Below are 48415 nucleotides of genomic sequence, written 5' to 3'. Positions count from 1 at the left end.
ACTTTGAATCCAGAAATATTTCAAAGGAATCCGCCACAGACAACAAACAACCACCCACCAAAAACAACCCACAAGGAGTCATCCCTAGCAGCAGACCATCCGAAGCCCATGAACGGGGTTAATGCATCTTTCGGCATTGACTTTCGGCACGCTGTTGAGTTCTCAAAAATCGGGCGCACACCGCGCTTCAGACTTTCGTTTGAAGCTCCGGGGCAACTCGCCAAACTTTACTGTTTCGTCCGCGGCCGGTCAAATCGGCCTCTTTCGTCCCAGTCTCCCTGCGTGACTCAGTGTCCGAAACCCGCCGAGGCGTGTTTCGGCTTCCGAGACCTTCAGGGAGTTTGTCGGAGGACCGGCCGCTTTCGCGTCCTGCGCCTCGCTCCAACAAGAAGAACATTACTGACATTCGCGGTGCGGATGCAAATCGGGGTCCTGGACCCCTCCGATGCCCGCCGGCCACGGCCAGCTGGTCCCTCTGTTCCCAGCCGTCACTCACGTCTCCGCGAGTGGTGGACTCCCATCATCCACCCCCGGTCAAGGGGCGGCAGGTGGGTCGGATGGGAGACGATCGCTCGTCCCCCATCCGAGGTACTGCGACCGTCCGGCAGACGCCTCTCGGCGAGTGGCCGCTCGAAGCGGCGAAGGTTGAGGCCCGGGGTCATACATCGGACAGTCGAAGGTTGTAACCCCAGTGCTCCCGCACCTATTCCCGGGTGCACGACACACTCTCTTCGAGCACTACGAGCACAGGCAGCTACTCAGGTCGTGCGGGTGCAGGGGATCTCCTCGTCGTTCTGGATGAAGACCAGGTCGCCGTCGCGTAGCTCGAGCTCGGTGTCCGCAGTGGAGGCTGCGAACCTGGTCTCGGAGCGCGCGCTGAACTGCAACGGGTTCTGCTTCTCGAACGTCACCTCGAGTCCACTCCCCCGCAGTGCGACATCGAACGCTGGGCCGCCATCCAGCCGGTACGCACCGGCCACCTCTGCCAGGGCCGGTGACGGGAGGTCCGGCAGCTCGACGTCCATCGGGTAGCCCTCCCAGCCGTACGCCGCGGCTGCCGCAGCGAACGCGCGCAGGACAAGCCACATGCCGTTGTCGCTGTTGGTCATCACCACCACGCCCTGTCCGGTGTCCCGGTACGCCAGTAGGTGGCATTTGAATCCCTCGTTGCCGCCGCTATGGCCGAAGCGCTGTCCGACGTCGTCGAGGAACAGTCCCAGTCCGAGGTGACTCAGGCCACCGATCCGCTCGCTCGCGGAGATCTGGGGCGTGAGCATCTCGCGCGCGAGGTCCGGCGACAACACCGCACCATCTACGCCTGCGTAGGCCTGCTGGACGCCGATGGCGAACTTGGCGAGGTCGGTTGGGGTTGTCCACAGCCCTGCAGCGGCCAACTCCGGGTAGGCGTGCCAGCGTCCGTCGATCGGCAGGCCGTGCTCGTCGTGAGCCGTCGCTGCGGTTTCGTACAGCTCTGGCGGCAGCGGTTGTGCGTAGTCGCTCGACGACATGTCGAGTGGTTCGAGCACCAGCTCGCGGACGAGCTGCCGGAACGGTGTGCCTGTCACGTCCTCGAGTAGCTGCTGGAGGACGATCGTGCCGCCGCCGGCGTACCGGAACTGAGTCCCGGGGACGGTGTCGACGCGCACGCCGAAGGTGTTGGTCGGGCTGACGCCGTCGAGGATCTGTCTGGTCGTCGGCAGCATGGCCTCGTGGTGGTACCCCGGAAATCCGTGCACCGTGAGGCCCGCACTGTGACTGGCCAACTGCCGGAGCGTCACGACTGGCTGCCAATCTCCGGTCGGTGGCACCTGCCACGACGTCAGCCGCTTGTTCACATCCTCGTCGAGATCCAGCAGGCCGCGGTCAACCAGCCGGAGCATCGCGAGGACCGCGACCGGCTTGCTGATCGAGCACGCCTGGAACAGGGTGCCCGGGACCACTGGCGCAGACTCGCCTGCCTGCATCACGCCGGCGGTCCCGCCGTACCTGATCTCGCCGCCCTCGATCACCACCCAGCTCGCGCCGGGCACCCGGAACTTCTCGAGATCGGCCTCGATCCCCTCGCGCAGAATGTCCACGTTCCCTCCCCCCGGCTCCAACCGGCTCGGAGCCTCGTGGAGGGAACGCTACGACGCGAACGGTGCTACCTCGACGGTTGCGGCGCGGTGCAGTCGATCTTCGGGTTCGCGCCGATGTAGTTCAATGGGCCGGCGACGATGGTGACCAGCGTCGTGCCCACCTTGGCGCACGTCGCGTCCGAACCCGCGAAGTAGTTGCGCTGAACCGCGGCCGCGAGGCCGATGAGCAACCAGACGAGAACGATGATCGTGATGGTTCGGGAACTGGTCGTAGACGCTCTACGTGTGCGCATGTCCACCTCCTGGGCTGGGCGCTCCCCCGTGTGGAACGCCCTTCCGGTGCCCGCTGCGCAACCGCCGGAAACGCAGAGTCAGACTTCGCGACAGTCGTAGTGCGGCTTGATGTGCTTGTTCACGTACGCGCCGATGCTCGACGCGGCCATCAGAGCGGCGAACGTCGGCTGCGGGACTTCGTCGTACTGGTAGACGTAGCCGTTGACGTACTCGAGTTCGAGCGTGCCGTCGGACCAGCCGACCGACTTGATACTCGACGAGTTCACCGGCCGCCGCCTCATCCCTCAGCTCCTTCGCTCCGCCGTACGCCGCCACAGGTCAGTGTGCCGGTGATCGCTCCGGATCGGGCGACTCCAGGCGTGCCAAGGCGCGGGCCAGGTCGCCGATCGCCGTGTTGAGCTGGTCGAGCACGGCGTGGTCGAGTGGGATCCGTCGCTCGTCCAGGCCGAGATTGGCCTCGAACCGGACCAAGGCATCGGGCGGTGCTTTCTTGAGTGAGGTGTCGAGGGCCTCCTGCAAGTAGGGACTGGGCACGATCTCGGGTCTCTCCCGCCACTTCGTGACCGTGCGAGGCGCAATGCCGAGGTGCTCGGCGAAGGCCTCGTTCGTCAGTCGCAGCGCCGTCCGCAAGGCGTGCGCGTGCCGGCCGGTCCATTCTTCGATGACTGTCATCGGGTTCGCTCCTTGCGCGTCGATCACTCCTTGCAATCAGATTACGGCGATCGGATGACCGTCGGAGTGCACAATTTGTGCCCTGTGGATACCGGTTGGGTTCATGGTGCGGACCGGCTCCGGCGCGTTGACTTCAGGCATGAACGAGATCGGCGGAACAACCCCGACGCTGCTGCGGACGATCCCGCGCCGGCGTCATCTGAAGGTCGCGAACAAGTCCGGGCCACGCTGTTTCCAGCTGGTCCGTCATATCGACGTCTCCGGCATCAGCGGTACGGGCGTCGTCGCCGAAGGGGTCGAGTGGAGCGACGGGACGGTGGCCCTGCACTGGGGAGGCCGCTATCCCACGACCACGGTCTGGCCGGACGGCGTGCACGCGCTCCTGACCGTCCATGGTCACAACGGTGCGACCACCATTCGCTGGCTGGACGAGTAGCCATGCGGACCCGATCTCGGTGGGGTGGGCCTCCCCTGCAGCCGGCCCGCCCCACCGACCTACTCCGAGAAGAACTGCTCGCGGTACTCGGCCGGGGTCACTTTGCTCGGTCTGGGTGCGGAGCCGTTCAGCCCCGCAGACCTGGCGGACGTCTGGCTGGGCTTGTCATCCTCGTTCGGAGGCTGTGTGCCGGCGTCAGGCGGGGCGGGCTGCTGGTGCGATTCGTCCGGATCTACCAGGGTGTCGACCGCGGAGTTGAAGGCGAGTTCGGCCCGGGTCGGATTGGTGTGCTCGATGGCGTCGGCGGACGCGCGTCGTGCCGGGAGGTCGTTGGCGGCCGCGGACAGTTCAGCGAGAGTGTCGAGCAGGCCGAGGGCCGTCTCGACCTCGCCGGGGTGGTTGACCAGCCACCAGACCGCGGCCGAGCCGGGCGTGGCGAAGACGTCGTCCTTCAAGTAGGCGCGTTTGTCCTGCTCCATCCGGCGTTCGAGCAGAGTCGTCTGCTCCCGGCGGTGCAGAGCCGCCAGGTGCTGGAGATGCTTCTGGTCGGCGTCGGGCAGCCGCAGCCGGATCTCGGTCGCCCAGCAGCGCACTTGTCCCTTCTCGTCCAGCGCGGGCTCACCAAGGGTGGCGGCGAGGCGGTGCTGGTTGAGCGACTCCTCGGTGACCTGCTGGGTCGCAGTCAGAGCCCGGGCCCGCTCGAGCAACGCGTGGACGGCGACTGCACCGAGATCCGCGTGGCGCGAGCCCGACAGCACGGTCGACCACTGCACCACCGCGGAGAAGCTGAACTGGAAGTCGGGCGACGCGGACGGCAGCCGTATGTCGGCCACCGTGCGCGACGGCGGTCCGGAGAAGACAGGCTCGGGGTCGGGCAGAACGACGGATGGCGTCGGCGTCGGCCTGGCGACGACGGGACGCGGTTCGTCGGGCTGCTTCCAGACCACCGCAATCAGCACGAGCAGCACCACGGTGAGTACGACGGCGGCCCAGCTCGGCAGGCCGACGACGAGCGACACGACGTACAGGACCAGGACAATCGCGGCAGCAGTCAGGAGGGAATTCCGGTGGAGCTTCATGGTGGCGTTCCTTCACCGCGTCGGGCGGACGTCAGTCGGTCGGCGCATGCGTACCTGACGGCTTCCCCGTCCTCCGCCACCCAGGTCACCGGCAACCCAGACCACGGATCTCGCCACGCGGCGAGACCAGAAAAAGTCTCACATGGCCCACTGAAAGTAGCCGCCCGGAGCGTGTCGGTCGCCGAGCGTGAGTCAGCCGGTGAGGGAGCGGAGTGCTCGGCGGGAGGGAGTGAGCACCACAGGCTTGTAGGGGCAGCGGGCGTCGGTGAGAGTTTCGTAGGCGCGGATAGCCCGGTTGGCGGCGTCCCAGCCTTGCTCGGCAGGGGTGCGGCCGAGGCCTCGGTTGCGGACCAGGGCGCCGTAGAAGGCAGAACAGAAGACGGTCGCTTCGTACCAGCCGATGACTGTGCTGGTGCCGATGTAGGTGATGTCGTCCTGGAGACAGTCGCGGATGGCGCGCTGCCACTTGCCGATGCCGGTCTTGCAGCCGTCGGCGATGACGACGCCACTCGCGATGCCCCACTGCCGGTCCAGGAACCACTCCGCGAGCGACCGCAGCGAGACCTGGGTCTTGCCGTCGGTCGAGAGGAAGGACGGCTCCTCGCTGTGGTCACCGTGTGCCATCACATGAAGGACCGTCGACGGGGTGGTCAGTGCGGAGAACGCAGTCTCGTGGTCGCGGGTGCGGACGAAGTTCACGTCGATCACCGGCTGGTCCCAGCCGGCGTTGATGTTGCCGGTGATGCCCTGGACGAAACTCATCGAGGCGTCGAACGAGCTGTCCAGACCGAGATCCACCAGGGTGATCAGCCGGTTCTTCATTCGCCCATCCCTCCCAAGCGTTTCGATCCCCGCCGCACCATGATGAACCACGGATCCGACAGTTTGCTCCCCTGTTTACCTGGGCTGAGACGGCCTGCCCGACCCCGGGCCGGGCCGTACGACGTACGGCGGTCATGCGCCGGTGGACGACTCGGGAGCGGACCGTGAGCGGCGGTACGGTGGCGGGCAGCGGCTGCCGAAGGAGGACAGGATGAGTCAGGTTCCGAGTGTCACGCTGAGTCATGGATCGGTGATGCCACGGGTCGGCCTGGGGACGTCACCGATGAACGACGCGGACGCGGAACGGGCGGTCAGCCAGGCGCTCGAGGTCGGCTATCGGCTGTTCGACACGGCGGAGAACTACCGCAACGAGGTCGGGGTCGGGCGAGCGCTGCGTGATGCGCCGCGCGATCAGGTGTTCGTCACGTCGAAGTTCAACAAGCGGTGGCACAGCGTCGAGGGCGCTCGGACGGCGTTCGAGGCCAGCGCGGAGAAGCTGGGCCTCGAGTACCTCGACCTGCTGCTGATCCATTGGCCGAACCCGGAGCAGGACCGGTACGTCGATGCGTGGCGCGGGCTGATCGAGTTGCGTGAGGCGGGGCTGGTGCGGGCGATCGGCACGTCGAACTTCAAGCCGGCTCATCTGTCGCGACTCATCGACGAGACCGGGGTGGCGCCCGAGGTCAATCAGGTCCAATTGAGTCCGGTGTGGGCGAAGGCGGCGGAGCGGGGGTTCCATGCGCAGCACGGGATCGTGACCGAGGCGTGGAGTCCGTTGGGTAAGGGGACCGATCTGCTGAGCCATCCGGCTGTGCAGGAGATCGCCAAGGCCCACGGGCGGTCGCCGGGTCAGGTGGTCCTGCGTTGGGAGACCCAGCAGGACGTCGTACCGATTCCCAAGTCGGCCAACCCCAGCCGCCTCGCGGACAACCTGGACATCTTCGACTTCGACCTGACGCGCTCTGAGCTCTCCGCACTCGCGGCCCTCGACGGCACCAGCCGCCCCGCCGCCGACTCCGACCGCTCCGGCCACTGACCCCGAACCACCACAGCCCAGCCGAGCGCCTCCCCGAACCGCCACAACCCAGCCGAGCAGCAGCCCCGAGCCGCCACAGCCCGGGCGAGCGGCTCCCCAGGCCGAGGCAGTTCGCTCCGGCCACTGACCACCCCGGACCGCCACAGCCGGGCGAGCAGCTCCCCCCAGGCCAACGCAGTTCGCCCCGGCCACTGACCACCCCAAACCGCCACAGCCCAGGCAAGCAGCTCCCCCCAGGCCGACACAGTTCACGCCGGCCGCTGACCACCCCGAACCAACCCGGACGCCCTCGGGTATCTGGTGCGGCGACAGCCCGGGCGAGCGGCTCCCCAGGCCGAGGCAGTTCGCTCCGGTCGCTGACCGCCCCGGATCGCCACAGCCTGGGCGAGCGGCCCCCAGGCCGACGCAGCATGGGGCGGCTCCGCCGATGGCTCAGTTCTTGTGGGCTACGTAGTAGGCGTTGAAGGCGTCTGCTTCTACGTGGGCGATGTCTACGGACGCGAAGCCGGCGTCGGTGAGCATTTCGCAGGCCTTCTGTTGGCCCCAGACGGTGCCGAGGCCGGCGCCGCCGGCGGACAGGGAGACGGTCATGCAGTGCATGGTCGAGACGCCGTACAAGAACGTCGCGAAGGGATTGTCCAGGTTGTCCTCGAGGTTGCTCGACGCCTGGATGTCGACCATCAGGAAGACGCCGCCGGGGCGCAGCGACGCCGCGATACCGGCGAGCACTGCCGCCGGCTGCGCCTGGTCATGGATCGCGTCGAATGCGGTGACAAGGTCGAAGCGTTCGTACTCCCCCAGATCAGCGACATCGCGAACGACGAACTCCGCGTTCCCGAGCCCGTCCGCCTCAGCACGACCGGCCGCGATGCCTTCGGCGGAGATGTCGTAGCCGACGCACCGACTCCGCGGATAGGCCGCGGCGATCAGGTTGATGGCATGCCCGCTGCCACACCCGATGTCGGCAACGTCGATGCCGTCGACGAGCCGCTCCGGCAGGCCTGGGACCAGCGGCAGGATCGAGTCGAGCAGTGCCGCGTCGAAGAGGGCACCGCTGTCTTCCGCCATCAGCCGATGGAACTCGGTGTACTCCGCGTACGGAACACCACCACCGTGGCGGAAGCACTCGACCAGCCGCGATTCCACTCCAGCAAGCAAGGCGATGAACTGCGTCGCGCCCGCGAGGTTGTCCGGTCCGGCGGCGCGGGTCAGGAAAGCGGCATGTTCACGCGGTAGCCAGTACGTCCGGCGATCCGCGTCGTACTCGACCACCCGTGCGACCGTCATCCCGCCCAGCCACTCCCGCACGTACCGCTCCTGCAGGCCCGCGGCTCCCGCGAGCTCGTGACTCGTGACCGGTGGCAGCTCCGCCATCGTGTCGAAGAGGCCCACCTGATGTCCGATGCTCATGAGCAGCGTGAGCACCCCGTGGTTGAGCACCTCGCCCATCTGTACGCCGAAAGCCTCGACGCGTGGAGTATCCAGAAGCATTGTCTCCACCTCCCACACGCAGCATCACGCCGGGAGATCGCGCGCAGCATCGGTGAACTCGCCTATTCCTCCAGGCGAGCGAGGTACGCGGCCGCCTCGGTCCGGTTCCGGACGCCGAGCTTGGACAGGATGCTGGCCACGTGATGCTCGACGGTACGGCGACTGATGTACAGCCGCGCCGCGATCTCCGGATTGGGCAGCCCTTCAGCCAGCACGCCGAGTACGTCCCGCTCCCGTTTCGTCAGCAAACCAAGGCCTCTGGGACCGGAACGAGCCGCGGACGCACCAGCCGACCGCAGCCAGGCGGCCGCCGCATCCGCATCGCGCGAGGCGCCGACGTCCTCGAACACCGTGAGCGCCATCCGGGCCTCGGCCACAGCAGGCGTCGAGCCACCCTCGGCACACAGCGCCTCGGCGAGCAGCATCCGGGTCCGCGCGACCTCGACCGGCATCTCCAGCAGGCCGAACCAGGTCAGCGCCGCCGATAACCGGCGCACCGCCGCGTCGGCTTCCCCCTGTGCCAGCACAGCTCGCCCGCACAACCGAGCAGCCCGTGCCGCGATCAGTCCGCTGTCGGTCGTCGTACCCAAAGCAGAAAGGTGTTCGGCCTCCACAGCAGCGCCGGCAGCATCACCACGAACAAGACAGGCCTCGCCAAGCACCTCACGGAGTCGGGCCGCCTCCAGCGGGTTCGCGTCGACGAGCTGACGCCGGACCAGCGACTCGGCCATCGCCACGTCCCCGGCTGCGAGGTGGACGGCGGCCAGCACCGGCCGTACGACGGGGCGATCCTCGAAGCCGACGAGGAGTCGCCGAGCCTCGACAAGCCGGCCCTGACCCAGCCGGAGCTCGGCCAGGAAGGCCGCTGCCTCTGCCTGGACGGCAGGCAACGAGTTTCGCGCAAGCTCGGCCGCGGCGGTCAGCTCGTGCTCCGCGCGTGGCCAGTCACCGGTCGACACCAGGACAGCGCCGTACGCCGCCCGGCAGGTCGAGTGCAGGTACGGACAGCCGTAACGATCGATGAACTCGTCCAGCGAACGCATCCACTGCACAACGCGCACGAAGTCCGCACCGCGAACGCACGACCGCATCAGCAGACAGCTGGTGAGGACGACCGTGTCAGGTCGAGCCCCCTCGCCACCCAGCGCGCCGGCCAAAGCCTCGTCCAGCAGCGCGGTGCCTTCCAGCACCTGTCCGAGGTCGATCAACGCGGCGCCCCAGATGCTCAGCGCGCACAGCTCGAGATCGCGATCCTCCGCCATGGCAGCAACGTCGTACGCCGCTTCCGACCAAGAGGCGGCGAGCTCGGGATCGTCGACGGACGACGCCCGGGCCAACGACGCCCACGCCACCAGTACGGGCTCGGCAACCTCCGAGGCAATGCGGACTGCCCTCGCCGCCCATCCCTGTGCAGCGGCCCGATCGCCGAAGTTGGCGTCGTACGAGAGGCTGAGGCCAAGGGCCATGAAGACGGCGTCCGCGGGATCGGACTGGCGGTAGAGCGCGTAGGCGCGTTCCCAACAGGAGAAGGCGGCGGGCACGTCGCCCAGCCACCACTGGGCGTCACCCAGCCCAGCCAGACCTCGAGCCGTTGCCGAGATCCCGACCGCTTCCGCGAACACAGCGCGGGCCGCGCTCCAGTCTCCCTCGCCGAGTGCCTTCGCCCCGGTCGCGAGGAGACCGTCGATCCCCTCCACAGCTTCGACGGTAAAACGTGCTGCGGTCCCCGGGAAAGTGCCAACTCCTGGTGTTCGACCCCATCCGTGGGGTGGCTCACCGCGAAGGCCCGGGCATCCGACCCCGGTACCCACCAGTCCCTTTACCCGGATCGACTACCCGGGCGCGTCGCGGACGATCGAGTTCGGCCTCAACGACCGCGGCAGCATCACCGGCGTCTACGAGAACGCGAACGCGACGCCACCCGCCGCCACCCCGCCAGAGAAGGACCACTGATTCGCGGACGGCACCAAGGCGCCGAGCACCCTCAGCCGTTCGAGCTCCTGGCTGGGCGCGCTGCGGCCCCCGGGGAATGTGGGAAGTTCCCGGGGGCCGTGGCGCTTTCAGTTGGGGTGGTGCAGCGCGCCTGGCGCTGCACTTCGCGGCGTCAGCTGCAGCCGGAGGTGCTGCCGCAGCCTTCGCAGACGTAGCAGGAGCCGCTCGGGCGCATCTTGGTACCGCAGGTGAAGCAGAGCGGTGCGTCGACCGAGGTGCCGGTGATGAGCTCGAACATCTCGGCGGTGGTGCGGACCTCGGAGGTGTCGAGCGGCTTGGCCGCGGCCGCTTCCGCCACGACGGGCTTGTCGGCGCTCTCGGCGACCGGCTCGACCGACTTCAGCGACTCGGCCTCGGAGACCTCGACCGGGGCCGGCTCGTAGGAACCGGTGTCGAGCTGCCGGGACCGCTCGTCCGCGGAGTAGATGCCCAGGGCGGCCCGGTCGTCGAACGGCAGGTAGTCCAGGGCCAGGCGCCGGAAGATGTAGTCCATGATCGACTGCGCCATCCGGACGTCCGGGTCGTCGGTCAAACCGGCCGGCTCGAACTTCAGGTTGGTGAACTTCTGGACGTAGGTCTCCAGCGGTACGCCGTGCTGCAGCGCGATCGAGATCGCGATCGAGAAGGCGTCCATCACCCCGGCCAGGGTCGAGCCCTGCTTGCCCATCTTCAGGAAGACCTCGCCCAGACCGTCGTCCGGGTAGGAGCCGGCGGTCATGTACCCCTCGGCGCCACCGACGCTGAATGACGTGGTCCGCGACGGCCGCGACTTCGGCAGGCGCTTGCGGGTCGGCCGGTACTCGATCACCTTCTCGACGATCTTCTCCGCGACGGCCTCGGTCTCGGCCGCGGCGGCCTCGGAGGCCTTCTTCGCCTTGGCGTCGGCCAGCGGCTGGCCGACCTTGCAGTTGTCGCGGTAGACCGCGAGCGCCTTCAGGCCGAGCTTCCAGCCCTGGAAGTAGACGTCGGCGATCTCCTCGACCGTCGCGGTCTCCGGCAGGTTCACCGTCTTCGAGATCGCGCCGGACAGGAACGGCTGCGCGGCCGCCATCATCCGCACGTGGCCCATCGGCTTGATCGCCCGCTCACCCATCGCGGTGTCGAAGATCTCGTAGTGCTCCGGCTTCAGGCCGGGAGCGTCGACCACGTGACCGTGCTCGGCGATGTACTCGACGATCGCCTCGATCGTCTCCTCGGTGTAGCTGTACTGACGCAGCGCCCGCGGCACCGTCTGGTTGACGATCTGCATCGAGCCGCCGCCGACCAGCTTCTTGAACTTGACCAGCGAGAAGTCCGGCTCGATCCCGGTGGTGTCGCAGTCCATCATGAAGCCGATGGTGCCGGTCGGTGCGAGCACCGAGGCCTGCGCGTTCCGCCAGCCGTTCTTACCGCCGACCTTCAGTACGGCGTCCCACGCGGCCGTGGCGTGCTTGTGCACGTCCTTGTCGATCTCGTGCAGCGTCCGGATCGCGTCGTTGGCCGCGGCGTGCTTGCGCATCACCCGGGTGTGCGCGTCCTTGTTCCGCTCGAAACCGTCGTACGGGCCGACGACGCCGGCCAGCTCGGCCGAGCGCTTGTACGACGTACCGGTCATCAGCGAGGTGATAGCGCCCGCCAGTGCGCGACCACCGTCGGAGTCGTAGGCGTGGCCCGTTGCCATCAGCAACGCACCGAGGTTCGCGTAGCCGATACCGAGCTGCCGGTAGGCGCGGGTGGTGTCGCCGATCGCCTCGGTCGGGAAGTCGGCGAAGCAGATCGAGATGTCCATCGCGGTGATGATCAGCTCGACCGCCTTGACGAACTTCTCCGAGTCGAACAGGTCGTCGTCGCGGAGGAACTTCATCAGGTTCAGCGACGCCAGGTTGCAGGAGGAGTTGTCCAGGTGCATGTACTCCGAGCACGGGTTGGACGCGGTGATCCGGCCCGTCTCCGGCGTCGTGTGCCAGTCGTTGATCGTGTCGTCGTACTGCAGACCCGGGTCGGCGCAGGCCCACGCGGCCTGGGAGATCTTGTCGAACAGCGACCGCGCGTCGACAGTCTCGATCACCGAGTTGTCCAGCCGCGCCCGCAGCCCGAACTCACCCTTGTCCTCGACCGCACGCATGAACTCGTCGGTGACCCGGACCGAGTTGTTCGCGTTCTGGTACTGCACCGAGGTGATGTCGCGACCGCCGAGGTCCATGTCGAAGCCCGCGTCGCGCAGGACGCGGATCTTCTCCTCCTCGCGCATCTTGGTGTCGACGAACTCCTCGATGTCGGGGTGGTCGACGTCGAGCACGACCATCTTGGCCGCGCGCCGGGTGGCGCCACCGGACTTGATCGTCCCGGCGCTCGCGTCGGCGCCGCGCATGAAGCTCACCGGGCCGGACGCCGTACCGCCGCTGGACTGCAGCAGCTCCTTCGACGAGCGGATCCGGGACAGGTTCAGACCGGCACCGGAGCCGCCCTTGAAGATCAGGCCCTCTTCCTTGTACCAGTTCAGGATCGAGTCCATCGAGTCGTCGACGGCGAGGATGAAGCAGGCCGACACCTGCTGCGGCGACGAGGTCCCGACGTTGAACCAGACCGGCGAGTTGAAGCTGAAGTACTGGTGCAGGAGCATCCAGGTGAGCTCGTGCTCGAACACCTCGGCGTCGGCCGGGGTGGCGAAGTACCCGTACTCCTCACCGGCCTTGCGGTAGGTCTTCACGACCCGGTCGAGCAACTGCCGCAGGCTCCACTCGCGGTTGTCGTGACCGACCGCGCCGCGGAAGTACTTCGTGGTGACGATGGTGGACGCGTTCACGCTCCAGTAGTCGGGGAACTCGACCCCGCGCTGCTCGAAGACGGTCTCACCGGTCTTCCAGTTCTGCTGTACGACGTCGCGACGCTCCCAGGTCACCTCGTCGTACGGGTGCACACCCTCGGTCGTGAAGATGCGCTCGATGGTGAGTCCCGCGGGCACGCTCTTGCCCCTGCGGAACCCGGCCGCCGACCTCTTGGTCGACCCCGAGTGGCCGGTCACCGTCTCTGTCATGGTTGCTCCTCGCCCTGTGTCTGTACCGCCGCGGTCTGTCGGGACCGCCCCGTTGAGTAACGCCAGGTCTTGCAGATTTTGCTGAATCCCCGATTTATGTCTGCTGGGTCGGCTTCAGCGGGCGCGGCTCGGTGCCCTCAGGCTCCTTCTCCGCCCGCAGCAGCGCGATCTCCGTCTCGAAGTCGTCGGCCGACTCGAACTGCCGGTAGACGCTCGCGAACCGCAGGTAGGCGACCTCGTCGAGCTCCCGCAGCGGCCCGAGGATCGCGAGTCCGACCTCGTGCGCGGGCACCTCCGGCGAGCCGCTCGCCTTGAGCGCGTCCTCGACCTTCTGGCCCAGCCGGGCCAGTGCGTCCACGTCCACCGGCCGGCCCTTGCAGGCCTTGCCGACGCCGTTGATGACCTTCTCCCGGCTGAACGGCTCGGTCGCGCCGGAGCGCTTCACGACCGTGAGCTGCATCTGCTCGACGGTGGTGAACCGCTTCTCGCACACCGGGCACTGCCGGCGGCGGCGGATCGCTCCGCCGTCCTCGGCCACCCTGCTGTCGACGACCCGGGAGTCGACGTGCCGGCAATACGGACAGTGCACGGCGAATCACTCCTCCCGTGAGGCCGCCCGGCGGGCGTCCTGTGGATCTTTCTGGGGACAACTTGTGTATGACGTGTGCGTAACCGACCACTACCTGTGGAAAATTACACCCGTGTAACCACTACATCTAGCGATCCTAGATCGCTGCTCCGACAGTTTGCAAGAACGCCGGAATCTCGCGCGCGTCTCTTTGTCCCAACACCCGCGCGGCCTGGTGTACTCCCGCGTGGCGCCGCCGGAACGGGCCCGCGGAGGAGCAAACTACGGCCCGTCGACAGGGTCAGGAGCCAGGCAGGCAGAAGTCGAAATCGCAGCCCTGATCCGCTCCCAGAACGTGGTCGCGGAACAACTTTCGGTAGCCGGTGACGGGCGGCGGCGCGGACACCGGGAGATCGGCTCGGCGCTTCTCCAACTCGTCCGGCGGGACCAGCAGGTCGAGCCTGCCCTCGGACACGGACAGCCGGATCTGGTCGCCGGTGCGGACCAGAGCGAGCGGACCGCCCAGGGCGGCTTCCGGGGTGACGTGCAGGACGATCGTTCCGTACGCCGTACCACTCATGCGCGCATCGGAGATCCGGACCATGTCGCGAACACCACTCCGGGCGAGTTTGGCCGGGATGGGCAGATAGCCGGCCTCAGGCATCCCGGCTCCGAGTGGTCCGGCGTTCTGCAGGACCAGTACGTCGGAGGGCTCCACATCCAGCGCGGGGTCGTCGATGCGGGCCGCCAAGTCCTCCAACGAGCTGAACACGACAGCACGGCCAGTCGTCTCGAAGAGCGCCGGGTCGGCGGCGGACCGCTTGATCAGCGCACCAGACGGCGCCAGCGACCCACTCAGCCAGACCAGTCCGCCCTTGTCCCGGCTCGGAGCGCTCAACGGACGCACGACATCCCGATCCACCCAGGGCGGTCCGTCACCCAGCCGCTCCCCCAGCGTCTCCCCGGTCACCGTCAGCGCGGACAGGTCCAGCAAGTCCCGCAGCTCATGCAGTACGGCGGGCAGTCCGCCGGAGGCATGCAGATCCTCCATGTAGTGAGCACCGGTCGGCTTCAGCTCGACCAGGACCGGTGTGGTGTCACTCAGCTCGTTCAGCTCGTCAGGATCGATCCTCAGCCCGAGCCGTCCGGCGATCGCGGTCAGATGGATCAAGGCATTTGTCGACCCGCCGATCGCCAACAGCACCCGCAGCGCGTTGCGTACCGAGGCCGCGGTGACGACCTGGTCCGGCGTACGTCCGGCAACGGCGATAGACACTGCGGCGGCACCGGTCGCTTCACCGATGCGCAGCCGGTCCGCGTGGACCGCGGGAGCCGCAGCGCTGTCCGGCAGAGCCATGCCGAGAGCCTCCACGATGCAGGCCATCGTCGACGCGGTCCCCATGACCGCACAGGTGCCTGCGGTCGTCGCCAGGTTGCGCTCCACCCGCCCGATCTCTTCCTCCGACACCTCACCGGCCCGGTAGCTCGCCCAGAAACGACGGCAGTCAGTGCACGCACCCAACCGCTCGCCTTGGTACCGCCCGGTCGACATCGGACCAGTGACAAGCTGGATCGCCGGCCGCCCGGCCGAGAACGCTCCCATCAGCTGCGCCGGAACGGTCTTGTCGCAGCCGCCGACGAGGACGACACCGTCCATCGGCTGCGCACGGACGAGTTCCTCGACGTCCATCGCCATCAGGTTGCGGTAGACCATCGAGGTCGGCTCGAGGAAGCTCTCCCCCAGCGAGACGGTCGGGAACTCCATCGGCAGCCCGCCGGCCGCGATGATGCCGCGGGCCACCGACTTCACCAGCTCCGGCTGTTGCCGGTGGCAAGGGTTGTAGTCGCTGGCCGAAGTGGCGATGCCGATCACCGGACGATCCAGCGACTCCGGCGACCGGCCGCTGGCGTGCAGGAACGCCCGCCGCAGGAACCGCGAGAACTCCGGGTCCCCGTAGCTGACCAGCCCCCGGTAGATGCCCGTCGTCATAGTGCTCCTGGTGTCCGGCGAAGGTGTTCCTCCAGCAACCGCAGCATGCTCTCCGGCGGTACGCCGGCCGGCGCGCGGACAGCGTCGTACGCGATCAACCCGCGCAGGACCAGACTGCGCTTGCGCAGACCGAGCGCGATCCCGGCCTGGAACTCGAAGTTGACCAGCGGCAGGTAGTCCCGCCAGACCTCACGCGCCGCCTCGAAGCCACCGGACCGGTACGCCGCCACGCACGCGAGCAACCCCTCCGGCACGGAGAAGCCGGTCATCGCGCCGGCCGCACCGACCGCCAGTTCGTCGAGCAGACAGGTGCCGCCGAGCCCGCCGAAGATCGGTACGTCGAGTCCGGCCGCCAACTCGGCCACCGCGGGCGGGCTCGGCGACGACTCGGACTTCACAGCCACGGCGGACGTCACGGTGCGTACGGCGGCGATCAGATCGGCGGTGGCGATCTGAATACCGGTGATCACCGGGTAGTCCTGCACCACGAGCGGGCGTTCGGTGCGGTTGGCAACCTCGTTCAGATGGTTGCTCAAGGCATCCGGATCGCCGGAGTTCACCTGAACCATGAGGCCGGCCAGGCGAGACCCGACGGCCGGCAACACATTGGCCGCCTCGGCCACCACCTCGTCGAGCTTCAGTGCACTGATGCCGATGACGAGGGGCAGCCGAGCCGAGGAGGCAACGACCGTCTCCACCACCGTCCGCCGCTCCGCGGGAGTCAGGCGCGCCGCTTCGCCGAAGACACCGAGCACGGTCAGCCCGGTCGCCCCGATGGACTCGTAGTGCCGGACCTGCCGCGCCAGCGACTCCGTGTCGACCGCGGATCCGTCCGCCGTCAGTGGCGTCGCCAGCACGCCCCACACCCCGGGATCCAGCGTCATGGAGTTCCTCTCGTCGTCACCGCGGCGGCAGGTGCCACCTCTCTGCCCTACCCGGACAGCTTTACCCCACCGAACGGCGAGGAATCAGACCGCCCTGGTCAGGACGACGAGGCTCAGCGACGGCAGCGGAAGGTCCAGCGTGAGAGAGAGCGCTCCGTCGACTGTGACCGCGGCGTCGTCGGCGAACCGCTCGAGTCCCTGGCGATCGGTGATCGTCGCGAGCTGCTCGGGTGTCGGGTCCTGTGGGCCGCCGAGGTCCTGCCAAACCGTGTGGCTGTTGCTGTGGCTGTGGTCGATCCGGTAGTGCTGCACCGTCCAGTCGCCGGAGTCCAGTCCGTTCACCTCGAGGTCGACCCGAGCCGTCGTGGTGTCGGCGGCGTACTGGTCGTCGGCGTGCCGCCAGACGAGGACGGCGACGCTGCCGTCCGCCGAGGCGCGGCTCGCGATCACGTCGACCTCCTCGGGCAGACCGTTGCCCAAGGCACTGATGTCGGAGATGTCGGCGGAGCGGTCGGACGAGGCCGCGATCCGGCGGTCGCCGAGGAGCGCGAACACCCGGTAGGCGTTCATCAGGGGCTTCTCGACCCCCGCCGCGGTGACGAAACTCCGGGTGCCCTCGAAGTACCGCTCGCCCTCGATCTGGAAGCTCCAGGTGGTTGCCTCGTGCACCTTCGCGGTGTGCTGCTCGTTGAGGTCGAGCACCTTCTTCATCAGCTTCGCCTGGAAGACCGGGTAGTACTCGTTGTTGCGGTAGGCGAAGTTCGAGTTGTCGTAGATCCCCCAGTGCGCGGGCACCGACGCGTCACACTCGTCCACGATCACCGGCTGACCGGCGTACTGCGGGAACTCCTCGATGACGGCCAGCGCGCGGTCGATCTCCCGGAGCATCTTCGGCGTCGACGGCGACTGCTGCAGGGACGCCGGCGCACCGATCGGGCCGTAGGTGCGCCATGGTGTGAAGTGCGAACCCTTGGTGTGGAAGGAGACGAAGTCCACGGGCAGGTCGCGATCCGCGCAGGCCTGCAGGAAGCCGCGGAGGAACTCGGCACCGCGGTCGCCACCGGTGACAGCGGGTCCGCCGACCTTGGCCTCGGGGTAGACCTGGCGGATCGACTTGACCGTGACGTCGTACAGCTCGTGGAACTGTTCGGGCGTGCCCTTCCAGTAGGAGATGTCGGGTTCGTTCCACAGCTCCCAGAGCCAGTGCTGGACCTCGTCGGCGCCGTATCGCTCGAGGGCGTGCTCGACGAGCGCGGCGACCAGGCCGCCCCACTTCGCGTAGTCGTTCGGCGGGTAGGTCCACCAGCCGGCCTCGTACCCGCTGTACTGGCTGGGGCTGTCGCCGAACGGGAAGTCGGTCTTGGCCTCCTCCGGCACCAGCGCGAGCGGCGTGAACGCGAGCTCGACCAGGGGATGATGCCCGGCCTCGACGATCGCGTCGTAGGTCAGATCGGCGATCGTGAAGTCGTAGAACGGCTTCCCGTCCGCGTCCTCGTGGTAGACGTTGCCGCTCCCCCAGTGCGGCAGGCCGAAGCCGGTGCCGCTGTTGAAGATGTTGTGCGGGCGGACGTGGTACGGCGTCTCAGCGAACCCACCGATCGTCCGCAGGGTCCGGCGCCCCTGCGGGGTGTAGGTCCAGTTGATCTCGTCGTATCCGAGGCTCGCCCACGGGCGGTCGAGCTCACACAGCTCGCGGGCGGCGTCGACGACGACGCGGGCCTGATCCAGCCGCGGCGCGTCAGGGTCGGACGGGGCATACGGGAGTTGCTGAACCGCGCTGGGAGAGCTGTTCTCGGTCATGTCGGCCTTTCAGTCCGGTTGTATCGATAAACACGCTTCGGCATCGAGGCGCTGCCGGCCCCGAGGGCCAGGGCGGCGCGTCGCCGGGAGGTCGGGCGAGTCGAGTGGAGGTCGGGCCGAGTCGTCCCGGGGACGAGATCGGGCCGGGCGGCCAGGACCGACCCGCGGCGGAAAGGCGGCCGGGGTCTCCGGCTCGACATCTCCCCGTGGCGAGTCCTGCGAGTTAGCCTGGTCGCGGCATTGTTAAATGTCAATGGTTAACAATCAACGTTTTACACCGATGGAGGAACCGACCGTGGCCGGACCGCTGGATCAGCTCGCCCGGCAGGCCGAGCGCAGTCCTGCGTTGTGGGCGACCGTCGTACCGGCGCTGCGGCAGATGATCGTCAGCGGTGCCCTCGCACCGGGCGAACACCTCCCCGAGGGTGAGCTCGCGGCCGCGCTGGAGATGAGTCGCGGCCCGATCCGGGAGGCGCTGATCGAGCTCGAACGCGAGGGGCTGGTCGTCCTGCGCCGGCATCGCGGCGCGCAGGTGATCGCGCTGACCGACGAGGACATCGAGGAGATCTACACGCTCCGGCTGAGCCTCGAACAACTGGCGATCGCCCGGGCACTCCCCCGGCTGACCGACGAGCACCTGGCGACGCTGGACGACGTACTCGAGCGGATGCGGGCGCTCGGGCCGGACTACGAGCCGCAGACCGCACTGGATCTCGACTTCGCGTTCCACGACGTGCTCTACCAGGCCGCCGCGCATTCGCGGCTCGACCGCGCCTGGCAGCAGATCCGCAGCCAGGTCGCGATGTTCCTCCACTCGCGCCATGTCGCCCGCCGCGACTTCCACGAGATCGCGTACGCCGAGCACAAGGCGATCCGCGACATCCTCACCGGCGGTGACACCGCCGCCGCCACCGAAGCCATCGACAACCACCTCACCGGCGCCTACCGCCGCCTCATCGCCGCCCGCCACTGACTCGCCCTGTGGATGCGTGAGGATGGCGGTATGAGGCCGGTGATTCTTGACGTTGATACGGGGTTGGATGATGCGTGTGCGCTGCTGCTGGCCGCGCGGCATCCTGAGGTCGACCTGAAGGCGGTGACCTGTGTTGGTGGGAACGTCGGGCTGGACGACGTCGTGATCAACACGCTGACGGTTCTGGAGGCTGCCGGTCGGACCGACGTGCCCGTGGCTCGGGGAGCCGCGATGCCGTTGCTGCAGCCTGTTCGCGCGGCGCCTCACGTCCATGGCACCGACGGGCTCGGCGACCTGGACTGGCCGCGGTCGACTCGCACGACGGACGCTCGGCACGCGGTCGAGTTGCTGCGGGACGTACTGCGTGACGCCGCGGCGACCGGAGAGCCCGTGACGCTGATCCCGTTGGCACCGATGACGAACATCGCGCTTCTGCTCCGGACGTACCCGGAGGCGGCGGCCGGACTCCGCGAGATCGTGTTCATGGGTGGCGCGGCCGGGATCGGGAACGCCACCGCCTCGGCGGAGTTCAACATCTGGACGGATCCGGAGGCGGCCGCGGTCGTCCTCACCGCGGCCGGCGAGCTCGGCGTACCGGTGACGATGTACGGCCTGGATGTGTTCTACGACTTGGTGATCACGATGGAGCAGGCGCGAGGGCTGGGTGGATCGCCGTCGGCGGACCTGGCTCGGCGGCTGATCGAGAAGCGGAGCGAGTTGTACAAGTCGGACGGTGCCAGCATCGGCGACGGTGGTGCGGTGTGTGCGGTGATCGATCCGGACGGGCTGACGACACAGCCTTTCCCGTTGCGGGTAGAGCTGTCCGGGAGTTGGTCGCGCGGGCGGACGATCGTCGACACGCGCGACTGGGCGGCCGACCTCAGCAGCGATCCCCATGGGCCGTCGCCGACCGTCGTACAAGTGGCGACCGCGGTGGACGCCGCGCGGTACGCCGAACTCTGGTTGAGCACGGTCAAGTAGCCAGCTCCTGCAGCCGGGCGCGCAGTCCGTCCATGAACAGCTCGAGGCCGTCGCCGAAGAGGTCGGCGGCGCCGCTGGACTCGGCGACCACGGCGGCGAGAGTCCAACGGGCGCTGACCTCGAAGAGATGACGCGCCTGCGATTCGGGTACGCCGAGGTCCACGAGGGATTCGATCTGCGCGCGGACCAGCTCAGCTCGCGATCCCTCGCCCCGATCCCGGTCCGGGGTCGCCTTGGCCTGGATCAGGCCGGCCAGTCCGGGGTGCTCGGCGTAGAACGCCCGCAGTTCGAGCGCCCCAACCTTGGTGACCGCGATCCACTCGTCGACACTGCGCACCCTCTGGTACGCCGCGTTGTCGTCGGTGAACTGATCGAACGCGTTCCGAGCGACCAGATCGAGGAGTTCGTCCTTGTTGTGGACGTGGTGGTAGAGCGACGGAGCGCGGACACTCAACCGCTCGGCCACCGATCGCATGGTGAGTCCGTCGACGCCGTTGCCACGGATGACCGCGAGGGCAGCGTCTGCGATCGCGCCGACGGAGATCCCTGCGGCCGTATGGGAGGACGGATCGCGTGTGGTCACGAAAACCTCGTTGTCGGGTCGGGTCCCGGGCGGTTAAATTGCTGTCTAACGACATTAGACAGCCTACCCGAGGACGGCATCGTGCCTGGACTGCACCCGGACTATCCGCTGCGCACCGAGCGACTCGACCTGCGGCCGCATCGGATGGACGACTTGGACGATCTGTACGCGTTCCACTCGCGGCCAGAGGTCGTGCGGTACACGCCGTGGCCGGTGCGGGACCGCGAACAGACGCGGGTCGCGCTCGAGACCAAGCTGTCGCAGGGAGAGCTGACCGAACCGGGTCAGTGGCTGGTGCTCGCGATCGAGCTTCGCGAGACCGGGACGGTGATCGGGGAAGTCCTGCTGAAGTGGGCGAGCCAGACGGATCGGCAGGGCGAGATCGGCTTCGCGCTGCACACCGACTATCAGGGCAAAGGCCTGGCCGCGGAGGCCGCGCGCGAGGTTCTGCGGGTGGGCTTCGAGGATCTGGGGCTGCACCGGATCGTTGCGATCCTGGACGATCGCAACACGGCGTCCGCCCAGTTGCTGGAGCGTCTGGGCATGCGGCGCGAGGCTCACCACATCCACGCCCTGCAGTTCAAAGGCGAATGGGCGAACGAGTACGTCTACGCTCTCCTGGAGGAGGACTGGCGCGCGACAGCCTCTTAGGGGGTTGCGGTGGGGATCGACAACCAGATCTACGACCGGATCGGCGGCGGTTGGTGGGACGAGGCCAATCCGCTGAACATGCTGAACGGGAGTTTCACGCCCGGCCGGTTCGCCTACTTCCGCAGCGTCCTCGCCCGCCGCGGCCTCGACCCGGCCGGCTTGCGGGCCGTCGACATCGGGTGCGGGGGCGGCTTCATGGCCGAAGAGTTCGCCCGGCTGGGATGCCAGGTCGCCGGCATCGACCCGTCAGAGGTCTCGGTCAGGACCGCGCGGGAGCATGCCGGGTCGTCGGGTCTCACCATTGGTTATGCCGTCGCATCCGGCGAGCGGCTCCCCCTCGACACCGAGAGTGTTGAGCTCGCCTGTTGCTGCGACGTACTCGAGCATGTGTCGGACCTGGATCGGGTGATCGGGGAGACCGCGCGCGTGCTGAAACCGGGCGGAATCTACTTGTTCGACACGATCAATCGGACGTTCGCGTCGAAGATCCTGGTGATCAAGGTGGCGCAGGACTGGCGGCCGACGAGGGTTATCGACACCGAGTTGCACTCGTGGAACATGTTCATCACGCCGACGGAGCTCGAAGGAACCCTGCGCCGCCACGGGCTGCGCTTGGGCGAGATCACGGGCCTCGGACCTCGCGCGAACAAACTCGTCGTACTGCGGAGCTATCTGCAAGCCCGCCGCGGTCGCATTACCTTCGGCCGGCTCAGTGAGTTGATGGACGTCGGCGAGGTGAAGGCCACCGGCGTCTCCTACATGGGCTACGCCGTCAAGAACGAATGATCACCGGTCAGCGAGCGATCGGGATCTGCAGGGTCTGACCGGGGACGAGGTCGGCCGGGCCGGACAGTTTGTTGAGGTCGGCGATCTTCTCGACGACGGTCGCCGGGTCCTGCGCCGGGTTGGTGTCCTGGGCGATCGACCACAAAGTCTGACCGGGCGCCACCTGAACCGGAACCGTGTGGGTGAAGTCAGGGCCGGGCTCGAGTACGCCGCTGATCCGCAGGCCGAGCACGACGATCGCCGAGCCGAAGACCAGCACGGACAACGCCGTCATCAGCATCCGGCCGCGCCGGGTCAGCCGCAGCGCCGGCGCCTCGGCCTCCGCGGTACGGCGGACGCGGGCGGGGTCTGCGTGCCGCCGGACGCGGGTCGGCTCGGTCGTGTGACGGCCGAGAACCTCGCCGGAGCAGGCCCGGACCGGGAGTGGCTCGGTCGTCGTACCGGTGATCCTCGGGCGGCGGCGGGGCACGCTGTTCGGAGACGGCGCAACCTCGGGCGCCTGGCGTCCTGCCAGTGCGCCGGCCGCGAGAGCCGCTGTGCTCATCGGATCCTCCAGACCTCGGTCAGTCCACGTCCTGCGGTGTCGATCCCTGTCTACCGGCCGCCTCCGACAGTTTCTGAAAGCGGCCCGCCCGACCGACCCGAACACCTGTTCGATCGAACGCCTGTACGAATGATTAACCGACAGGCACCCGTCACGCAACCACTTCCAACCACGACACGCCCGGGAAATTCCCTGCACCGCCGGCGCCTTATAACCCGACACACGAACAAACGTGCGAACCGACACGCCTTCGAACAGATGTTTGAAGAATCTCAGGATTCGGTCTACGGTCATGTCAGTCGAGCAAGCTTGGCCGGTGCGCGAGCGGCGGCCCGACCCGAGGAGCAACGACCGATGGCCAGGACGCCGAGCGGTTCCAGTAAGGGCGAGCGCAGCGGTGCGGACGAGGTCGCGGACCGGACCGTGACCGAGCTGCCGGACGGCCCCGCCGACGCCACCGGCCTGACGCCGCGCCAGCGTCGCGTTCTGGACGTCATCCGCGACTCGGTCGACAGCCGTGGATACCCGCCGTCGATGCGCGAGATCGGTGAGCGGGTCGGCCTGACCAGCTCCTCGTCGGTGTCACACCAGCTCCGCGTGCTGGAGCAGAAGGGCCTGCTCCGCCGCGACCCGAACCGCCCGCGGGCCATCGAGGTCCGCTACCCCGGCGAGGTCGACGCTGCGGCCCGCCGGTCGGCGCTCGGCTCCGTGCGGCAGACGTCGTACGACGAGACCGGGGCCGGCGACGCGCACCCGGACGCGGCGTACGTGCCGGTGGTCGGGCGGATCGCCGCCGGTGGCCCGATCCTGGCCGAGCAGGAGATCGAGGAGATCTTCCCGTTGCCGAAGGCAATGGTCGGCGAGGGCACGCTGTTCATGCTGCGGGTCAAAGGTGAGTCGATGATCGACGCGGCGATCTGCGACGGCGACTGGGTCGTGGTCCGGCAGCAGCCGAACGCGGAGAACGGCGACATCGTGGCCGCGATGATCGACGGCGAGGCGACGGTCAAGACGTTCAAGAAGACCAAGACCGAGATCCTGCTGCTACCACACAACCCGGCCTTCGAACCGATCGACGGCAAAGATGCCATCATTCTCGGAAAGGTCGTAACAGTTCTGCGCCGTGTCTGACATGTCAGACAGCGAGCGAAGTCGGGCGTGTCGTGTCAGCATTGAACCATGACGACTGTCTATGACTTCAGCGCGCGGCGGATCGAAGGCAATGAACAGTCTCTTGCCGATTTCCGCGACCAGGTGCTCCTGGTGGTGAACACGGCGTCGCAGTGTGCCCAGACTCCGCAGTACACGGGGTTGCAGAAGCTCTACAAGGCTTACCGTAGACAAGGCTTCTCGGTGCTGGGTTTCCCCTGCGACCAGTTCGGCCACCAGGAGCCTGGTGACGAGAACGAGATCGCGAACTTCTGTTCGACGATCTATCACGTCACGTTCCCCATGTTCGCCAAGATCGATGTGAACGGGTCGAAGACGCTTCCGCTGTTCAACTGGTTGAAGCGTGAGCAGGGCGGCCTGCTCGGCGGGCGGATCAAGTGGAACTTCACCAAGTTCCTGATCGGCCGTGACGGCGGCGTGATCGCCCGCTACGCCCCGACCCACGCACCGGACAAACTCGCCGACAAGATCGAGGCGGCACTGGCGATTCCCGCGCCGTCCCGGGAATCGAACGACTGAACCATCCGGCGCGGTTCCCGGGGGAATCGTCGCCGCGGGCAACGGTCGTTGACGCGAAGAGCACAAGAGTTCCTTCCGCCGTTGCCGGAATATCGTTGCTGAATGAGACACCTGAACATCGACCGTCTCAGCGCAACGCAAATCTCTCCGAATTCCGGACAATGTCGTCGGCGCCCGGCCCGGCGCAAATTCAGCGGTCGACGAGAACCGCGTCGGCGTTGATGTCCAGCCGCAGACCGCGCCAGACCGGATGACGCAGGCGAGAATCCGCGGCCCATCCGGAGTAGGTCACCTCCGCGACCAGGACCGGGTCCAGCCAGTGCGCGATGCGGCGGTCGTGGGTGGGGATCGTCGACGGGTCGAACGGCGGAGCACCGATCTCGAGGCCGGCCAGCTCCGCGCTGAACATGTCGAGCGTGGCGAAGTCGAGGCCCGAGCCCACCTTCCCGATCAGGACCAGGTCACCGCCCGGCTCGGAGTAGGCGCCGCAGTAGAACGAGCCGATCTTGCCCTCGCGGTTGCCTTCGCCCGGGTGCCAGCCGCAGAGGATGACGTCGCGGGTCAGGACCGGCTTGATCTTGATCCAGTCCGAGCTGCGCCGGCCGGACAGATAGCGCGACTTCCGGCGCTTCGCCACCACGCCTTCGAGCCCGGTCGACATCGCCACGTCGAGCGCCGCTCCCCCGTCGTCGAACGCCGGCGGCGTCTCCCAGAACGGGTCGCCGATGTCGAGCGAGTCCAGCAGCCCGCGGCGATCGTCGTACGTTGCCTCCAGCAACCACTTGCCGTCGAAGCGGAGGACGTCGAACAGCCGCACCGAGACGGGCACCTGGGTGATCAGGTGCCGCAGCTGGCGCGGGTCCCGCACGTGCATCCGCCGTTGCAGCAGACCGAACGACGGTGCGCCGTTCTCGTCCAGGGTGACGATCTCACCATCGAGTACGGCGGGGAGCCGCAGGCCCGGGGCTTCGGCGAGACCGATCAACTCGGGGTAGCCGGCGGAGACGTCGCGGCTGTTGCGCGACCAGAGCCGGCAGACGCCGTCGTCCACCTCGGCGATGACGCGGATGCCGTCCCATTTGAGCTCGTACGACCAGCCCGCACCAGACGGCATCTCCCCCAGGGAGGCCATCATCGGCAGCACCGGAGGACTGGTCGCGGGGCTCATGTCGACTGCAACCGCTTCAGGGCGCCGAGCACCTTCTCACGATCCGCGGTCGGCCACATCGGAGGCAAGGAGGCGCGCAGGTACGCGCCGTACCGCTGGGTGATGATGCGGGGGTCGAGGATGGCGACCACGCCGCGGTCGCTGCTGCGGCGAATCAGCCGGCCCGTCCCCTGTGCGAGCAGCAGTGCGGCGTGCGTCGCGGCGACGGCCATGAAGCCGTTGCCACCCGCCTCGTCTACGGCGCGCTGGCGGGCCGCCATCAGCGGCTCGTCCGGTCGCGGGAACGGCACCCGGTCGATGATCACCAGGTTGCAGGTCGAGCCCGGTACGTCGATGCCCTGCCACAGCGACAGCGTGCCGAACAGGGACGTCTCCGGATCGTCGACGAACTCGCGAGCCAACTCGCCCAGTTGCGCGTCACCCTGGCAGAGCACCTTCAGGTCGGTCGCCTCGCGAACTGCGGCCGTCGCCGCCTCGGCCGCGCGGCGTGACGAGAACAGGCCGAGGGTACGGCCACCGGCGGCCGTGACCAGATCGATGATCTCGTCGAACTGCTTCTGCCCCAGTCCGTCGCGATGCGGTGGCGGCAGGTGCTTGGCGACGTACAGGATCGCCTGCTTCTCGTACTCGAACGGGGAGCCGACGTCGAGGCCGCGCCAGGGCAGCGGTCCGGTCTCGGAACTCTCGTCGAGCTCCGGCATCTCGTCGTCGTCATCGAGTTTGTCCGCCGGGCGCAGGCCGACCTGGCGGGCAATCGCGTCGAAGTCGCCGCCGAGGGTGAGGGTCGCGGAGGTGAGGACGGCGGTCCGGTCCTTGAGCACGAGCTCGCGGAGCAGGCCGGCGACGGTGAGCGGCGCGATCCGGAGCTCGCGGCCGAAGCGGTCGCGGTCGGTCATCCAGACCACGTCGGCGTCGCTGAGCGCCGCGACGCGCTCGGAGACGTCGAAGATCTCCTTGACCGCGCCCTTCGACTGCCGCTTCGCACCGTCGGGGTCGTCGTCCTTGTCGTCGGACTTCTTGTTCAGGTCGGAGTAGAGCGAGCGGGCGGCGTCGCGGACCAGCGCGGCGGCCTCCAGCACCGCGGCGTTCGACGGCTCGATGCGGCCTTCGCGCGTGCTGTCGAGGGCGGCGCGGAGGGCGTCGGAGGCATCGATCAGGTCGTCGGCCTTGTCGTCGTCGACGAAGCGGCGGGACCGTTTGGCGGCGCGCTCGACCATCTGCGGGGAGAGCTCGTCGCCGGCCGCGCCGGTGACGCGGGCGGGCAGCTCGTGCGCCTCGTCGACGATGATCACGTCGTGCTCGGGCAGCACGGTGCGGTTCTCGAAGGCGTCGATCGAGAGCAGGGCATGGTTCGTGATCACGATGTCGGCCTTGCGGGCCTGGTCCTTCGCCTTCTCCGCGAAGCATTCCTCGCCGTACGGGCATTTCTGCGCGCCGAGGCACTCGCGAGCGGCGATGGCGACCTGCTGCCAGGCTTGGTACTGGTGTGAGGGGGCGTGGTCGCGGTCGCCGGCCTTGCCGTCGAGCAGCTGCTGCTCGGCCCAGTCGCGCAGTTCGAGCACCTGCTGGCCGATCTGGCCGGGCGGCGGGACGTCGATGAGCATGCCGTCGTCGTCCGGCGCGCCCTCGCGGATCCGGTGCAGGCAGGCGTAGTTGTTGCGGCCCTTCTGGATCGCGTACGACGGTCTGCGCGGGAGGAGCTTCTCGGTCGCGTCGAGGAGCGCGGGGACGTCGCGGTCGACGAGCTGCGACTGGAGCGCGAGGGTCGCGGTGGACACGACGACGCGGCGGTCCTCGATCGCGTGCAGGAGCGCCGGGACGAGATAGCCGAGCGACTTGCCGGTGCCGGTGCCGGCTTGCACCAGGAGATGCGAACCGTCGTGCATCGAGGTGTCGACGGCCTGCGCCATCTCCACCTGACCGGGCCTGGTCTGCCCGTTGATCCCCGACACAGCAGCCTCGAGCAGTTCCCGCACATCAACACCCACCGCCACACCCTAGCCCGCCCGACGGACAGATTTCCGTCCGACGGCCGCAGGTGTGGATAACCCGGTCTCCCGCCTGATGCGTCGGTCGGTGCGATGGAGTGCCCGCTCCACCCATCGTCACGAGAGCCGGATATCCCCTCCCGTGGTGGGTTCTCTGCTCGCACACGATGGGAGAACCCACAACACCAAGGGATATCTGCGCATCAGCTGATCCGACACAGCCGAGGGCCGGGCGAAGGGCTTGGCATCGCCGTCGGGTCGTGGATTTCGGTTCGAGGCGGGCCGGTTCGTGGACGTCGATTCACGACTCGACGACCGTCCCGCCATGTGACGGCTGTTAGACGACGGCGCCGCGGTCGGGTTGGGCGTCTCGGTCTACCTGGGGGCGTTTGGGGCGTGGGGGTGGGGCTGGGTAGCGGCGTTCCAGCTCGAGCAGCAAAGGGGCCGCAGTGAGGTTGGAGGAGTAGGTGCCGACGAGGATGCCCAGGAGTAGCGCCAGGGCGAAGTCGGCCAGGGAGTCGCCGCCGAGGAACAGGAGGGCGCTGAGGATGAAGAGGGTGGAGATGCCGGTGTTGATGGTGCGGGGCAGGACGTTGACGATGGCGGTGTCGATGACCGGGCCGAGGTTCTCGGTCGAGCGCGCGCTGCGGGTCTCCCGGATGCGGTCGAAGACGACCACCGAGTCGTTCACCGTGTAGCCGATGATCGTGAGGATCGCGGCGAGGAAGATCCCGTCCACGGGCTTGCCGGTCCACGCGAACACACCGACCACGACCGCCACGTTCTGCAGCAACGCCAGCACCGCGCCGGCGCCGAACGTCCATCGGAACCGCGCAGCCAGATAGATCAACTGCGCGAGCAGCGCGATCCCGAGCGCGATCAGGCCCTTGTTCCGCAGTTCCTCACCCAGCGACGGCCCGATGCTCTCGTTGCGGACCAACTCCGTGCCGCCGCCGATCCTCGAGATCGACTCGCGGATCTTCTCCGCCTCGTCGTCGCTGATCGTGCCGGTCCGCACGGTGATGTCGTCGGCGCCGGACGCCTGCACCACCGCGTTCGGGTACCCGGCCTCGGCGACCGCGGCCCGCGCCTGGTCCGGTGTGATCCGCTGCGCCGTACTCACCTCGAGCAGCCGCCCACCGGTGAACTCGATGCCGAGATTCAGCCCGCGTACGGCGACCCCGGCAAGGCTCACGATGATGGCGATAGCCGTGATCAGCAGCCAGCGACGGCTGTGCTTCATCAACGACGGACGCCGCGCCTCCAGCCAGGTCCGAACCCGCCCGTGTCCTGCGATCCCACTCAGCCGCGGGTGCCGCACGACGAAGCCCCGCGACACCGCGAACTCCGCCAGCACGCGCGTCACGACCAGCGCCGACAACACCGAGGCCAGCACACCGATGCTCAGCGTGACGCCGAACCCGCGGACCGGTCCGGCAGCCAGGAAGAACAACAGTCCGGCAGCCAGCAGCGTGGTGATGTTCGAGTCGGCGATCGCGGACAGCGCGTTCCGGAAACCACTCCGCAGCGAGCGACGCAGCCCGTCGGTCCGCCCCGCGATGTAGTCCTCACGCGCCCGTTCGAAGACCAGAACGTTCGCATCGACCGCCATACCGATGGCCAGCACGAAGCCGGCCAGGCCCGGCAAGGTGAGCGTCGCCCCGAGCACGGTCAGGGCCGCGTAGGACATCCCGGCGTACCCGATCAGGCCGAGGACCGCCATCAGCCCGACCAGGCGGTAGACCATCACGATGAAGATCGCCGTGAGCGCCAGGCCGATGACGGCGGCCAGCGCGCTCGCCTGGATCGCGTCCTGTCCGAGCGACGGGCCGACGGTGCGCTGGTCGATGACCTCGACCGGCACCGGCAGCGCGCCACCGGAGATCAGCGCGGCCAGGTCCTTGGCCTGCTCCTCGTTGAAGGAGCCGGAGATCGTGGTCGTGCCGCCGCCGATGCCGATGTTGCACAGCTGGTTGCCGCCGTTCGGGTCGACCTGCGGCGCGCTGATGATCTCGTTGTCGAGCACGATCGCGATCAGCCGCTGCGGCGTGTTCAGCGGCTGGCAGGCGGCCTTGCCGGTGATGGCGGCCCAGGTCTTGCCACCATCGCCCTTGAAGTTCATCTCGACGAACCAGCCCATGGCGGCCTGCTGCGGGTCGAGCCGGCCCTCCGCGCCGCTGACCATCTCGCCGGTCATCGCGGGCTTGGCCAGCCGGAGGAAGCCCTGACCGGTGTCGCTGGGCAGGTAGAGCTCGCCCGCGGCCGGTTTGGCCGGCTTCGTCGCGACCTGGTCGAGCACCTCGTGGAAGGTGAGCTGCGCGGTCTTGCCGATCACCTGCGCGGCCTCGCGCGGATCCTGCACGCCGGGCAGTTCGACGATGATCCGGTTCTCGCCCTGGCGCGTCACGTTCGGCTCGCTGACGCCGAGCGCGTCGATCCGCCGGTGCAGCACCTGGGTGGCCTTGTCCGTGGTGTTCTTGTCCGCCTTGACCGTCGGCGAGTCCTTCGCCTCCAGCACGATCTGCGTTCCGCCACGCAGGTCGAGGCCGAGCTGCGGCTTGGCCGTCAGCACGACGTACGTCGAGGCTGCCAGCACGAAGAACGCCAGCAGCGCGCGGACGAGGGACGACCGGTTCACAACAGCCTCCGGAGGCTCTCGGCGAGGAGCGCTCAGTCTATGGAGCTGATGCAAAAGTCCATTCGGCTCCGAACTATTCCGGTGCGTCGATCCCGTGTTCGATCGCGTAGCGGACCAGTTCGGCCCGGTTGTGGAGCTGCAGCTTCCGGAGCGTGTTCTGCACGTGGTTCTCAACCGTCCGGTGCGACAGCACGAGCCGGGTCGCGATCTGGCGAGCGGTCAGCCCGCGGGCCACCAGGCGGAGCACCTCTGTCTCCCGCTCGGTCAGGTGCGGCACCTCCGGCCCTGCGCCGAGCCGTCGGTACTCCCCCAGCAACAGTCCGGCCAGTCCGGCGCTGAACACCGCGTCGCCTTCCGCAGTACGCCGTACTGCGTCGTCGAACTCGTCCAACGACGCCGACTTCACCAGATAGCCGGAGGCGCCGTTCTTCACCGCGTCCAGTACGTCGCTCTGCTCGGCACTGGCCGACAGCACCAGCACCCGCGTGTCCGGCAGCGCGGCGGTGATCTCCCGGGTCGCGTCGACGCCGGACCCGTCGCCGAGCTGCAGATCCATCACCACCACGTCCGGCCGGGTCGCCAGCGCGATCTTCACCGCACCAGCCACGTCCGAGGCTGTCGCGCAGACGTCGTACCCACGGCTGCCCAGATCGCGCGCCACGCCCTCGCGCCACATCGGATGGTCGTCGACGATCATCACGCGTGTCATGTAGCCACCTTCAGTTCCCACTCGGTTCCCTCGCCGGGGGCGGTCCGGACCATGACTGTGCCACCTAGATCGGCGATGCGGCCGCGGATCGACTCACTGACGCCCAGGTGCCCGTCGACGCGGGCCTGCTCCAGCCGGGCAGGCGTCGTACCGATCCCGTCGTCGCGGATCGACACGACCACCTCGTCGCCGAGGTCCTCGACCACCACCCAGGACCGGGCCGCTGGTCCGGCGTGCTTGTCCACGTTGCTCAGCGCTTCGTTGACCGCGGCCACCAGTTCGGCGGCGGTTGCGGCCGGCAACAGGACCGGCGAGGCCGGTACGACGACGTCCACGCGGGTGGTGGCCAGCGGCAGCAACAGCCCGCACAGGTCGACGCTGTCGCCCTCGCCGACCGTCGGGCGGGACGACATCAGGGTGCGCAGGGCAACTTCCTGCTCGGCGGCCAGCTCGGCGAGTTCCAGCGCCTCACCGCCGATCGCCGTACCGCGACGCTGGACCTGGGCCAGCACCTGCAGCACGCCGTCGTGGATGGACCGGCTGAGCCGCAGCCGCTCGGCGGTGGCGCTCTCGGTCGCGATCGCTTCGCGCAGGCGCGCTCCCGCCTGCCGCATGGTCGAGGCGGCGTACCCGACGACCAGACCGGCGACCAGCAGCAGTTGCACGTTGCCGAGGATCTTCGACGCGTGGTCGACACCGCGTAGCGACAGCAGCGCCAGGCTCACGGTCACGGCGCCGAGCAGACCGCCGTCCCGCCCGCGGGAGATGGCCAGCGCGAGCACCGGTCCGGCCGCCCAGACCGAGGTCAGCACGGACGCTCCGGCGCGGATGTCCAGCAGCGGTTGCGCGAGCAGGGTCGCGTACATGCAGCCGACGGTGATGACCAGGTCGGCGAAGGCCAGCCGGGTGTTGCGGCGTCCCCAGCGCCGGCTGTAGCCGATCGAGGAGACGACGGTCCAGACACCCATGATGGCCAGCAGCAGCACCGCCCCGGACGGCCGGACGATCCCGTCCCACCGGGTCCAGACGCCGAAGCACGCGAACCCGAAGGCGATCACGCGGAAGGCGACCAGGGCACGCCACAACGGCTGCAGGAGGTCGACGGGGTCGGACTTCACCGGGACAGTCTGCCAATCGACCGGCCCGCCGCGGCTGAGGCGTCGTACCGGACCGGTCAGGTAGTCCTACTCATGGCGCAGGATTCCCCGCAGGTTTCCCGGATTTTCCGCCATCCACTTCAGGTCTGCCGGTTTTCGCCGTACTCTCGCGCAAAACACGCTCGGGGGAGCTTCGATCACGCCGCGTCACCATCGCGGTGGCAGCGACCAATGCATGGAGGGGAATCGTGCGCAAGCTACCCGCCGGGCTGTTCAGCCTGGCCCTTGCGGCGACGTTCGGACTGAGCATGGCTTCGTCCGGCGCCGCCGCCCCGCCTGAAGGGGCTCCCGCAGCCACGAGCGCCAGCGAGCCGGCCCAGACGTCCGACGAGCTGTCGAGCCCGCTCGAGGACCAGCGTCGCGAACTGCGCCAGGAAGCGCTGACGAAGGTGCTGAACGGCACCGCCAAGGCCGAGAAACGCGGCGCCAGCACGGTCGTGAAGGTCGGCACCAAGTCGGCCGCGGCCAAGGGCCAGGGTGGCCCGAAGGCCAAGCAGACCGTCGACCAGTACGTCGAGCTGAGCCGGGAGAAGACCGACCGGATCTTCGTGATCCTGGCCGAGTTCGGCAACGAGCGGCACCCGAGCTACCCGGACAAGGATCAGGCACCGAGCATCCCCGGCCCGGCGACGTTCGAGGGGCCGCTGCACAACGCGATCCCCGAGCCGGACCGGTCGGTCGACAACTCCACCGTCTGGCAGGCCGACTACAACCAGCAGCACTTCCAGGACATGTACTTCGGCAACGGCAACTCCGTGAAGAAGTACTACGAGAAGCAGTCCTCGGGCCGCTACTCGGTCTCCGGTGAGGTCACCGACTGGGTCAAGGTGAGGTACAACGAGGCCCGCTACGGTCGCTCGAACGGCTTCCCCTGCACCGGCAACGTCTGCAACAACACCTGGTACCTGATCCAGGACGCGGTGAACCAGTGGGTCGCCGACCAGGAGGCGGCCGGCCGCACCAAGGCGCAGATCACCGCCGACCTGAAGACGTTCGACCAGTGGGACCGCTACGACTTCGACGGTGACGGCAACTTCAACGAGCCGGACGGCTTCATCGACCACTTCCAGATCGTCCACGCCGGCGGCGACCAGGCCGACGGCGACCCGCAGCAGGGTGAGGACGCGATCTGGTCGCACCGCTGGTACGCCGGCTTCCCCGGCGGCCCGGCGAACAACCCGATCGGTGGCGCTCAGATCGGCGACACCGGCATGTGGGTCGGTGACTACACGATCCAGCCGGAGAACGGCGGCGTCAGCGTCTTCGCGCACGAGTACGCGCACGACCTGGGCCTGCCCGACGAGTACGACACCTCCGGTGCGGCCGTCGAGAACGGCGTGAACTGGTGGACCCTGATGGCCCAGAGCCGGGTCAGCGCGGCCACCGACGGCGGGCTCGGCGAGCGCGCGGCCGACCTGAACGCGTGGGACAAGCTGCAGCTGGGCTGGCTCGACTACGAGATCGTCAACGCCGGCCAGAAGCGGACGGTCGAACTCGGCCCGCACGAATACAACTCGACCAAGGCCCAGGGGCTGGTGGTGACGCTGCCGAAGAAGGCGCGCGTCAACGAACTCGTGCCACCAGCGGTCGGGACCAAGTCGTGGTGGAGCGGCGCCGGCGACAACTTCACCCACACGATGAACCGTCAGATCGCCCTGCCCGCCGGAGCACCGGCCAGCCTCACTTTCCAGGCCAACTGGGACATCGAGGACTGCGGTACGACGGCGTGTGACTACGCCTACGTCGAGGTCAACGACGGCACCGGCTACAAGCCGATCCAGGGCAGCATCACCAAGCCGGCCGAGGGCAACGGCATCGACGGCAAGAGCAACGGCTGGGTCCCGGCGACCTTCGACCTGTCCGCCTACGCGGGCAAGACGGTCGGCCTGCAGTTCCGCTACACCACCGACCCGAACACCGGCGGCAAGGGCTTCTTCGCCGACGACATCAAGGTGACGTCCGGGACGACCACGGTGCTGACCTCCGGCGCGGAGACCTCGCCGGACGGCTGGACGCTGAACGGCTTCAGCGCCCAGGGCGCGAGCTTCACCAGCATGCACGACAACTTCTACCTGGCGTCGCACATCAACTACGTCGCCCAGGACCAGTACCTGAAGACCGGTCCGTACAACTTCGGCTGGCTGAACACCCTGCCGGACAAGGTCGAGCACTTCCCGTACCAGGACGGTCTGCTGGTCTGGTACTGGGACACCTCGTTCAACGACAACAACACCAACACCCACCCCGGCGGCGGGCTCATCCTGCCGATCGACTCGCACCCGACCCCGATCAACCGGATCGACGGCCAGGTCTGGCGGCCGCGGGTGAGCGCGTACGACGCGACGTTCGGTCTGGAGAAGGCGGACTCGTTCACCCTGCACATCAACGGGCAGGCGAGCTACGTCCGCGGCCAGGACGCCGTACCGACGTTCAACGACAGCAAGCAGTACTGGTCGGCGGACCTGCCGACGAGCAGCGTGAAGGTCCCGAACAACGGGGTCAACATCAAGGTCGTGTCCCGCTCCGGGACGACCATGAAGGTTCAGGTGTCCAAGCGCAGCTGACCTGCTGAGCACAAGACAACGGCCCCGGGAGGATCCTCCCGGGGCCGTTGCCTGTGTCTGCCTTGCTTACTGAGCCGTTGCCACCTGGTACGGCGTCAGGTCGCCGGCCAGATCCGGGTGGACCCGGGCGGTGACGCGGGTGCCGTCCGCGGTGTGCTCCAGCTGGTCGACCGAGCCCTCGGAGTGGATCCGGGAGACCAGGTCACCCCGCTCGTACGGGAGCAGCAGGTCGAGCGCCACGTCCGGCTGCGGCAGCGAGGCCTCGACCAGCGACTTCAGCTTGTCGATGCCCTCGCCGGTGCGGGCCGAGACGACGATCGCGCGCGGCTCGCGGTGCAGGATCGGGGCCAGCGCCATCGGGTCGGCCAGGTCGGCCTTGTTGATGACGATGATCTCCGGGACGTCCGCGGCGCCGATCTCGCTCAGTACCTCGCGAACCGCCTGGATCTGCGCGAACGGGTCGGCGTGCGATCCGTCGACCACGTGCAGCAGCAGGTCCGCGTCCGCGACCTCCTCCAGCGTCGACCGGAACGCCTCGACGATGTCGTGCGGCAGGTGCCGGACGAACCCGACCGTGTCGGTGAACGTGTACACGCGGCCGTCGGACGTCGTCGTCCGCCGGGTGGTCGGGTCCAGGGTCGCGAACAGGGCGTTCTCGACCAGGACACCGGCACCGGTGATCTTGTTCAGCAGCGAGGACTTGCCGGCGTTGGTGTAGCCGGCGATCGCGACCGACGGGATCGCGTGCCGGCGGCGCTCCTGGCGCATCGTCGACCGCGTGCCCTTCATGCCCTTCAGCTCACGCCGCAGCTTGGAGATCTTGGTGTTGATCCGGCGCCGGTCGGTCTCGATCTTGGTCTCACCGGGACCACGGCCACCGATACCGCCACCGGCAGCACCGACGCGTCCACCGGCCTGGCGGGACAGGTTGCCACCCCAACCACGCAGGCGCTGCTTCATGTACTGCAGCTGGGCCAGCTCGACCTGGGCCTTGCCTTCCTTGCTCTTCGCGTGCTGGGCGAAGATGTCCAGGATCAGCGCGGTCCGGTCGACCACCTTGACCTTGAGCTTGTCCTCCAGGTTGCGCAGCTGCGCGGGCGCCAGCTCGCCGTCCGCGATCACCGTGTCCGCGCCGAGCGACGCGACCAGGTTGCGCAGGTCGGCCACCTTGCCGGAACCGATGAAGGTCGCCGGATCCGGCTTCTTCCGCCGCTGGATCACACCGTCCAGCACCTCGGAACCGGCGGTCTCGGCGAGCAGCTTCAGCTCGGCCAGCGAGTTCTCCGCGTCCTCGGCGCTGCCCTCGGTCCAGACGCCGACCAGCAGCACCCGCTCGAGCAGCAGCTTGCGGTACTCGACCTCGCTGATGTCGGTCAGCTCGGTCGACATGCCGACTACGCGGCGTAGCGCCTGGCGCTCCTCGAGCTCGAGGCCCTCGGTGCTCAGTTCTTGTTCGAAGTCGTCGTGACCCGTCAACGAATCGCCGGAGTCATCGCCCTCGATGAGGTCAAGTTCGACTGCGTCCAACTCCCCCGCCCCACCGCCCCGGTCGCTGGTGGTGTCGTCGTATGAATGCGAATGGGTCGTCATATACCTTCCATCGTGGCACGGGCCACCAGTACAAGCGACCCGATTAACGGTAGTCAACGCCCCACGCGCTGCACGAATTCCTGATCAGAGCCTGGACAGGCCGATCCGTCCTCCGATACCAGCGCTCCGGTGTGCATTTCGACAGGAGGTGTCGACCCGCGATCGTGGTCGTCAGGCGCATTCACGCCTGCGACCGGCCGGGTCGTGTCGATACGTCCTGTCGAAATGCACCGTCACACAACCCGCCAGCCAACAATCCACGACTCGACGGATCCGGGCTCAGGCGGGCAGCCAGGTCCGGTCGAAGTCCCCGCGAGCGTGCACGACGGCCGGTCCGGTCAGCTCCAGGTGGTTGTCCGCACGCCATGTCACGGTGACCTCGCCACCCGGTACGCCGACGCGGTACGTGACCGGCAGCTCCTCCCGGGCCGCCCGCGCGGCCGCCACCGCGACGGCACACGTGCCCGTCCCGCAGGACCGCGTCTCGCCCGCTCCGCGCTCGTGCACCCGCATCTCGACGTCCCGCGGACCCCGCCGTACGACGAACTCCAGGTTGACGCCGGCGGGAAACGCTTCCTGGGGCGACCAGGTGGGCTGGTCGCAGAGGTTGCCCGGCTCGTGCAGGTCGTCGACGAACGCCACGGCGTGCGGGTTGCCCATGTCCACGTGAACGGCGGGCCACTGGTGACCGTTCGCCTCGACGACGATGCCCGCCGGACCGGGGAGCACGGGCTCGCCCATGTCCACGGTGAGCGTCCCGTCGTCGTTCTGCACGACCTCCTTGACCCCGGCGCGGGTCCCGACCCGGACCGGCTTGTCACCGGTCAGGCCGGCCTCGGCCAGGTACCTGGCGAACACCCGTACGCCGTTCCCGCACATCTCCGCGATCGAGCCGTCCGAGTTGCGGTAGTCCATGAACCAGTCGCCGCCGTCCTCGACGTACGACTGCTTGCCACCGTCGATCACCCGCAGTACGCCGTCCGCCCCGAGGCCCGCGTGCCGGTCGCAGAGGAACCGGACCAGCTCCGCATCGAGGTCCCCGTGGACCGAACCGTCGGGGTCGGGCAGGATCACGAAGTCGTTCTCCGTGCCATGCCCCTTCAGCCAGGGAAACGTGCTCATACCGAAGATCGTACGGTGTCCCTCATGGAGCTGATCGCCTACTTCTGGGAGCAGGAGGACGCCGAAGCGGCCGCCGAACGGCTGGGCGGCCAGGTCCGGCGCGGACGCTTCCACGGCGAGGACGACGACGAGGACCACCCGTGGGTCGTCGTACTCCACGAGGTCGACAAGGCCGAGGTGGACGAGGTCCTGGCGGAGTACGACGGGTGGCTCGAGACCGCGGCCGAGGACGAGCCCACCGCTCCTCCCCCGCTGCCGACCGCGCCCAAGCGTTTCAAGAAAGCGTGAGCACCCGGCCCGGCCGCGCCTCCGTCGGTACACCGTCCGTCAGCACCGGTTGGCCCGCGACGAGCATGTGCTCGATGCCGACCGACAGTTGCCACGGATCGTCGTACGTCGACCGATCGGCGACCTGAGCCGGATCCAGTACGACGAGGTCCGCGACGGCACCGGGTTTCACCACGCCACGGTCGTTGAAGCCCAATCGGGACGCCGGGAGCGAGGTCATCCGCCGGATTGCCTCGGGCAACGAGAGGACGCCGAGGTCACGGGTGTAGCGGCCGAGGACGCGGGGGAACGTGCCGAAGTTGCGGGGATGCGGGTGACCGGTGCCGGTGGCGTCGAGGATCCAGCCGTCGCTCGCAACGCTCGTGCACGGGTGCTGCAGCACCGTGACGACGTCGTCCTCGTTCATCGCGTGGTTGACGACGCTGACCGCGGCCCGGTGGTGTTCGAGCACGCGCAGTGCGGCTTCGGCCGCGTCCACCTCGTCGCGGCGGGCGATCTCGGCCAGGCTGAGACCACGGCAGTCCTCGTACCGGCCGGGTGGCAGCGACGCGATCACGACGGCGTTCCCATCGAGCAGGTCGCGGGTCCGGATGGCCTCCGCGATGCGCTCCCGTTCGGTCCGGTCGGCGAGCCTGGCCAGGAGGGCATGCGGGCCGCCGTCCATCGCCCAGGTGGGCAGCCGGGCCGTGAGCGTCGTACTGGAGGCTGTGTACGGATAGACGTCCCAGGCCACGTCGACTCCGTCTGCGCGGGCTTGGTCGAGGAGCTCGAGTGCGGCGGTGACGAGGCCGTAGTTCGCCTTGCCCACTGCCTTCAGGTGGGAGACCTCGAGCCTCGCTCCGGCGGCCCTCGCAGCGGCGATCGCCTCGTCCAGTGCTGCCAGCAGGTCCGCGCCTTCGTTGCGGATGTGCGTCGAGTAGAGCAGACCGCACTCGGCCGCGGTCGCAACCAGAGCAGCGACCTCCGACGATTCGGCGTATGCGCCCGGTGCGTAGATCAGCCCGGTCGAGAAGCCGACAGCACCCTGGTCGGCGGCCTTGCGCAGCAGGTCCTGCATCGTCCGCAGTTCGTCCGCTGACGGCGCCCGCTCGGCGCTGCCCATGGCTGCGATCCGGAGCGACGAGTGCCCGACCTGCAGTGCGAGGTTCACGGCGGGTTGCAGGGGTGCAGCGAACTCAGCCGTGTCCCGCCACGACCAGTCGTGCTGCGGGTCAAGGAACGCCGTACCGGCCTTCATGGACTCCAGGTCGGTGATCGGGAACGGCGACCAGCCGCAGTTCCCGGTGACCAGTGTGGTGACGCCTTGATGCAGCTGCGTGGCCGCGTCCGGCGACGTACGCACGGAGAAGTCCGCATGCGAGTGCAGGTCGATGAACCCAGGTGCCACAATGTTGCCCGTGGCATCGATCACCTCGGCGTCGGCCGGCGCGGAGTCAGGCGGCAGTACGTCGGCGATCCGGTCGCCGTCGATCAGTACGGTTGCAGCGACGGCGTCCGTACCACTGCCGTCCAGGACGAGGCCACCCGTGATCGCGATCATGTTGTCACCAGCAATATCACGGCGTACATCACGCAGGCGGGCACCAGCATCATCCACCCGGTGATCAGCATGCTCTTCAGGTCGGAGGATCGGGCCAGGCCCATCGCACCGACCATGTTGGCGTTCGGGAACGGGCCGTAGGTGTCCGCCTTCGACGCGAACAGCAGCACCACGACCCAGGCGCCCGGCCCGACCCCGGCGCTCGCCGCCAGCGTCCCGAACACCTTGTCCAGCAGGACGACCTGGGCCGCGGTCGCGCCCGGTACGCCGACCCAGCCGAGCAAGGCGATCGCGATCGCTACTCCGAAGCCGGACACCGTCGCGAGCTCCGGACCGAGCTGGTCGAGGATGACCTTGAACGGCGCGAGCTGGTCGATCAGCGCGAAGAGGGCCGCGAGCAACCAGAACAACAGCAGGATGCTGATCAGCTTGGCTCCACCGCGGTACATGTGCTCGGCGATGTCCTTCGCGGAGAGCCGTCCGGCCAACCCGGTGACGATGCCCAGCACCGGCAGCGCGAGCAGCGGGAAGTTGGTGCCGGCCTCGGTCACCGTCGCGTACACGACGCTGCCGAGCAGTACGACGAGGAAGGTGGCGGTCGCGGCGCGCGGCGCCCGAGCGGTCATTGCACTGTCGTCGGAGACGAGTTCGGCAAGGTCGTACTCGTCGCCGGTGCGCGCGGTCCGGCGCTGGATGTAGGCCACCACGAACGGGCCGAGCACCAGCGAGAGCAGTGCCAGCGGTCCGGCGCCGTACCCGAGGTAGGTCAGGTAGTTGACGTCGGCCGCGGTCATGATCGCGACGTTCGAACCGGCAAAGGGCGCGATCGTGAGGCCGGCGCAGCCGCCGATGAAGATCATCGACGCGGTCGCGGCGCGGGTGTAGCCCAGTCGCGCGGTGATCGGCAGCACGATCGGCGCCGCGATGGCCAGGGCTCCGGCGAGGGTGCCGAGGCTGGCGACGAGGATCAGGCACGCGATCATCACGCCGAGCACGACCGCGACCCTGCTGCGGTTGCCGGCCACCCGCATCACGCCGGACACGATCGTCGACGCCACGCCGGTGACTCTGAGGACCTCGCCGACGCCGGCGCCCAGCACGATGATCAGGCCGATCGCGGTCACCGAGTCGGCCAGCGACTTGCCCAGCAACGTACCGGTCTCGATCGGGCTCAGTCCGGCGATCAGTACGCCGGACAGCACCGCGACGACGGTGCCGACGACGATGTCCATGCCGAGCAGGCACAGGACGGCGTACAGCACGATCGGCAGCAGGCCCCACAGCGTCGGGCCGTCGGTGAGCAGGCCGGCGACGATCGAGACGACCAGCCCGGCCCCGGCCAGCGCGTTCACCAGTCGGCGGCGCCCGGGCGCGACTTCGACCTGGTAGGCGTTCGCGGACGTGGTCGTGCTCTTCTGGTCCTGGCTCATCAAGAGTCCTGTTCGTTCAGAGGGACAGCGTGGCAACGGTGTTCGCGGCGATCAGCTCCGCGTCGACCGCGTGCCCGAGACCGGTTCCCGTCGGCACCTGGACGACACCCCGGGTGGCAGTCACCGCGGGTGTGATCACGTCCTGGGCGTAGTACTTCTCCGAGGCGGAGACGTCCGACGGGAGGGAGAAACCGGGGAGACTGGAGATCGCGACGTTCGCGGCGCGACCGATGCCGAACTCGTGCATGCCGCCGCACCAGACCGGGATGCCGGCCTGCTGAGCGCGGTCGTGCGCGGCGCGGGCGGCGGTCAGGCCACCCATCCGCGACACCTTGATATTGAGCACCTTCAACGCCTCGACGGCCAGAGCGGTCTCCAGGTCGTCGAGGGTCTCGATGCTCTCGTCAAGGCAGATCGGGGTCGTCATCGCCTGCTGCAGACGGGCGTGGGCGAGCAGGTCCCGCGGCGCGAACGGCTGCTCGATCATGGTCAGGCCGAACTCGTCCAGCGCGCGCAGCCCGTCCGACTGCTCCGCGGAATAGATGCCGTTGGCATCGACATGCAGATCCAGCTCCGGGTACGCCGCTCGCACCGCGCGCACCGGCTCGACGTCCCAGCCGGGCGCGATCTTCAGCTTGACCCGCGGATACCCGGCTCCCACCTGGCGCTCGACCTCGGCCAGCAGATCGTCGATCGTCGGCTCGATCCCGAGCGACACCCCGGCGACAACCTCGGTCCGCGTTCCGCCGAGGGCCTCGGCCAGCGGCACACCTCGCACGGTCGACCACAACACCCAGGCGGCGACATCCACGCCGGCCTTGGCGAACTGGTTGCCCCGGACCTTGGCCCACAACCGCGGAACCTGCTCGGGCCGCTCCCAGGTCTGCCCGAGCACGGCCGGAAGGAGGTAACGCTCGGCCATCTGCCAGCACGTCTCGACGGTCTCCGGCGCGTAGTACGGATCCGACGGCGAAGCGATCTCGCCCCAGCCGACGGCTCCCGACGCGTCTTCCAGCTCGACGAGGATGTGATCGAGGTAGGTCTTGCGGTGTGAGCTGGTGCGGAAGGCGTGCACCAGCGGCATCCGGACCCGGTGCAGCCGGGCCGCGGTGATCTTCAGGTCAGTTGACATACAGGCCCAGCTCCGTGTTCAAGCGGTCGCGCTCCCCCAGCCGCCGGCGCGCACCCTTCGCGCTCGCCGTGGTCAGGGTCGCCAGCACGTGCAGCACGGACGCCACCACGGTCGGCGAGTCGACGTACGACGCACTGCCGGTGGCGACGTAGATGGACTGGTCCGCGATCTTCGCCAGCGGCGCGTCCTCGAAGTCGGTGACGGCAACGAGTTCGCCACCGGCCTCGACGAATCTGCGGGCGATCTCGACGGTGTCGCGGCGATACCGGCGCAGCGAGAACGCGACCATCAAGTCGCTCGACCGGACGTCGGACAGTACGTCGACACCGCGCACGACCGTGCCGTCGATCAACGTCACCTGGGACAGACCGGCACTCAGGTCGAAGGCGAGCAGCGAGGCGTAGGAGAACGACTTCGCGGAGCCGATGATGAACCGGCGGCGGGCTGCGACGATCCGGGCGGCCGCCTGGGCGATCGAGTCGTCGGCCAGGATCTCGTCGAGTGCCTGCTCGATCGAGGCTCGCTCCTGCTCGACGACGCGTCGCTGTAACAGGGTCGACGACCGGCGCTGCAGGCGGGCGTCGTAGCGCTCCTGCGGGCTGGTCAGTTCGCGGTTCGGCAGCTCATCAGACATCGTCCACCGGTCCGAAGTAGTAGACGGCGTTCCCGTCCGGCAGCCGGCGGCAGGACACCGCGGCGAGACCCTTGGCGAACAACTCCTCGAACGCCGCCCGCACCTCGTGCCGGTCCTTGTCCGTCGACTCGGCCGGCATCACCAGCTCGGTCAGCTCCTGGTCCGGGACAGCGGCGGGTCGGCCGGTCAGATCCCACTCGACGACGACCCGGTCGGTGCCGGGACCGTACATGTCCGGGGCGAACCAGCGACCGCGGGCGCCGAGCACATCGAAGTTGAAGTGGCCGTTGCGGATCTGGAACGGATCGTAGGTCCAGCGCATCCGGGTCATACCCGAGCCGAGCGCCACCTCGCGCTGGGCGTACTTCAGCTGCCGGCCCAGGCCGCGTCCCTGGTGTCCGGCGGCGACCACGGCCGACTGCGAGTAGTGGTAGAAGCCGCGCTTGTCGGTACCGCAGAAGCCGTAGGCGAAGGCGACGAGCCGGTCGCTCTCGTCCAGTACGCCGACCACCGATCCGCCGTTGCTCGCCAGTGCACCGAGCAGCCGCGGGTTCAGCCCGTAGTCGGGGTGCTGGTAGCCGAAGACCTCGCGATACAGCACCGCGGCCTCGGCGTACCGGTCCTGGGTGGTGAGCGAGACGGATCTGAAACTGTCCTCCACCGGCCCACTCCTCTCAAAGATACGTAACAGATCCTGAGTAAATCCCCTGGACAACAAGGGAGTCAATTGGTGACCAAATGATGATACGTTGCATATCTATGATGATCGATCGACTCCGGGAGTACGTCGGGCACGAGACGCCGACCGGTGACGCCCAGGCCCTGAACGCCTTCGCCGACCGGCTCCTCGACCGGTACACCGAGCTCGGCGGGACTGCCCGTCGCGTTGCGGCGCCGACCGGCGACCACGTCGTTGCCGACTTCCCCGGCCGCGGTCGGCTCGCCGCCGAGGCGCCACTGCTCTTCATCGGTCACCACGACACGGTCTGGCCGGTCGGGCAACTGCGCGACGCGATGCCCTGGCGCGAGCAGGACGGGCTGCTGCACGGTCCCGGCGTCTTCGACATGAAGGGCGGACTCGTCGTCCTCGAGGCGGCGCTCGAGCAGATCGCGGATCGCGATCATCGCCCGGTGCGCGTCGTCGTGGTCGCGGACGAGGAGGTCGGATCGCCGACCGCCCGCGAGCTTGTCACCGCCGAATCGTCCGGCGTGGTCGCCGTCTTCGGTTTCGAATCGCCGCTCCCGAACGGCGACCTCAAGACCGCGCGCCGCGGCAGCAGCCGGGTCCGCATCGAGGTCACCGGCCGCGAGGCGCACGCCGCGCTCGACCCCAGCCGTGGCGTCTCCGCGATCGACGAGCTCGTCGACCAACTGATCGCCGTCCGCGCCTTGGTCGCGGGGTACGCCGACGTGCTGTGCAACGTCGGCACGATCACGGGTGGTGGACGGACGAACGTCGTACCGGGGTCGGCTGCTGCCGATGTCGGGTTCCGGTTCATCGACCCGGAGACCGAGCGAGCGGTGCTGGACGCCGTGACGAGTCTCGAGCCGATCCGGCCAGACGCTCAGTTGCAGGTGTCAGTGATGTCGAACCGGCCCGCCTGGCAGCCGTCGGCGGCGACCGATGAGCTGCTGCAGAAGGTGCAGGCGGCCGCGCGATCGGTTGGTCAGGAGATCGATGGCGCGCCGGCATCAGGTGCCGCCGACACGAACCTGACCGGCTGGCTGGGCATCCCGACCCTGGACGGCCTGGGGCCCCGGGGGAAGGGCGCCCACGCCGTCCACGAGCAGGTGATCGCGGCGAGCCTGGCCGAACGGGCCGACCTGGTCGCCGCGATCATCACGACTATCTAGGCCACAGCTGTTTGACCGTTCCCGCCGCTCCCCCACCACGACGTGTCGGCTCAGCGGCAGCGAGGATCCCACCGCCCGGAAGGAACTCCAGCGCGGCAACGGCACCGATCTCTGCGGCCGAGGTGAATGCGTCGCCCGACGGGACCAGCGTGTGGCCGTAAGGCTTCAGGACTGCGTCGTACGCGTCGATGAACGGCGGCTCGGCCGTCACGGTCGCGGTGTTGCGCTGGGACGCACGCGGTGCCGCGATTGCCTCCGGCAACGTCATGTCGCGGTCGAGCCGGTTCGTCAGCGTCTGCAGGACGGTCGTGATGATGGTCGAGCCACCGGGCGAACCCAACGCGAGGAACGGCTTGCCGCCGCGCAGCACGATCGTCGGCGACATCGAGGACCGCGGCCGCTTGCCCGGCTGGATCCGGTTCGGGTCGGCCTCGTCGTAGACCGCGGAGAAGTCGGTCAGCTCGTTGTTCAGCAGGAATCCGCGACCCGGCACCGTGATGCCGCTCCCGCCGGTCTGCTCGATCGTGAGCGTGTACGAGACGACGTTGCCCCACTTGTCGGCGGCAACCAGGTGTGTGGTCGACAGACCTTCGGTGTCCGGCCGCTGCGTGGTCGCTACGCCCTTCGCGCACTGCGAGTACTTGCCGTCGGGCGAGCCGGCCTTCACCGGCTTGGTCGCGGCGTGCTCCGGGTCGATCGCGCAGGACCGCTCGGCGCCGAAGCCGGGCGACAACAACTCCTTCGTCGGTACGTCGACGTACGCCGGATCACCGACGTACGCGGCTCGATCCGCGAAGGCGAGGGCGGATGCCTCGAGGTAGGTGTGCAAGGCCTGCGGGGTGTCCATCTTGTCCAGGTGGAGCGGCTGGAGGATGTTCAGCGCCTCGCCGACCGTGGTCCCACCGGATGACGACGGCGGCATGCCGTACACGTCCAGGCCGTCGTACCGGACCTTCGTCGGCTCCCGGTTGATCGTCTTGTACTTGGAGAGGTCGCTGGTCGTGAGGTAGCCGGGCATCACCGGCAACGTTGCACCCGCGGCCTTGGGCGGGGTCTTCACGACTGCCTCGATCTCGGACGCGAGCGGGCCGCCGTAGAAGGCCGACAGGCCCTCCTTGCCGAGCATCCGATAGGTGTCGGCGAGCTCCGGGTTCTTGAACACCGAGCCGACCTTCGGCGCGTCACCGCCGGGCAGGAACAGCTTGGCCGTCGGCACGATCGCGCTGAACCGGGCCTTGTTGTCCAAGGTCTGGCCGCGGAAGGTGTCGTCCACGACGAAGCCTCGATCGGCCAGGTCGGCGGCCGGCTTCAGCGCCTTGCCCAGCGACAGCGAACCCCACTGCCGCAGTGCCGAGTCCCAGGTCGCCAAGGTGCCCGGGATGCCGACCGAGACGCCGGAGGTCACCAGCTCCGGGGTGAAGCGGTACGGCTGACCGGTGGCCGGGTCGATGAACGCGTCGTTGGGCATCGTGGCGGGCGCGGTCTCGCGGCCGTCGATCGTGAACACCTTGTGTTTCTTGGCGTTGTAGAAGACGAAGTACCCTCCTCCGCCGACTCCCGCGGAGTACGGCTCGGTCACGCCGAGCGCGGCGGCGGTGGCTACCGCGGCGTCGACCGCGTTGCCGCCACGGCGCAGTACGCCGAGGCCGACGTTCGTGGCTTCGGGATCGACCGAGGCGACCGCACCACCGAACCCGATGGCGGTCGGATGCTTGGCCGGCGGCTGCGGCGAGCCGGCGGCCGCGCCGCTCGCACTCAGGCCGGACAGGACGAGGGCACCTGCAGACAGAGATGCGACCAGCTTCTTCACCAGTTCTCCCGCGGGGCGTCGGCATACAGGGACAAGCCCTTGCCTATCCCGAACTGGGGCTGCGCGCCAGTTGGGGCGCGGCTAGATCGCTGCTAGTTCACCGTGCAGGAGTCCAGGAAGCGGCGGAGGAGCTCGGGATTCCAGTCCTTGTCGCCGGCCGGAAGCTCGACCAGGAGCCACTGGTCGGGCAGCTTCACCTGACCCGCGACGCGACCGTCGAGCCGGCCGATGTGGAACGTCTTGCCGGCCGACTGGGTGACCTGGACCGATGCGAGCGTGCGAGCCTCCGGAGCCGCCTGCAGGACCACCTTGGTGTCGGTGTCCGCGGTCCGCATCGTCGGCTGGGACAGAATGACGCGGTCCTGCGGGATCGGGGTCTCGGCGCTCCAGCCCTTCGGGGCGAGGGTGCAGCCGATCGTGTTCCAGGGCTGCTGGTTGGCGACCAGTTCGACTACGGACGCACCGAACATCGACATCGTCTCGCCCTCGGCCGGCGCGGGTGACGAGGACGACGGCGCGGTCTGCGCGGTCTCGCTGTCGGCCGGTCCGCCGGCGACCTCGGTCCCCGGGTTCCCCCACCACTTCACCTGGTTGCCGATCGCGAGCACGGCCGCTGAGACCGCGGCCACGCACAGCACACCGGTCACCCGGCGACGCCGCTTGATCCGGCGCAACGCCCGGCGCCCACGCGCGACGTCCGCGTCGATGTCCGCCGTCGGCAGCCCATCGGCGGCCTCGTCGGCGAACCCCTCCAGCAACCTCTTGACCTCGTCCACTTCTCCTCAACTACTCCCGGTCGCCTGATCCGACGGTTCGTCGGTCATCAGGTCCTTCAGTCTCTTCAGCGCCTTCGCGGTCTGGCTCTTCACGGTCCCCTCGGTGCACTGCAGGATCCGCGCACAGGTCGCCACGTCGAGATCCTGGAAGTACCGCAGTACCAGGACCGCCCGCTGCCGCGGTGCGAGGTCCAGCAGCGCCCGCCGGACGGCCAGCGTGTCCACCGGGTCCGCCTCGTCGGTCAGCCGCGGCTCGAGCGTCTCCGCGGTCACCACCTCGGGGTGGCGGCCGGCCCGGCGACGCTCGTCCAGGAAGGCGTTGACCAGGATGCGGTGCGCATACGGTCCGGCGCCCTCGTGCTTGATCCGGTGCCAGTGCACGTACACGCGGGTGCAGGCGGTCTGGACCAGATCTTCGGCGGTGTGCACATCCCCCGCGGTGAGCAGCAACGCCGTTCTCATCAGTCGGGTGCGGTCCGCGAGCAGGTACTCGCGGAACTCGGCCTCACGGTCACCCCCTCGCATCGACGGACCCCCGGCCATGGGCTGGGCCCTCTTCCACCCCGACTACGCCGCCGGTCCCCCTTCGGTTGCCTTCGGCTATCACGTTCAGTGCCTTCTCCACCAGATCGGGGTCGTCGTACGGGAGCCACACAATGCGTTGGTCCTTACGGAACCACGAGTCCTGCCGCCGCGCGAACCGGCGGGTGGACTGCGCGGTCCGCTCGCGCGCCTCCTGTTCGCTGATCTCACCGTCGAGCAACGCGATCACCTGCGAGTAGCCGAGGGCACGGTTGGCCGTCTTCCCTTCAAGCAAACCCTTGTTCAGCAGATCTCGCACCTCGTCCACGAAACCCGCGTCGAACATCCGGTCCACCCGCCGGCCGATCCGCTCGTCCAGCTCCGGCCGCGGTACGTCGAGACCGACCTGCACCGCACCCGGGTAGACATAGTGATGCTCGGGCAACGTCGCGACGTACGGGCCGCCGGTGATCTCGATGACCTCCAGCGCCCGGACGATCCGCCGCCCGTTGCTCGGCAGGATCTGCTCGGCCGCCTTCGGATCCACGTCGGCGAGCTTCTGGTGCAGCGCTCCGGACCCGACGCGGTCGAGCTCCGCTTCCAGCTTTGCGCGTACGGCGGCGTCCGTGCCGGGGAACTCGAAGTCGTCGAGGATCGCGCGCACGTACAACGCGGAACCGCCGGCCAGCACCGGCACCACGCTGCGGCTGACACAGTCGTCGATCGCGGCCCGTGCCAACTGCTGGAACTCGGCCACGGTCGCGGTCTCGGTGACGTCGAGGATGTCGAGCAGGTGATGCGGTACGCCGTCGCGCTCGGCCGCCGTGATCTTCGCCGTACCGACGTCCATGCCGCGGTACACCTGCATCGCGTCCGCGTTCACCACCTCGCCACCCAGGCGTTTGCACAGGGCAACGGACAGGTCGGACTTGCCGGCCGCGGTGGGACCGACGACCGCGACCACGAGTGCTTCGGCCATCACTCCAGTGTGTCAGTGTCCCGGCCGTCCCCGCTCCACCGCCCTGGCAGGGATCAGTTGAAGAGTGCACCAAAACCGGCACCGGGCTTGTGGTTGACCCGGAAAGTTCGGTAGGACTCATCATGATGATCGCAACACCGATACGGGAG

Annotated in this window: 42 protein-coding genes; 11 read left to right on the top strand and 31 right to left on the bottom strand. The window is 68.4% G+C overall.

All coding sequences use genetic code 11. The annotated features are described in order from the left end of the window. Positions 1 to 758: 758 nt before the first annotated feature. The 4 genes from ACGFH6_RS44085 to ACGFH6_RS44070 all read right to left on the bottom strand — a co-directional run bounded on the left by ACGFH6_RS44085 (position 759) and on the right by ACGFH6_RS44070 (position 3044). The gene (locus tag ACGFH6_RS44085) at positions 759 to 2078 is read right to left on the bottom strand and encodes a serine hydrolase domain-containing protein (protein ID WP_393397209.1); all 1320 of its coding nucleotides are present in this window, start codon (positions 2076 to 2078) and stop codon (positions 759 to 761) included. Between the two features lie 65 nt (positions 2079 to 2143). Further along, the gene (locus ACGFH6_RS44080) at positions 2144 to 2371 is read right to left on the bottom strand and encodes a hypothetical protein (RefSeq protein ID WP_360452078.1); all 228 of its coding nucleotides are present in this window, start codon (positions 2369 to 2371) and stop codon (positions 2144 to 2146) included. A 78-nt stretch (positions 2372 to 2449) separates the two neighbouring features. After that, on the bottom strand, positions 2450 to 2653 hold the full coding sequence (locus ACGFH6_RS44075) for a KTSC domain-containing protein (RefSeq protein ID WP_393397207.1): 204 nt from the start codon (positions 2651 to 2653) through the stop codon (positions 2450 to 2452). Between the two features lie 37 nt (positions 2654 to 2690). Beyond that, positions 2691 to 3044 (bottom strand): XRE family transcriptional regulator, encoded by a 354-nt coding sequence (locus ACGFH6_RS44070; protein ID WP_393397205.1) that lies wholly within the window; start codon positions 3042 to 3044, stop codon positions 2691 to 2693. A gap of 139 nt (positions 3045 to 3183) precedes the next feature. Between ACGFH6_RS44070 and ACGFH6_RS44065 the strand changes: the two genes are divergently transcribed. Then, the gene (locus tag ACGFH6_RS44065) at positions 3184 to 3480 is read left to right on the top strand and encodes a hypothetical protein (RefSeq protein WP_393397203.1); all 297 of its coding nucleotides are present in this window, start codon (positions 3184 to 3186) and stop codon (positions 3478 to 3480) included. A 59-nt stretch (positions 3481 to 3539) separates the two neighbouring features. On the opposite strand, the gene ACGFH6_RS44060 is transcribed toward ACGFH6_RS44065, so the two are convergent. Beyond that, on the bottom strand, positions 3540 to 4559 hold the full coding sequence (locus ACGFH6_RS44060; RefSeq protein WP_393397201.1) for a hypothetical protein: 1020 nt from the start codon (positions 4557 to 4559) through the stop codon (positions 3540 to 3542). Between the two features lie 192 nt (positions 4560 to 4751). Then, entirely contained in the window at positions 4752 to 5381 is a 630-nt protein-coding gene (locus ACGFH6_RS44055) for a hypothetical protein (RefSeq protein ID WP_131517650.1), read from the bottom strand. A 211-nt stretch (positions 5382 to 5592) separates the two neighbouring features. On the opposite strand from ACGFH6_RS44055, the gene ACGFH6_RS44050 reads away from it, so the two are divergent. After that, on the top strand, positions 5593 to 6417 hold the full coding sequence (locus ACGFH6_RS44050) for an aldo/keto reductase (RefSeq protein ID WP_393397198.1): 825 nt from the start codon (positions 5593 to 5595) through the stop codon (positions 6415 to 6417). Positions 6418 to 6849: 432 nt separating this feature from the next. On the opposite strand, the gene ACGFH6_RS44045 is transcribed toward ACGFH6_RS44050, so the two are convergent. The 7 genes from ACGFH6_RS44045 to ACGFH6_RS44015 all read right to left on the bottom strand — a co-directional run bounded on the left by ACGFH6_RS44045 (position 6850) and on the right by ACGFH6_RS44015 (position 18158). Beyond that, positions 6850 to 7908, bottom strand: a complete 1059-nt coding sequence (locus ACGFH6_RS44045; RefSeq protein ID WP_393397196.1) for a class I SAM-dependent methyltransferase — start codon at positions 7906 to 7908, stop codon at positions 6850 to 6852. Between the two features lie 62 nt (positions 7909 to 7970). Next, a complete protein-coding gene (locus ACGFH6_RS44040) occupies positions 7971 to 9605 on the bottom strand; it encodes a LuxR C-terminal-related transcriptional regulator (protein ID WP_393397194.1) in 1635 nt (544 codons plus the stop codon). 407 nt (positions 9606 to 10012) lie between these two features. Further along, positions 10013 to 12916 carry a vitamin B12-dependent ribonucleotide reductase gene (locus ACGFH6_RS44035; RefSeq protein ID WP_393397192.1) on the bottom strand — a complete coding sequence of 968 codons (2904 nt, stop codon included), beginning with the start codon at positions 12914 to 12916 and terminating at the stop codon, positions 10013 to 10015. Positions 12917 to 13010: 94 nt separating this feature from the next. Beyond that, positions 13011 to 13505 (bottom strand): transcriptional regulator NrdR, encoded by a 495-nt coding sequence (gene nrdR, locus ACGFH6_RS44030; RefSeq protein WP_131354813.1) that lies wholly within the window; start codon positions 13503 to 13505, stop codon positions 13011 to 13013. A 280-nt stretch (positions 13506 to 13785) separates the two neighbouring features. Next, positions 13786 to 15474, bottom strand: a complete 1689-nt coding sequence (locus tag ACGFH6_RS44025) for a dihydroxy-acid dehydratase (RefSeq protein WP_393397189.1) — start codon at positions 15472 to 15474, stop codon at positions 13786 to 13788. Further along, positions 15471 to 16358: a dihydrodipicolinate synthase family protein gene (locus ACGFH6_RS44020; protein WP_393397187.1), complete on the bottom strand. Its 888-nt coding sequence runs from the start codon at positions 16356 to 16358 to the stop codon at positions 15471 to 15473. Before ACGFH6_RS44020 ends, ACGFH6_RS44025 begins: the two co-directional genes overlap by 4 nt. 84 nt (positions 16359 to 16442) lie before the next feature. Next, positions 16443 to 18158 carry a glycosyl hydrolase gene (locus ACGFH6_RS44015; protein ID WP_393397185.1) on the bottom strand — a complete coding sequence of 572 codons (1716 nt, stop codon included), beginning with the start codon at positions 18156 to 18158 and terminating at the stop codon, positions 16443 to 16445. A 280-nt stretch (positions 18159 to 18438) separates the two neighbouring features. On the opposite strand from ACGFH6_RS44015, the gene ACGFH6_RS44010 reads away from it, so the two are divergent. Together ACGFH6_RS44010 and ACGFH6_RS44005 are read left to right on the top strand one after the other, a co-directional pair. Further along, complete coding sequence (locus ACGFH6_RS44010; RefSeq protein ID WP_393397183.1) at positions 18439 to 19131, top strand: GntR family transcriptional regulator; 693 nt, start codon at positions 18439 to 18441, stop codon at positions 19129 to 19131. Between the two features lie 30 nt (positions 19132 to 19161). Beyond that, positions 19162 to 20112, top strand: coding sequence for a nucleoside hydrolase (locus ACGFH6_RS44005; protein WP_393397181.1), 951 nt, complete (start codon positions 19162 to 19164; stop codon positions 20110 to 20112). Here ACGFH6_RS44005 and ACGFH6_RS44000 read toward each other — a convergent pair. Further along, positions 20105 to 20695: a TetR/AcrR family transcriptional regulator gene (locus ACGFH6_RS44000; RefSeq protein ID WP_393397179.1), complete on the bottom strand. Its 591-nt coding sequence runs from the start codon at positions 20693 to 20695 to the stop codon at positions 20105 to 20107. The genes ACGFH6_RS44005 and ACGFH6_RS44000 overlap by 8 nt on opposite strands. Before the next feature lie 81 nt (positions 20696 to 20776). Here ACGFH6_RS44000 and ACGFH6_RS43995 point away from each other — a divergent pair, with 81 nt between their 5' ends. Both ACGFH6_RS43995 and ubiG read left to right on the top strand, forming a co-directional pair. Continuing rightward, the gene (locus ACGFH6_RS43995; RefSeq protein WP_393397177.1) at positions 20777 to 21346 is read left to right on the top strand and encodes a GNAT family N-acetyltransferase; all 570 of its coding nucleotides are present in this window, start codon (positions 20777 to 20779) and stop codon (positions 21344 to 21346) included. 9 nt (positions 21347 to 21355) lie between these two features. Next, positions 21356 to 22132, top strand: coding sequence for a bifunctional 2-polyprenyl-6-hydroxyphenol methylase/3-demethylubiquinol 3-O-methyltransferase UbiG (gene ubiG / locus ACGFH6_RS43990; RefSeq protein WP_393397175.1), 777 nt, complete (start codon positions 21356 to 21358; stop codon positions 22130 to 22132). A gap of 7 nt (positions 22133 to 22139) precedes the next feature. Here ubiG and ACGFH6_RS43985 read toward each other — a convergent pair whose 3' ends face one another. Next, complete coding sequence (locus ACGFH6_RS43985; protein ID WP_393397173.1) at positions 22140 to 22676, bottom strand: LysM peptidoglycan-binding domain-containing protein; 537 nt, start codon at positions 22674 to 22676, stop codon at positions 22140 to 22142. A 354-nt stretch (positions 22677 to 23030) separates the two neighbouring features. Here ACGFH6_RS43985 and lexA point away from each other — a divergent pair, with 354 nt between their 5' ends. Further along, positions 23031 to 23807 (top strand): transcriptional repressor LexA, encoded by a 777-nt coding sequence (lexA, locus tag ACGFH6_RS43980; protein ID WP_131517666.1) that lies wholly within the window; start codon positions 23031 to 23033, stop codon positions 23805 to 23807. A gap of 48 nt (positions 23808 to 23855) precedes the next feature. Beyond that, a complete protein-coding gene (locus ACGFH6_RS43975; RefSeq protein ID WP_131354846.1) occupies positions 23856 to 24365 on the top strand; it encodes a glutathione peroxidase in 510 nt (169 codons plus the stop codon). Between the two features lie 190 nt (positions 24366 to 24555). Here ACGFH6_RS43975 and ligD read toward each other — a convergent pair whose 3' ends face one another. The 5 genes from ligD to macS all read right to left on the bottom strand — a co-directional run bounded on the left by ligD (position 24556) and on the right by macS (position 31986). Further along, positions 24556 to 25533: a non-homologous end-joining DNA ligase gene (gene ligD / locus ACGFH6_RS43970; RefSeq protein WP_393397170.1), complete on the bottom strand. Its 978-nt coding sequence runs from the start codon at positions 25531 to 25533 to the stop codon at positions 24556 to 24558. Next, on the bottom strand, positions 25530 to 27527 hold the full coding sequence (locus ACGFH6_RS43965; RefSeq protein ID WP_393397168.1) for an ATP-dependent DNA helicase: 1998 nt from the start codon (positions 27525 to 27527) through the stop codon (positions 25530 to 25532). Before ACGFH6_RS43965 ends, ligD begins: the two co-directional genes overlap by 4 nt. Before the next feature lie 331 nt (positions 27528 to 27858). Next, a complete protein-coding gene (gene secD, locus ACGFH6_RS43960; RefSeq protein ID WP_393397166.1) occupies positions 27859 to 30159 on the bottom strand; it encodes a protein translocase subunit SecD in 2301 nt (766 codons plus the stop codon). 73 nt (positions 30160 to 30232) lie between these two features. After that, positions 30233 to 30868: a response regulator transcription factor gene (locus tag ACGFH6_RS43955; RefSeq protein WP_360452126.1), complete on the bottom strand. Its 636-nt coding sequence runs from the start codon at positions 30866 to 30868 to the stop codon at positions 30233 to 30235. Next, entirely contained in the window at positions 30865 to 31986 is a 1122-nt protein-coding gene (gene macS, locus ACGFH6_RS43950) for a MacS family sensor histidine kinase (RefSeq protein WP_393397163.1), read from the bottom strand. Before macS ends, ACGFH6_RS43955 begins: the two co-directional genes overlap by 4 nt. Before the next feature lie 227 nt (positions 31987 to 32213). Between macS and ACGFH6_RS43945 the strand changes: the two genes are divergently transcribed. Beyond that, the gene (locus tag ACGFH6_RS43945) at positions 32214 to 34589 is read left to right on the top strand and encodes an immune inhibitor A domain-containing protein (protein ID WP_393397161.1); all 2376 of its coding nucleotides are present in this window, start codon (positions 32214 to 32216) and stop codon (positions 34587 to 34589) included. Positions 34590 to 34655: 66 nt separating this feature from the next. Here the strand turns inward: ACGFH6_RS43945 and hflX are convergent, their stop codons facing one another. Together hflX and dapF are read right to left on the bottom strand one after the other, a co-directional pair. After that, positions 34656 to 36179: a GTPase HflX gene (hflX, locus tag ACGFH6_RS43940; RefSeq protein WP_393397159.1), complete on the bottom strand. Its 1524-nt coding sequence runs from the start codon at positions 36177 to 36179 to the stop codon at positions 34656 to 34658. A gap of 279 nt (positions 36180 to 36458) precedes the next feature. Next, complete coding sequence (gene dapF, locus ACGFH6_RS43935) at positions 36459 to 37301, bottom strand: diaminopimelate epimerase (RefSeq protein ID WP_393397157.1); 843 nt, start codon at positions 37299 to 37301, stop codon at positions 36459 to 36461. Positions 37302 to 37325: 24 nt separating this feature from the next. Between dapF and ACGFH6_RS43930 the strand changes: the two genes are divergently transcribed. Then, entirely contained in the window at positions 37326 to 37589 is a 264-nt protein-coding gene (locus ACGFH6_RS43930) for a hypothetical protein (RefSeq protein ID WP_393397155.1), read from the top strand. On the opposite strand, the gene ACGFH6_RS43925 is transcribed toward ACGFH6_RS43930, so the two are convergent. The 5 genes from ACGFH6_RS43925 to ACGFH6_RS43905 are packed head-to-tail and all read right to left on the bottom strand — an operon-like array spanning position 37576 to position 42986. After that, positions 37576 to 39129 (bottom strand): amidohydrolase family protein, encoded by a 1554-nt coding sequence (locus ACGFH6_RS43925; RefSeq protein ID WP_393397153.1) that lies wholly within the window; start codon positions 39127 to 39129, stop codon positions 37576 to 37578. The genes ACGFH6_RS43930 and ACGFH6_RS43925 overlap by 14 nt on opposite strands. Then, positions 39126 to 40559 (bottom strand): Na+/H+ antiporter NhaC family protein, encoded by a 1434-nt coding sequence (locus ACGFH6_RS43920; protein WP_393397151.1) that lies wholly within the window; start codon positions 40557 to 40559, stop codon positions 39126 to 39128. Before ACGFH6_RS43920 ends, ACGFH6_RS43925 begins: the two co-directional genes overlap by 4 nt. Before the next feature lie 16 nt (positions 40560 to 40575). After that, positions 40576 to 41691, bottom strand: coding sequence for an o-succinylbenzoate synthase (menC, locus tag ACGFH6_RS43915; RefSeq protein ID WP_393397149.1), 1116 nt, complete (start codon positions 41689 to 41691; stop codon positions 40576 to 40578). Further along, positions 41681 to 42325 (bottom strand): MurR/RpiR family transcriptional regulator, encoded by a 645-nt coding sequence (locus ACGFH6_RS43910; RefSeq protein WP_393397147.1) that lies wholly within the window; start codon positions 42323 to 42325, stop codon positions 41681 to 41683. The genes menC and ACGFH6_RS43910 overlap by 11 nt, the downstream gene beginning before the upstream one ends. Next, positions 42318 to 42986: a GNAT family N-acetyltransferase gene (locus ACGFH6_RS43905; RefSeq protein WP_393397144.1), complete on the bottom strand. Its 669-nt coding sequence runs from the start codon at positions 42984 to 42986 to the stop codon at positions 42318 to 42320. Before ACGFH6_RS43905 ends, ACGFH6_RS43910 begins: the two co-directional genes overlap by 8 nt. Before the next feature lie 98 nt (positions 42987 to 43084). Here ACGFH6_RS43905 and ACGFH6_RS43900 point away from each other — a divergent pair, with 98 nt between their 5' ends. Then, on the top strand, positions 43085 to 44179 hold the full coding sequence (locus ACGFH6_RS43900) for a M20/M25/M40 family metallo-hydrolase (protein WP_393397142.1): 1095 nt from the start codon (positions 43085 to 43087) through the stop codon (positions 44177 to 44179). Here the strand turns inward: ACGFH6_RS43900 and ggt are convergent. The 4 genes from ggt to miaA form a co-directional block, all read right to left on the bottom strand. Further along, positions 44172 to 45989, bottom strand: coding sequence for a gamma-glutamyltransferase (gene ggt / locus ACGFH6_RS43895; protein WP_393397140.1), 1818 nt, complete (start codon positions 45987 to 45989; stop codon positions 44172 to 44174). The two genes, ACGFH6_RS43900 and ggt, sit on opposite strands and share 8 nt — an antisense overlap. Positions 45990 to 46081: 92 nt before the next feature. Continuing rightward, a complete protein-coding gene (locus ACGFH6_RS43890; RefSeq protein ID WP_393397138.1) occupies positions 46082 to 46765 on the bottom strand; it encodes a hypothetical protein in 684 nt (227 codons plus the stop codon). A 6-nt stretch (positions 46766 to 46771) separates the two neighbouring features. After that, on the bottom strand, positions 46772 to 47290 hold the full coding sequence (locus tag ACGFH6_RS43885) for a SigE family RNA polymerase sigma factor (RefSeq protein WP_131354892.1): 519 nt from the start codon (positions 47288 to 47290) through the stop codon (positions 46772 to 46774). Continuing rightward, the gene (gene miaA, locus ACGFH6_RS43880) at positions 47277 to 48266 is read right to left on the bottom strand and encodes a tRNA (adenosine(37)-N6)-dimethylallyltransferase MiaA (protein WP_393397136.1); all 990 of its coding nucleotides are present in this window, start codon (positions 48264 to 48266) and stop codon (positions 47277 to 47279) included. The genes ACGFH6_RS43885 and miaA overlap by 14 nt, the downstream gene beginning before the upstream one ends. Between the last annotated feature and the right edge of the window lie 149 nt (positions 48267 to 48415).

It is taken from the genome of Kribbella sp. NPDC049227 (assembly GCF_043197265.1).
GTDB lineage: Bacteria > Actinomycetota > Actinomycetes > Propionibacteriales > Kribbellaceae > Kribbella.
The sequence above is the reverse complement of the archived record's forward strand: the minus strand, read 5'-3'. Positions and strand labels throughout refer to the sequence as shown.

What these genes read in the sequence shown, in the direction of transcription:
- ACGFH6_RS44080 (WP_360452078.1), bottom strand. Translation starts at nt 2,371, where the DNA reads ATGCGCACACGTAGAGCGTCTACGACCAGTTCCCGAACCATCACGATC.
- ACGFH6_RS44075 (WP_393397207.1), bottom strand. Translation starts at nt 2,653, where the DNA reads ATGAGGCGGCGGCCGGTGAACTCGTCGAGTATCAAGTCGGTCGGCTGG.
- ACGFH6_RS44070 (WP_393397205.1), bottom strand. Translation starts at nt 3,044, where the DNA reads ATGACAGTCATCGAAGAATGGACCGGCCGGCACGCGCACGCCTTGCGG.
- ACGFH6_RS44065 (WP_393397203.1), top strand. Translation starts at nt 3,184, where the DNA reads ATGAACGAGATCGGCGGAACAACCCCGACGCTGCTGCGGACGATCCCG.
- ACGFH6_RS44060 (WP_393397201.1), bottom strand. Translation starts at nt 4,559, where the DNA reads ATGAAGCTCCACCGGAATTCCCTCCTGACTGCTGCCGCGATTGTCCTG.
- ACGFH6_RS44055 (WP_131517650.1), bottom strand. Translation starts at nt 5,381, where the DNA reads ATGAAGAACCGGCTGATCACCCTGGTGGATCTCGGTCTGGACAGCTCG.
- ACGFH6_RS44050 (WP_393397198.1), top strand. Translation starts at nt 5,593, where the DNA reads ATGAGTCAGGTTCCGAGTGTCACGCTGAGTCATGGATCGGTGATGCCA.
- ACGFH6_RS44045 (WP_393397196.1), bottom strand. Translation starts at nt 7,908, where the DNA reads ATGCTTCTGGATACTCCACGCGTCGAGGCTTTCGGCGTACAGATGGGC.
- ACGFH6_RS44035 (WP_393397192.1), bottom strand. Translation starts at nt 12,916, where the DNA reads ATGACAGAGACGGTGACCGGCCACTCGGGGTCGACCAAGAGGTCGGCG.
- ACGFH6_RS44025 (WP_393397189.1), bottom strand. Translation starts at nt 15,474, where the DNA reads ATGACGACGGGCATCTACCGGGGGCTGGTCAGCTACGGGGACCCGGAG.
- ACGFH6_RS44020 (WP_393397187.1), bottom strand. Translation starts at nt 16,358, where the DNA reads ATGACGCTGGATCCCGGGGTGTGGGGCGTGCTGGCGACGCCACTGACG.
- ACGFH6_RS44015 (WP_393397185.1), bottom strand. Translation starts at nt 18,158, where the DNA reads ATGACCGAGAACAGCTCTCCCAGCGCGGTTCAGCAACTCCCGTATGCC.
- ACGFH6_RS44010 (WP_393397183.1), top strand. Translation starts at nt 18,439, where the DNA reads ATGGAGGAACCGACCGTGGCCGGACCGCTGGATCAGCTCGCCCGGCAG.
- ACGFH6_RS44005 (WP_393397181.1), top strand. Translation starts at nt 19,162, where the DNA reads ATGAGGCCGGTGATTCTTGACGTTGATACGGGGTTGGATGATGCGTGT.
- ACGFH6_RS43985 (WP_393397173.1), bottom strand. Translation starts at nt 22,676, where the DNA reads ATGAGCACAGCGGCTCTCGCGGCCGGCGCACTGGCAGGACGCCAGGCG.
- lexA (WP_131517666.1), top strand. Translation starts at nt 23,031, where the DNA reads ATGGCCAGGACGCCGAGCGGTTCCAGTAAGGGCGAGCGCAGCGGTGCG.
- ACGFH6_RS43975 (WP_131354846.1), top strand. Translation starts at nt 23,856, where the DNA reads ATGACGACTGTCTATGACTTCAGCGCGCGGCGGATCGAAGGCAATGAA.
- ligD (WP_393397170.1), bottom strand. Translation starts at nt 25,533, where the DNA reads ATGAGCCCCGCGACCAGTCCTCCGGTGCTGCCGATGATGGCCTCCCTG.
- ACGFH6_RS43955 (WP_360452126.1), bottom strand. Translation starts at nt 30,868, where the DNA reads ATGACACGCGTGATGATCGTCGACGACCATCCGATGTGGCGCGAGGGC.
- hflX (WP_393397159.1), bottom strand. Translation starts at nt 36,179, where the DNA reads ATGACGACCCATTCGCATTCATACGACGACACCACCAGCGACCGGGGC.
- dapF (WP_393397157.1), bottom strand. Translation starts at nt 37,301, where the DNA reads ATGAGCACGTTTCCCTGGCTGAAGGGGCATGGCACGGAGAACGACTTC.
- ACGFH6_RS43930 (WP_393397155.1), top strand. Translation starts at nt 37,326, where the DNA reads ATGGAGCTGATCGCCTACTTCTGGGAGCAGGAGGACGCCGAAGCGGCC.
- ACGFH6_RS43925 (WP_393397153.1), bottom strand. Translation starts at nt 39,129, where the DNA reads ATGATCGCGATCACGGGTGGCCTCGTCCTGGACGGCAGTGGTACGGAC.
- ACGFH6_RS43920 (WP_393397151.1), bottom strand. Translation starts at nt 40,559, where the DNA reads ATGAGCCAGGACCAGAAGAGCACGACCACGTCCGCGAACGCCTACCAG.
- menC (WP_393397149.1), bottom strand. Translation starts at nt 41,691, where the DNA reads ATGTCAACTGACCTGAAGATCACCGCGGCCCGGCTGCACCGGGTCCGG.
- ACGFH6_RS43910 (WP_393397147.1), bottom strand. Translation starts at nt 42,325, where the DNA reads ATGTCTGATGAGCTGCCGAACCGCGAACTGACCAGCCCGCAGGAGCGC.
- ACGFH6_RS43900 (WP_393397142.1), top strand. Translation starts at nt 43,085, where the DNA reads ATGATGATCGATCGACTCCGGGAGTACGTCGGGCACGAGACGCCGACC.
- ACGFH6_RS43885 (WP_131354892.1), bottom strand. Translation starts at nt 47,290, where the DNA reads ATGCGAGGGGGTGACCGTGAGGCCGAGTTCCGCGAGTACCTGCTCGCG.
- miaA (WP_393397136.1), bottom strand. Translation starts at nt 48,266, where the DNA reads ATGGCCGAAGCACTCGTGGTCGCGGTCGTCGGTCCCACCGCGGCCGGC.